The organism is Peribacillus aracenensis (assembly GCF_025175645.1).
Lineage (GTDB): Bacteria > Bacillota > Bacilli > Bacillales > DSM-1321 > Peribacillus > Peribacillus aracenensis.
The window spans coordinates 1-57,671 of sequence record NZ_JANZMJ010000014.1 but is presented as its reverse complement, the minus strand read 5'-3'; the positions used below and the strand labels follow the sequence as shown (position 1 = coordinate 57,671).

The 57,671-nt window shown below is 40.7% G+C and carries 51 protein-coding genes, 2 pseudogenes, 2 riboswitches and 1 other annotated feature; of the genes and pseudogenes, 13 read left to right on the top strand and 40 right to left on the bottom strand.

Annotated features, from left to right (window positions below):
* Positions 1 to 373: 373 nt before the first annotated feature.
* A complete protein-coding gene (locus N0M92_RS15155; RefSeq protein WP_260286528.1) occupies positions 374 to 934 on the top strand; it encodes a nitroreductase family protein in 561 nt (186 codons plus the stop codon).
* A gap of 686 nt (positions 935 to 1,620) precedes the next feature.
* On the opposite strand, the gene N0M92_RS15150 is transcribed toward N0M92_RS15155, so the two are convergent.
* Positions 1,621 to 2,967, bottom strand: coding sequence for an aspartate kinase (locus tag N0M92_RS15150; RefSeq protein ID WP_260286527.1), 1,347 nt, complete (start codon positions 2,965 to 2,967; stop codon positions 1,621 to 1,623).
* Between the two features lie 203 nt (positions 2,968 to 3,170).
* Positions 3,171 to 3,671, bottom strand: coding sequence for a preQ(1) synthase (gene queF, locus N0M92_RS15145; protein ID WP_061461394.1), 501 nt, complete (start codon positions 3,669 to 3,671; stop codon positions 3,171 to 3,173).
* Between the two features lie 104 nt (positions 3,672 to 3,775).
* Positions 3,776 to 3,821, bottom strand: a riboswitch (PreQ1 riboswitch).
* 130 nt (positions 3,822 to 3,951) lie between these two features.
* Here queF and N0M92_RS15140 point away from each other — a divergent pair.
* Positions 3,952 to 4,809, top strand: a complete 858-nt coding sequence (locus tag N0M92_RS15140) for a DMT family transporter (RefSeq protein WP_260286526.1) — start codon at positions 3,952 to 3,954, stop codon at positions 4,807 to 4,809.
* Between the two features lie 91 nt (positions 4,810 to 4,900).
* Complete coding sequence (locus tag N0M92_RS15135) at positions 4,901 to 5,191, top strand: BA3454 family stress response protein (protein ID WP_260286525.1); 291 nt, start codon at positions 4,901 to 4,903, stop codon at positions 5,189 to 5,191.
* Between the two features lie 327 nt (positions 5,192 to 5,518).
* Here N0M92_RS15135 and N0M92_RS15130 read toward each other — a convergent pair whose 3' ends face one another.
* The 8 genes from N0M92_RS15130 to N0M92_RS15095 form a co-directional block, all read right to left on the bottom strand.
* Positions 5,519 to 5,974 carry a YfmQ family protein gene (locus N0M92_RS15130; protein WP_397443859.1) on the bottom strand — a complete coding sequence of 152 codons (456 nt, stop codon included), beginning with the start codon at positions 5,972 to 5,974 and terminating at the stop codon, positions 5,519 to 5,521.
* 312 nt (positions 5,975 to 6,286) lie between these two features.
* Positions 6,287 to 6,571 (bottom strand): cytochrome aa3 quinol oxidase subunit IV, encoded by a 285-nt coding sequence (gene qoxD / locus N0M92_RS15125; RefSeq protein WP_076370787.1) that lies wholly within the window; start codon positions 6,569 to 6,571, stop codon positions 6,287 to 6,289.
* A gap of 1 nt (position 6,572) precedes the next feature.
* A complete protein-coding gene (qoxC, locus tag N0M92_RS15120) occupies positions 6,573 to 7,169 on the bottom strand; it encodes a cytochrome aa3 quinol oxidase subunit III (RefSeq protein ID WP_141992696.1) in 597 nt (198 codons plus the stop codon).
* Complete coding sequence (gene qoxB / locus N0M92_RS15115; protein ID WP_260286523.1) at positions 7,169 to 9,115, bottom strand: cytochrome aa3 quinol oxidase subunit I; 1,947 nt, start codon at positions 9,113 to 9,115, stop codon at positions 7,169 to 7,171. Before qoxB ends, qoxC begins: the two co-directional genes overlap by 1 nt.
* A gap of 73 nt (positions 9,116 to 9,188) precedes the next feature.
* Positions 9,189 to 10,118, bottom strand: a complete 930-nt coding sequence (gene qoxA / locus N0M92_RS15110; RefSeq protein WP_260286522.1) for a cytochrome aa3 quinol oxidase subunit II — start codon at positions 10,116 to 10,118, stop codon at positions 9,189 to 9,191.
* Between the two features lie 1,198 nt (positions 10,119 to 11,316).
* Positions 11,317 to 11,631: a hypothetical protein gene (locus N0M92_RS15105; RefSeq protein WP_260286521.1), complete on the bottom strand. Its 315-nt coding sequence runs from the start codon at positions 11,629 to 11,631 to the stop codon at positions 11,317 to 11,319.
* A gap of 567 nt (positions 11,632 to 12,198) precedes the next feature.
* Complete coding sequence (locus tag N0M92_RS15100; RefSeq protein WP_260286520.1) at positions 12,199 to 13,434, bottom strand: S1C family serine protease; 1,236 nt, start codon at positions 13,432 to 13,434, stop codon at positions 12,199 to 12,201.
* 193 nt (positions 13,435 to 13,627) lie between these two features.
* Entirely contained in the window at positions 13,628 to 14,314 is a 687-nt protein-coding gene (locus N0M92_RS15095) for a hypothetical protein (RefSeq protein WP_260286519.1), read from the bottom strand.
* 174 nt (positions 14,315 to 14,488) lie between these two features.
* Between N0M92_RS15095 and N0M92_RS15090 the strand changes: the two genes are divergently transcribed.
* On the top strand, positions 14,489 to 14,845 hold the full coding sequence (locus N0M92_RS15090) for a hydrolase (RefSeq protein WP_260286518.1): 357 nt from the start codon (positions 14,489 to 14,491) through the stop codon (positions 14,843 to 14,845).
* Between the two features lie 104 nt (positions 14,846 to 14,949).
* A pseudogene (locus tag N0M92_RS29460) lies at positions 14,950 to 15,258 on the top strand (cytosine permease); the annotation flags it as partial.
* Positions 15,259 to 15,814: 556 nt separating this feature from the next.
* Here the strand turns inward: N0M92_RS29460 and hmpA are convergent.
* The 7 genes and pseudogenes from hmpA to N0M92_RS15050 all read right to left on the bottom strand — a co-directional run bounded on the left by hmpA (position 15,815) and on the right by N0M92_RS15050 (position 26,370).
* Positions 15,815 to 17,034, bottom strand: a pseudogene (hmpA, locus tag N0M92_RS15080) (NO-inducible flavohemoprotein).
* 289 nt (positions 17,035 to 17,323) lie between these two features.
* A complete protein-coding gene (locus tag N0M92_RS15075) occupies positions 17,324 to 18,307 on the bottom strand; it encodes a ketoacyl-ACP synthase III (RefSeq protein ID WP_260286517.1) in 984 nt (327 codons plus the stop codon).
* A gap of 678 nt (positions 18,308 to 18,985) precedes the next feature.
* On the bottom strand, positions 18,986 to 19,990 hold the full coding sequence (locus tag N0M92_RS15070; RefSeq protein ID WP_192207704.1) for an ABC transporter permease: 1,005 nt from the start codon (positions 19,988 to 19,990) through the stop codon (positions 18,986 to 18,988).
* Between the two features lies 1 nt (position 19,991).
* Positions 19,992 to 21,494, bottom strand: a complete 1,503-nt coding sequence (locus tag N0M92_RS15065; protein WP_260286516.1) for a sugar ABC transporter ATP-binding protein — start codon at positions 21,492 to 21,494, stop codon at positions 19,992 to 19,994.
* A gap of 56 nt (positions 21,495 to 21,550) precedes the next feature.
* Positions 21,551 to 22,663 carry a sugar ABC transporter substrate-binding protein gene (locus N0M92_RS15060; RefSeq protein ID WP_260286515.1) on the bottom strand — a complete coding sequence of 371 codons (1,113 nt, stop codon included), beginning with the start codon at positions 22,661 to 22,663 and terminating at the stop codon, positions 21,551 to 21,553.
* A gap of 116 nt (positions 22,664 to 22,779) precedes the next feature.
* A riboswitch (SAM riboswitch) is annotated at positions 22,780 to 22,885 on the bottom strand.
* Between the two features lie 95 nt (positions 22,886 to 22,980).
* Positions 22,981 to 25,722 carry a GTPase domain-containing protein gene (locus N0M92_RS15055; protein WP_260286514.1) on the bottom strand — a complete coding sequence of 914 codons (2,742 nt, stop codon included), beginning with the start codon at positions 25,720 to 25,722 and terminating at the stop codon, positions 22,981 to 22,983.
* Positions 25,723 to 26,196: 474 nt separating this feature from the next.
* A complete protein-coding gene (locus N0M92_RS15050) occupies positions 26,197 to 26,370 on the bottom strand; it encodes a hypothetical protein (RefSeq protein WP_164468807.1) in 174 nt (57 codons plus the stop codon).
* A 206-nt stretch (positions 26,371 to 26,576) separates the two neighbouring features.
* Positions 26,577 to 26,823, top strand: a binding site (T-box leader).
* A gap of 99 nt (positions 26,824 to 26,922) precedes the next feature.
* Here N0M92_RS15050 and brnQ point away from each other — a divergent pair.
* The 4 genes from brnQ (at position 26,923) to rluF (ending at position 31,206) form a co-directional block, all read left to right on the top strand.
* A complete protein-coding gene (brnQ, locus tag N0M92_RS15045) occupies positions 26,923 to 28,254 on the top strand; it encodes a branched-chain amino acid transport system II carrier protein (protein WP_260286513.1) in 1,332 nt (443 codons plus the stop codon).
* Positions 28,255 to 28,377: 123 nt separating this feature from the next.
* Complete coding sequence (locus N0M92_RS15040) at positions 28,378 to 29,310, top strand: aldo/keto reductase (protein ID WP_260286512.1); 933 nt, start codon at positions 28,378 to 28,380, stop codon at positions 29,308 to 29,310.
* A gap of 174 nt (positions 29,311 to 29,484) precedes the next feature.
* Complete coding sequence (locus N0M92_RS15035; RefSeq protein ID WP_260286511.1) at positions 29,485 to 30,384, top strand: DMT family transporter; 900 nt, start codon at positions 29,485 to 29,487, stop codon at positions 30,382 to 30,384.
* 114 nt (positions 30,385 to 30,498) lie between these two features.
* Positions 30,499 to 31,206, top strand: coding sequence for a 23S rRNA pseudouridine(2604) synthase RluF (rluF, locus tag N0M92_RS15030; RefSeq protein ID WP_192207699.1), 708 nt, complete (start codon positions 30,499 to 30,501; stop codon positions 31,204 to 31,206).
* A gap of 268 nt (positions 31,207 to 31,474) precedes the next feature.
* On the opposite strand, the gene N0M92_RS15025 is transcribed toward rluF, so the two are convergent.
* The 15 genes from N0M92_RS15025 to N0M92_RS14955 form a co-directional block, all read right to left on the bottom strand.
* Positions 31,475 to 31,618, bottom strand: a complete 144-nt coding sequence (locus tag N0M92_RS15025; protein WP_260286597.1) for a carboxymuconolactone decarboxylase family protein — start codon at positions 31,616 to 31,618, stop codon at positions 31,475 to 31,477.
* Between the two features lie 19 nt (positions 31,619 to 31,637).
* Entirely contained in the window at positions 31,638 to 32,387 is a 750-nt protein-coding gene (locus N0M92_RS15020) for an ABC transporter permease (protein ID WP_260286510.1), read from the bottom strand.
* Positions 32,388 to 33,149: an ABC transporter ATP-binding protein gene (locus N0M92_RS15015; RefSeq protein ID WP_260286509.1), complete on the bottom strand. Its 762-nt coding sequence runs from the start codon at positions 33,147 to 33,149 to the stop codon at positions 32,388 to 32,390.
* 198 nt (positions 33,150 to 33,347) lie between these two features.
* Positions 33,348 to 33,701 carry a DUF1048 domain-containing protein gene (locus N0M92_RS15010; protein WP_260286508.1) on the bottom strand — a complete coding sequence of 118 codons (354 nt, stop codon included), beginning with the start codon at positions 33,699 to 33,701 and terminating at the stop codon, positions 33,348 to 33,350.
* 70 nt (positions 33,702 to 33,771) lie between these two features.
* Positions 33,772 to 34,092, bottom strand: coding sequence for a PadR family transcriptional regulator (locus N0M92_RS15005; RefSeq protein WP_260286507.1), 321 nt, complete (start codon positions 34,090 to 34,092; stop codon positions 33,772 to 33,774).
* 817 nt (positions 34,093 to 34,909) lie between these two features.
* Positions 34,910 to 35,878 carry a sugar phosphate isomerase/epimerase family protein gene (locus N0M92_RS15000; RefSeq protein ID WP_260286506.1) on the bottom strand — a complete coding sequence of 323 codons (969 nt, stop codon included), beginning with the start codon at positions 35,876 to 35,878 and terminating at the stop codon, positions 34,910 to 34,912.
* A 21-nt stretch (positions 35,879 to 35,899) separates the two neighbouring features.
* The gene (locus N0M92_RS14995; RefSeq protein WP_034305944.1) at positions 35,900 to 36,940 is read right to left on the bottom strand and encodes a Gfo/Idh/MocA family protein; all 1,041 of its coding nucleotides are present in this window, start codon (positions 36,938 to 36,940) and stop codon (positions 35,900 to 35,902) included.
* A gap of 17 nt (positions 36,941 to 36,957) precedes the next feature.
* A complete protein-coding gene (locus N0M92_RS14990) occupies positions 36,958 to 37,980 on the bottom strand; it encodes a Gfo/Idh/MocA family protein (RefSeq protein WP_260286505.1) in 1,023 nt (340 codons plus the stop codon).
* Positions 37,981 to 37,993: 13 nt separating this feature from the next.
* Positions 37,994 to 38,722, bottom strand: coding sequence for a ThuA domain-containing protein (locus N0M92_RS14985; RefSeq protein WP_260286504.1), 729 nt, complete (start codon positions 38,720 to 38,722; stop codon positions 37,994 to 37,996).
* Between the two features lie 216 nt (positions 38,723 to 38,938).
* On the bottom strand, positions 38,939 to 39,982 hold the full coding sequence (locus N0M92_RS14980) for a LacI family DNA-binding transcriptional regulator (protein ID WP_260286502.1): 1,044 nt from the start codon (positions 39,980 to 39,982) through the stop codon (positions 38,939 to 38,941).
* Between the two features lie 57 nt (positions 39,983 to 40,039).
* Positions 40,040 to 40,858, bottom strand: a complete 819-nt coding sequence (locus tag N0M92_RS14975; protein ID WP_192207690.1) for a carbohydrate ABC transporter permease — start codon at positions 40,856 to 40,858, stop codon at positions 40,040 to 40,042.
* A complete protein-coding gene (locus N0M92_RS14970) occupies positions 40,858 to 41,718 on the bottom strand; it encodes a carbohydrate ABC transporter permease (protein ID WP_076370709.1) in 861 nt (286 codons plus the stop codon). The genes N0M92_RS14975 and N0M92_RS14970 overlap by 1 nt, the downstream gene beginning before the upstream one ends.
* Before the next feature lie 167 nt (positions 41,719 to 41,885).
* On the bottom strand, positions 41,886 to 43,175 hold the full coding sequence (locus N0M92_RS14965) for an ABC transporter substrate-binding protein (RefSeq protein ID WP_260286501.1): 1,290 nt from the start codon (positions 43,173 to 43,175) through the stop codon (positions 41,886 to 41,888).
* 359 nt (positions 43,176 to 43,534) lie between these two features.
* Positions 43,535 to 43,720, bottom strand: coding sequence for a hypothetical protein (locus N0M92_RS14960; RefSeq protein ID WP_192207687.1), 186 nt, complete (start codon positions 43,718 to 43,720; stop codon positions 43,535 to 43,537).
* Between the two features lie 164 nt (positions 43,721 to 43,884).
* Positions 43,885 to 44,724 (bottom strand): YitT family protein, encoded by an 840-nt coding sequence (locus N0M92_RS14955; RefSeq protein WP_192207686.1) that lies wholly within the window; start codon positions 44,722 to 44,724, stop codon positions 43,885 to 43,887.
* 470 nt (positions 44,725 to 45,194) lie between these two features.
* Between N0M92_RS14955 and bioF the strand changes: the two genes are divergently transcribed.
* The 3 genes from bioF to bioC are packed head-to-tail and all read left to right on the top strand — an operon-like array spanning position 45,195 to position 47,993.
* The gene (gene bioF / locus N0M92_RS14950; RefSeq protein WP_260286500.1) at positions 45,195 to 46,394 is read left to right on the top strand and encodes an 8-amino-7-oxononanoate synthase; all 1,200 of its coding nucleotides are present in this window, start codon (positions 45,195 to 45,197) and stop codon (positions 46,392 to 46,394) included.
* Positions 46,391 to 47,137: an alpha/beta fold hydrolase gene (locus N0M92_RS14945; RefSeq protein ID WP_260286499.1), complete on the top strand. Its 747-nt coding sequence runs from the start codon at positions 46,391 to 46,393 to the stop codon at positions 47,135 to 47,137. The genes bioF and N0M92_RS14945 overlap by 4 nt, the downstream gene beginning before the upstream one ends.
* A complete protein-coding gene (gene bioC, locus N0M92_RS14940; RefSeq protein WP_260286498.1) occupies positions 47,130 to 47,993 on the top strand; it encodes a malonyl-ACP O-methyltransferase BioC in 864 nt (287 codons plus the stop codon). The genes N0M92_RS14945 and bioC overlap by 8 nt, the downstream gene beginning before the upstream one ends.
* Positions 47,994 to 48,100: 107 nt before the next feature.
* Here the strand turns inward: bioC and N0M92_RS14935 are convergent, their stop codons facing one another.
* From N0M92_RS14935 to N0M92_RS14920, 4 genes are all read right to left on the bottom strand, one after another.
* Positions 48,101 to 48,778 carry an ABC transporter ATP-binding protein gene (locus N0M92_RS14935; RefSeq protein ID WP_260286497.1) on the bottom strand — a complete coding sequence of 226 codons (678 nt, stop codon included), beginning with the start codon at positions 48,776 to 48,778 and terminating at the stop codon, positions 48,101 to 48,103.
* Entirely contained in the window at positions 48,775 to 49,881 is a 1,107-nt protein-coding gene (locus N0M92_RS14930) for an ABC transporter permease (RefSeq protein ID WP_260286496.1), read from the bottom strand. The genes N0M92_RS14935 and N0M92_RS14930 overlap by 4 nt, the downstream gene beginning before the upstream one ends.
* A 99-nt stretch (positions 49,882 to 49,980) precedes the next feature.
* The gene (locus N0M92_RS14925; RefSeq protein ID WP_260286495.1) at positions 49,981 to 51,360 is read right to left on the bottom strand and encodes a sensor histidine kinase; all 1,380 of its coding nucleotides are present in this window, start codon (positions 51,358 to 51,360) and stop codon (positions 49,981 to 49,983) included.
* On the bottom strand, positions 51,357 to 52,034 hold the full coding sequence (locus tag N0M92_RS14920; RefSeq protein WP_260286494.1) for a response regulator transcription factor: 678 nt from the start codon (positions 52,032 to 52,034) through the stop codon (positions 51,357 to 51,359). Before N0M92_RS14920 ends, N0M92_RS14925 begins: the two co-directional genes overlap by 4 nt.
* A gap of 494 nt (positions 52,035 to 52,528) precedes the next feature.
* On the opposite strand from N0M92_RS14920, the gene N0M92_RS14915 reads away from it, so the two are divergent.
* A complete protein-coding gene (locus tag N0M92_RS14915; RefSeq protein ID WP_260286493.1) occupies positions 52,529 to 53,785 on the top strand; it encodes a DUF445 domain-containing protein in 1,257 nt (418 codons plus the stop codon).
* Positions 53,786 to 54,027: 242 nt separating this feature from the next.
* On the opposite strand, the gene N0M92_RS14910 is transcribed toward N0M92_RS14915, so the two are convergent.
* The 4 genes from N0M92_RS14910 to N0M92_RS14895 form a co-directional block, all read right to left on the bottom strand.
* Entirely contained in the window at positions 54,028 to 54,219 is a 192-nt protein-coding gene (locus N0M92_RS14910) for a hypothetical protein (protein ID WP_260286492.1), read from the bottom strand.
* A gap of 945 nt (positions 54,220 to 55,164) precedes the next feature.
* Positions 55,165 to 55,635: a hypothetical protein gene (locus tag N0M92_RS14905; RefSeq protein WP_260286491.1), complete on the bottom strand. Its 471-nt coding sequence runs from the start codon at positions 55,633 to 55,635 to the stop codon at positions 55,165 to 55,167.
* Positions 55,636 to 55,647: 12 nt separating this feature from the next.
* Positions 55,648 to 57,540 (bottom strand): ribonuclease YeeF family protein, encoded by a 1,893-nt coding sequence (locus N0M92_RS14900; RefSeq protein ID WP_260286489.1) that lies wholly within the window; start codon positions 57,538 to 57,540, stop codon positions 55,648 to 55,650.
* Positions 57,537 to 57,671, bottom strand: a complete 135-nt coding sequence (locus N0M92_RS14895; protein ID WP_397443862.1) for a DUF5344 family protein — start codon at positions 57,669 to 57,671, stop codon at positions 57,537 to 57,539. The genes N0M92_RS14900 and N0M92_RS14895 overlap by 4 nt, the downstream gene beginning before the upstream one ends.

The following is a 57,671-nucleotide window of genomic DNA, read 5'->3' as shown; positions in this document are numbered from 1 at the left end:
TTTTAAAAGAGTTTAACTATAATAAAGGATTGGTAAATATGTTGAATTTTTTTATAAATACCCTTGACAAATTATACGAAATAAGCGAAAATTCTAATTGATAATGATTTTCAATTTCATTATCGATCTCTGAAATTTGATAAGCATTACGATATTCTCTTATCGTACCCTTTTGATATTGTACATAGCTACAATGTCGCCCCGGCTTCTCTGTGCCTAGTAAAATTATATGCTCATTAGCGAATGCAAGTCACTAGAATATTGCCCCCTCTTTATTCAAGTAATTTATTCACGTTGGAAGCATATTAGGCAGCCGGGGATTATTTTTTTAAACTATTAAACTTACATATATGATTAAAGGAGCAGGATGATCATGAAACTAGAAGATATCATTAAAGAGCGGCGCAGCATCAAACGATTTAAGGACATTCCTGTTCCTATTGATACCATCCAATCATTATTGGGAACTGCGACATGGGCACCGAACCATAAAATGACCCAACCATGGCGCTTCGTCGTGGTGCATGGTGATAGCCGTTTAAAACTCGCGGAAGCAACCAGTGCATTCATGGCCGGCAAAGAGAAGGACCCTGAAAAGAAAAAAAACGCCGGACAGCGAGGATATAATAAACTTATAGGTGTACCGATGTTTGTCGCGGTGATCATGGAAGAGAATCCGAATCCCATGACACGTGAAGAAGATTATGCGGCCACTAGTGCCTTGATCCAGAATTTCAGTCTGCTGGCCTGGGAACAAGGAATCGGGATGATATGGGAAACATACGGCATGATACACAGCATGGAGTTCCGTGAAGCTTTAGGCGTGAAACCAGGAGAGAAGATCGTCGGCAGCCTTCACGTCGGCTATCCCGATATGATCCCCACTCCACGTCCAAGGAAAGAGATCGATCAAATACTGACCATCTTGGACTAATATAAAAGAAAAACCACCAATCCTCAATTGGAGGGTCAGACTGTAGACAAACTCTCGATGAAAATCGAGTTTGTCTACAGTTTTTTTATGGCTTTTACAATTTGACGGTTGTAACGTAGGGCTCTCGATTTCCGCGGGCATTCCGGGAGCCCCCGGCTTACGCCTGCGGTGTCTTCCCTAGCAACCTTACACTCCAATCCACTTTGTTTTAATATAAAGATAGAACTCATTCCTACATTCTTTTATTATATAGAAGTATTAAACTTGAGGTGATAAGGCTGCTTTCTAAACATGATGCTATTCAGCAAGATCAACTCGAATTGATTATTTTAAATCAATTCGTGCCAGTGAATCATTTTGCTCGTAAACTTGATGCTGCCATGACATCTCTTTCATTTATGATTTGGTGAAAGTGATGTATTCAGAGGTTGGACGCCCCCTTTTTATCCGTTTCAAGAGCATCAACTCCATTCTCCTCCAATTGCTTTAGCCACTTGACAAATGGGCATTAAATTAAGACAGACAGCCTGATCCCTACAGCGTATCTGTTAGCTTGGAATGATTACCCCCAAACAGTCATTGTCACTATCATAAAGAACCCGATGAAAAATCCAGCGTTTTGTATAGTGACTAAAAGATTAATCACAAAAACCCCCTTCTAAAAGGAGGTCTTTGAACTATTATTCTCAAAAGAACTCGTGATATAATGCCTGAATTGCCGTCTCTTCGTTATGCCCTTTCACACCGAACATCATGCTTACCTCCGAAGAGCCTTGATTGATCATCTCAATATTCACCTTCGCTTCGGCCAAGGCTTTTGACGCTCTTGCCGTTGTACCGACATTATGGCGCATTCCTTCCCCTACAACCATGATCAAGGCAAGATCATGCTCCACATTCACTTCATCAGCATGAAGCTCTTTCTTGATTCGTGAAATGATTTTCTTCTCGGCTTCACCCTTCATCTGGTCCTGCCTTAGAATAAGCGTCACATCATCGATACCTGATGGAATATGTTCATATGAAACTCCATAATCTTCGAGGATGTGCAGCAGTTTCCGGCCAAAACCAACTTCCCTGTTCATCAAATATTTGCTAATGTAAATGCTGCAAAATCCTTTATCACTTGCAATGCCAATAACCGGCCCATTCTTATTATCCCGTGTACTTACAATGCGGGTCCCTTGTGCAGCCGGATTGTTCGTATTCTGGATATGGACAGGTATTCCCGCTCGGAATGCTGGAATCAGCGCCTCATCATGAAATACCGAGAAACCTGCATAAGAAAGTTCACGCATTTCACGATAAGTTAATTCCCGGATTCCCTTTGGATTGGAAACCACATTTGGATTCACCGCATAAACGGCATCCACGTCCGTAAAGTTCTCATACAAATCAGCTTTGACCCCATTCGCAAGAATCGAACCCGTAATATCGGAACCGCTTCTTGAGAAGGTTAAAACATCACCATCTAACGTATAACCGAAGAACCCTGGGAATATTACGATTCCAGGCTCATCACGCAGAGCATATAATCGATCATAAGATTCTGGCAGCACCTTGGTAAATCCACCTTCATCCGTTACGATCAAGCCAGCCTTTTTCGGATTTATATACTGCGCCTCTACTCCAAGGCTTTGGAAATAACCTGCGACCAGCTTTGCATTATTATCCTCGCCACTTGCCTTCAAAGTATCCAAATAGCGCTTCGGGTTAGTTTGGTCTGCATGCAACAGCGCCATTAAATTTTCGCGGATCCCAGTGACGACACTCTCGGATATATCCAGTTCTTCAGCAATGCTCGCATAGCGGGATACGACATCCTCTATCAAATGCTCTCCGTTATCCCCGCGCAGCTGCTGTTCAGCAGCTTCAATCAATAAATCCGTCACCTTTATATCATCGGAATTGCGTTTCCCTGGAGCCGAAACGACTACAATCTTCCTCTCTGGATCAGAAACAACAATTTCGAATACCTTTCTCAACTGTTCACCTGACGCAAGTGAACTTCCACCAAACTTTGCAACTTTCATCTCGACAACCCCTATTTTCGTAAATATTCTGTCAAAATTATCTCTCCCTATTATTACGCTTTTTCTCGAAACAATCAAGTGGAAATTCCATTACTGAAGGACAAATGTATTTTTAAAAAGGACAAAACAACAAGACCACTAATCGATAATAGCTAAAAAACTAAAAAAGACAACGGGCATTTGCCCATTGTCTCTCCTATTCTTTAGCGATTATCCACGGTTTCAGGATATAAGTCATGGTTCATCAAGCGGTAATCCGCCATTTCCTCATACTTCGTACCTGGTTTCCCATAATTCGTGTAAGGGTCGATGGAGATTCCGCCCCTAGGTGTAAACTTGCCCCAGACTTCAATATATTTAGGATCCATCAATTCGATTAAATCATTCATGATGATGTTCATGCAGTCTTCATGGAAATCACCGTGATTGCGGAAGCTGAATAAATAAAGTTTCAATGATTTGCTTTCCACCATTTTCACACTTGGAATATAGCTTATGTAAATGGTCGCAAAGTCCGGCTGGCCCGTTATCGGACATAAGCTAGTGAATTCCGGGCAATTGAATTTGACGAAATAATCCCGGTTCGGATGTTTGTTATCGAATGACTCAAGGATTTCAGGCGCATAGTCGAATGTATATTTTGTTCCTTGATTCCCAAGCAGTGTGATATCTTTTTTTAACTCTTCTTCTTTTCTTCCAGACATTAAAAGTCCTCCTAATCCCACGTTTCAGGGAGATTCATAAAATGGGCCTCTATATAACAAAAACCATATCTCCTCAAAGATATGGTTGATTCGCGAAAAATATCAAAGCCATAGTTTTTTTAAGAGGGTGATGCTATGAACCTCTCCCGTTTATCGGGAAATATTTTAAAATTGTCATAGTAAATATAGAAAAAAATATCTAATCTGTCAATCATACTTTTAAAATTTGGTTTGATTCCTGCATGCATTCGGCTTAAAATGTAGAAGAAGTTTATCCTACATGAAGGAAGAGATTACGTCAATGTGGATTTTTGCAGCCCTCATCACTAGTTTATGTTTTGGAATCAATAACAGCATTTTTAAATGGAGTAGCGGAAAGGGTTACTCAAAAGTACATATCCAATTCTTCTTTTATTTTTCAGCTTTTATTTTGGCCATATCTTATGGAGTATCTGTGGATGGTTTACAGTTTAACTGGCTGTCCATCATGCTTGGTGGAGCCATTGGGGTACTGAACGCTAATGGTAATATCCAGATGGCAAGCGCCTTTGAAAAAGGACCGGCAAGCTTGACATCTCCTTTAATCGCAGCGAATGCAATATTCCCCATTCTCTGTGCAGCTTTAATTTTTCACGAACATATTTCTACTTTGCAGTGGAGTGGAATCGTCTGCATGTTTCTCGCTACATTAGTCATTCAGTATACACCTAATGCTAAAGGCAACCATCAATATGTCCCATGGATGATGCACACATTATTATCCATTTTATCTTTTGGTGTGCTAGGCATTCTTATGACGACATCAACACGTCTTCATTTAAATTCCCTTGATATTCTGGTATCAATGTACGGAGGCGGAACTCTTTATCTTCTTTCGGCTCTGGCCTTTAAAAAGGAAAAAATCAAGCTAAAGGAAATCAAAATCGGTTCCTTGGTAGGCCTTTTAAGCACTATAGGCTATGGATGTTATTTCTTTGCGTTGAACACTGGCATCGCAAGCATCATCTTCCCTGTCGTCAGCCTGAACTGTTTAGTTGTCGTATTCGCAGGATGTTATTTATTCAAGGAAAAACTAAAAAACTATCAAGTTGCCGGCGTACTTGCAGCATTAATCGGCATTATCTTGACTAAAATATGAATATAGTTCATTTACAAAGACGACCTGGCTGCTACGAGTACAAGCCAGGTCGTTTTTTTATTGTGCCGGGAAATAGGGTGGTCAAAAAAAAGTGTTGACACGCTCCCTGAAATATCAGATAATTTTGAATATTAATTCTTTATGTTTTACTACTTTTGAAATGTTTGAAAAATCCTCTGTCACGGGTATTAAAGAAATAGGTACAACCACCCCATTTAATTCTGAATTAGGAAAGGAAAGATGCATAATGGTAAAAGTTACGGTAACGGTTGATTTTCAAGGAAAATCTTATCAAACTAACGTCCTTACTAAACCGGATACAGATCATGAAGTAATTTTACAACAAGCGCTTCATCAAGTTGAAAAACAATGGAAAGCATAAAAAGGCAGGCATCGCAATAGATACCTGCTTTTTTATTACCATTTAAATAATTTCATATGCACGATGAAAGAACCTCTTACAGTAATTCCCTCTCTTTTAATTGCATTTTCCAAAAGAAACTAAAATTAAGATGTCAGTTTGTGTACTAGATTTTTAATAAAATTCATTAAAAACCGGTCTCAGTCTGTAGACAAAAGGGTTCTATATTAAGTTAATTGAAACGCAGGGTACGAGACTCCTGCGTGAAAAGCGAGTCCCTGGAGTGGAAATTAACGGTTAAATTGTCTACAGTCTAAGACGGTCCTTAAAGAGACCGTCATTTTTTTATTAAACTAATTTACTTATTAATGGCACGGAACGCTCTTGGAGGCTATCTGAAAGAAGACTATAAGAAATGACTTTCTTCTTGTACTGTTTGACTACATCGACGTGGTCATTGTAAATGTATACAAATAACCTAACATCCTTTTTGCTTCTTTTAGTATCAATGACCAATGGAATCCCACTGTTCTCTGGGTGTAAAAACAATTGCTCGTTCCCTGGGAATATATGATTTTTTTTCAAAAATCTAGCGTTATTAAAATAACTAATGACTTGAATTTTTTCTATACCTTCCAAACGTTTTCCGTCAAAGGTTACGATCGCATTCTCGCCACTAATTTCTGAGTGCATTTTAAATTTGCTGATAATCCAATTAACTGCATCGGTTGGAAGGCAGGAAACCAATATTTTTAACAAACTTAAGATAATGGTCAAAATCAAGACCGGCAATGTCAATTTCATCATCTCCGCCGCGTTTATAAATGCGTATATCGCTTATTGTATCAAAAGGTCCGACAGCTTTTCTTAGAAAATGTGTACGTTCTATTAACGTTACTTCTGTAAAACATTTTTACTTGAACGCACGGCCAAACTTCGATAGGGACAATTATCCGTTTATACATATAATGTTCCGAAATGGTCATACTAAACAAAATGGGTTCATCAACATCTTAAAAGTATGAAGTGGATAAAGCCGTATATGAAATTCTACTTACTACTTTTAAATACAAAAAAACCGGGCGTCATCAAGACGCCCGGTTTTTCCGGAATGGATTATTGATATCCCCAAACCATTGTTAGCAATGTACCGAAAATTGTAACCAATGCAACGAACAATCCGTAATAAACGTTTGTGTAAATCGATGCTTTATCTTCAGACTCTCCTGCATGCATGAACATAACAAATTGAAGTGCAGCTTGCATGAAAGCTGTAACAAGTAGGATGATCACAGCCATTTTAAGTGAGAGATCAAACACAATAACTGATAGTGCGACCAAAGTCAGGACTAGCGAAAAGGCAAATCCCATAACTTGGCCCCGTGGGAATAATTCTTTCATATTACATCATTCCTTTCAGATAGACGAAACTGAAGATGAAAATCCAGACAACGTCCAAGAAATGCCAGTAAAGTGAAAAGATGAAAGCCTTGTTTGTTGTCTGTGGAGTCATACCGCGCTTTTTAATCTGCATGACGATGAAGGTTCCCCAGAATAAACCAAGTGTAACGTGAGCTCCATGCGTACCTAGTAATGTGAACAAACTAGATAAGAAAGCACTTGTTTGAATCGTTGCTCCTTCATGTACATACTCCACGAATTCATAAATTTCGACTCCTAAGAAGCCTAAACCAAGAATAAGGGTGATAATGAAGAAACCAATCGTTGCTTTCTGCCTGCCAAGTCTCATTGCATTGATTCCAAGACCTATGGTAAAACTACTAGTTAATAGAAAGATTGTTTGAAACATTAATGTAGGGACTTTAAAAAGATGTTCCCCTGTTGGACCATTTCCAGTACCATCAACTAAGACAAAATAAGTGGCGAACAGTGTAGCGAAAAGAGCTATTTCTGCTCCTAGGAAAATCCAGAACCCAAAAATCTTTAAGCGATTTTCTTCCGTGCTATATTCTAGTGGCAGCGAGTTATCTATTTTCATTACTTAGCACCTCGCAATTTATTTTCAGTTTCTTCGATCTCTTCAACAGAGATATAACGTCCGTGATCTTTTTCGAATGAACGGTGAATCATACAAGCAAAGATACCGATCGTTGCAATGATTGCAATGATCCACATGCTGAATACCAATGCAAAGCCCCAAACGAAGAAGATACAGCTCATGATAAACGGCACGCCACTGTTATTTGGCATATGAATCTTTTCTACTTTACCGCCAAATAATTTGAAGCCTTTTTTCTTTGAATCCCAGAATGCTTCTGTAGAATCAACTGTTGGTACAATTGCAAAGTTATATTCAGGGATTGGTGTATGTGTAGCCCACTCTAGAGAACGTGCATCCCATGGATCGTTCGAGATATTTCTTGATGCATAACGAGTACTCCAATAGATATTGTACACAATAAGTGCAAAACCTATTGCTAAACCAATCGCTCCAACGAAAGAGAGCATATTCAATGGACCATACCCTGTTGATTCAGAGTACGTATACATACGACGTGCCTGCCCATCTAAACCAGTGATGAACATCGGGAAGAATGTTACATTAAAGCCGATTGTAATGAACCAGAACGACCATTTTCCAATTTTTTCGCTCAACATGAAACCGAACATTTTTGGCCACCAGTACGTAAAACCGGCAAGTACGGCAAATACAGTACCAGGGATTAAAACGTAGTGGAAGTGAGCTACTAAGAACATTGTATTATGGTATTGGTAGTCAGCACTTGCCATGGCAAGCATTACCCCTGTTACCCCACCGAGAGTGAAAATCGGAATGAAGGCTAAAGAGTATAGCATTGGAACGGTAAATACGATTTTACCTTTCCAAAGTGTGAACAACCAGTTGAAGATCTTAACACCAGTCGGGACGGCAATTGCCATCGTGGTAACCGAGAAGATACCATTAACCATTGCACCGTGACCCATTGTATAGAAATGGTGAGCCCATACAACGAAAGATAGAGTAGAAATAGCTACCATGGAGATAACCATCGAATTATACCCGTACAGGTTACGACGTGCAAATGTCGAAATGATTTCACTGTAAATACCGAAAGCTGGAAGAATTACTATATAAACTTCAGGATGTCCCCAAACCCAGAACAAGTTCGCCCAAAGCATATCGCTACCGCCATTGGCCATCGTAAAGAATTGAGTTCCGAATAGACGATCCATTGTCATCAACGCAAGTGCCACTGTCAATACAGGGAAAGCGAAAACGATGATGAAGTTTGTGATCAAGATAGACCATGTGAACATTGGCATTTTCATTAAGTTCATGCCAGGTGCTCTCATTTTCAAGATGGTTACGATAAAGTTGATACCAGTCATTAATGTACCAATACCAGCGATTTGAATTGCAAGCGCGTAATAGTTCGAACCGACTGATTCACTGAAATCGTTACTTGCCAGCGGGAAGTAAGATGTCCAGCCTGCATCAGGAGAACCACCAACTACGAAAGAGATGTTAAATAGCATTGCCCCCATGAAGAATAACCAGAAGCTTACTGCGTTCAGACGTGGGAATGCTACGTCACGCGCTCCAATTTGTAATGGTGTAACAATGTTCATTAACCCAATGATAAATGGCATAGCCATGAACAGGATCATGACGACCCCGTGTGTTGTAAATACCTCATTATAATGCTGTCCATCCAAAAGACCGTTATCTGGAATAGCCGTTTGAGCACGCATCATAAGAGCATCGACGCCACCACGGAAAAGCATAAGCAGTGCTGACAAGATGTACATGATACCAATACGTTTATGGTCAACCGTTGTTAACCACTCACGCCATAAGTAACCCCATTTTTTAAAATAGGTAATTCCGGCAACAACCGCAATCATGGTTAAACCAATGGCAACCATGGATGCATAAATCGCAGGACTTGGATGAGGTACGGCAAATCGATCAAAGTAATCCATACTTTTGTGACTCCTTTCAGGAAAATATTCCTTATCTTGTAAACCTAGTTGTTTTATCGAACGAAATTAATTCTTAGTGATCATGATTCATGTTGCTGTGTTCTGAATGTTCCTCGTGTGAATCCTTAGAATCATTTCCTTCAGTATCAGAAGATCCGTGGTCATGACCAGCATTTTCCCCTTCAGGAGCTGGTGAAAACTCTAAGTGAGTTCCAGTGTAAGTGGATTGTCCCACATGACCAGGTTTTAATAATTCATTGAATTTTTCCTCAGTAATCGGTTTAGCAGTAGCTTTGATTTCATCTACCCACTTATCGTAATCTTTTGCTGACAATGCATTAACGTTGAACGTTTGCTGAGCAAAACCTGAACCACTGAAGTTTGAATTTCGACCCATATACTCACCTGGTACATCAGCTGCTAAGTGCAACGTATTAACCATGTCCGACATCGCGTATTTTTGTCCTCCAAGTTGTGGAATCCAGAAACTTGAGATTGGACCGAATGAGTAAAGTTTAAATTCAATTGGTCGGTTAGTCGGTATAAACAGATAGTTGACCGTTTCGATATCTTCTTCCGGATAACTAAAATGCCATTTCCAGTTGGAAGATGAAGCGTAAATAACTAAAGGTTCTTGATCTCCGTACCCTTTAGGTGTTGCCTCAACTTCATTTGTTGTTTTAACAGTAACAACGGATAGGAAAGCGACGATCAAAATCGGAATCGCAACCCAAATTATTTCAAGAACCTTACTTCCTTCAATATGAGGTGGTTCATAATCATCACGCTGTTTGGAAGCACGATACTTCAATATCATGAAGATATACAGTACCATAACGACAAGGACGACAAAGGCCATTGTCCATATCGAAATCATAATAACATCTGCTTGTTTTGCAGCTACTGGCCCTTTAGGGTCCAAGACCATTAATGGGTTATCGCAACCGGTTAGCACAGTGGCAATTGTAAAAAGTATAGTTAATAGAGCCCATTTTATTTTCATAGTACTACCCCTTTCTTACATAATAAAATTCCAATTGGTAATTATTCGGACAAAGTGTTACCATGTTCACAAACCCCGACATACCAATATTAATCCCAAGTGTAAAAAAAGACAATACAAAGTGACATCTGTCACATAAAGTTCAATAAAGAGCAGTAAGAAGATGGTAAATGAACAGAAATGTTCGAAAATCTTCAGCAAATGAAATATAATAATTGTTTAATAAATTACCTTTGGAAAATTCACTTATCAGTACAGGATTGCAGATAATACCGGTCACTTTCCGTTTAATATTACTCTAGTATAATGAAATAAAATCTTCACATTATATTCACCGCGTATATTGCCTCAAAACTTCTAAAGATTATGAATTATATTACCTATCCTGATAATTAGTTATCTTTCGTTAAAAAACATGATTTATAGCGGATTTTTTTCACTCGGCCATGGAACCTGGTAAATGGTAGCCGCCTTGTACACGATGTTTTTTCCATGCTTCAATGCCCTTATGAACCAACACTGGTCAATATTATATATATATAAGGAAACAACGAGTGTGAAATGAGTGTGAAATGTAATTGTGTTTTTTATCCTCGCAATACTTTTTGCCCTTTCAGTATTCCTAAACAGCCGTTTAGCATTAGTCGTGGGTGAAGTAATTCAGTGGTCAGTCAAACTTGTTACAACTAGTCAAGTTGTTTATCAATCAATATCAGCGGACTGGACAAAAACCATATTACAAAAAAGTACATTTGGTGCTTCAATCAACTCCGGATTTTGGAAACTCACTACTCAAAAATCAACGACATCCCTTTTGTATCTTCAGGGAAAAACACATAAAAAAACCACAAAAAAAGGACTTTTTAAAAGTGTCCTTTTCTCGTGGATATAGTTCAAAATGCAAAGTGAAAACTTCCTGGCGTTCAGGCAGTTTGGTTTGAATACCCAAGCACATCGTTAGTATTTCAAATACAAAGGATTACTTGAAATATTTTTTTGTACATGACGAGTGCAGTATATTGTATTGTATTAAAAAGCCAACTGGTAATCAATTCAAGCTCTCTGTGGAATGAAAGCGCATTCAATCATTCGGATCATGTTGACTCAAATTCTTTAGAAAGAAGAACAACTGGTTATGTTCAACCATGTTAGTAAATCTGATGATAGAATGCAAGTTCATTATGCTATATTCCTCGTTTTAGTTACTGAATTCTGTACTTCTTTTTGTTTGAGTGTTAGCCTTTGTTTTCATTTTTATGATTTTAGTCGTTTCCGGTACAATTCTTTTACCTTTATGTGTTTTCATTACCATTTCTTCTGTTAGGACAAAAAATATACCAACTAGAAAAATTGCAGCTGCGCTTAGTGTGATGGCGATTCCAACGGCGGTAAATATATAATCCTTATTGTAATCGCTTACAAAGAAACTTAAAGCAAAAATAATAATTCCGATTACACAACCTGTGCCTGATACCCATTTCACTGCATCTAACATCTTCTGATTAGCTTCCATAATTTCATCCCCTTTCTTTCTATTTTATGACATTTCACAAATTTGTCAAATCTTTTCTATTTTTTAACATATACACAATGAAAACCTTGACAAATAGAACGCGCCACTATTCGCTTTTAGGTATTCAAGACTATAGGGAAAATCTGTAAAACAGTGCGAATACACTATCTATTTTTCCTATATTAACCTTTTGTATACTATTAAATAGGGGTTTGGACAATTTGAACGTTGTCTTCCACTCCATGCACTCGCTTTCCCCGCAGGAGTCTCGCACCGTCCGTTCCAATCAACTTTGTTTTAACTTTTAGATAAAAACTTTTAGCCTCAATCTTTATTGTTACAAGTATGGTATATGTTGGATTACATTAAAGGGACTTAAAAAATTGTCGATGCAAGAGATGCTTACTTTCGCTGCTTTTATTTAAAAGAAGATGGCCAAATGGACATGGTAAGTTTCAAAAATAGCCTAAAATTCAAAGGGAAAATAGGGTCCGGATTTTTAATTTCCGAACCCCTTTTGTCTACAAACTTAGGCCCCTGATGAAAAATCAGGGGCCCTACCTCTTTCTATCGTTTTTGCAAGGTTAACGTTACCGTTTTCTCTTCAGTACCCCGATATACTTTAACCTTTACTTTATCGCCGATTTTCTTATCTGTATATAGGTACTTCCTTAATGCAGCAGCAGTATTTATTTTCGTTCCATCAATCTCAACTATGATATCCTGTTGCTTAAGCCCCCCATTCGCCGCAGCCGATCCTGCTTCTATACTCGTCACCATTACACCGGACTTTACGGCTTCAGGAACATTTTGAATGTAATATTGCGGCAGTTCTTCCATACTGGCCAAGCTGACTCCTAAATATGGGCGCGTGATTTTCCCATTTTCAATCAGCTCCGTAACAATCGGAATCACATCATTACTCGGTATGGCGAACCCTAAGCCTTCCACACCGTTTTCGGAAATCTTCAAGCTGTTTATGCCGATCACTTCCCCAGCAGTGTTGATCAATGCACCGCCGCTATTGCCGGGGTTGATCGCTGCATCTGTTTGAAGGACATCGAGTTCCCACTCCCCGTCCGAGGTATCGACTGAAATGGAGCGTCCGGTCGCACTGACGATCCCTTGTGTAACCGATCGTGAAAAATCAAGTCCAAGTGGGTTGCCAATTGCCAATACTTCTTCACCTGGACGCATGCTATCAGAATTACCGAATTTAATTCCCTCCGGTGCTTTCGAGGCATCAATTGTCAAAACCGCTAAATCCGTCAAAGCATCCGCGCCGACAACCGCAGCCGTTGCCTTTTGTCCATCATACAATGAAATTTCGACTTCCTTAGCTCCTTCAATAACATGATTGTTCGTAATGATATAAGCTTTCCCATCAGCTTTTTTATAAATGACCCCTGAGCCTGTGCCTCTCTCAACCGTTTCGCTCCCCGTGCTTTGCTGCTGGTACGGGTTCTGGTTTTGCATCTCCTGTAAATTCACGACCCCTACAATCGATTTGGATGCTGATTCGACCATATCTGCCCTATCATTTGAATCTGTACTTGTCGATAACTTTTCCGCCGTGACACTTTTATCCTTTTCCACACTTTCCGTTTGCTGTACACCTGCCGTTTCGGTTGACTCATTCACCGGACTTTTCCCTTGATCCATAAAATCCCCGCCAAATAGAAATACAGACGATGTAACCATAGAAGCAACCGTTCCGGAAACAAGACTGGTTACCCAAAGAGATTTACCCTTTTTCCGTTCTGCCTTGACTCTGACTTGCTCATCACCATTATAATTCTCCATCTTTACCCCTCCTAGGATTGTCCTTTACTTGGCTCCATCATAAACAGTAATTATTAAAAAATTCTTAAGAAAATAAAGAATGAGGCGACCTTTTTACAAAAATCATTAAATTTTTATCGAATCCTGTACTTTGCCGCGCCACAAAATAAAAAAGGCCTCAACAAGGGCCTTCAATCCGACCATTCAGTTTTCCTTACATGACTTCATAAACTTCTTTCGTCTTCTTATTCACGCCATACCAGCCCCAAGTGGTTTTGTGGCCACTTTTCTGACTAGGTTCATCCACCTCGAATACATGAAAAATGAAATCGCCCTTTTCGGAATCATGATCATATTCGATATGCAAATCAGGGAAATTTTCCATGTCCACATAACCCTTCACAAGCTTTTCCGCCTGAGATTTACTTAATGTACTGACCGAATCCTTGATTCCTTCACCTTTCGTTTCCGTTACCGCCTTATCTTCTACTTTAGATCCGTCCCCGGTTGCTTCCTCTACCGGTTCGTCATTCCCCTCTACAGTTTCGATTGTGGCCGAGTCTGATAACGGGTGCATTTCCACCGCCTTTGAAACCATTTGTTTTCCTTCCCGGTATTTTGCTTTATATGCGGTTGCTTTTTCAAAATCGCTTTTGGCCGAACCAAAATCCTGTTCGTCGTATTTCTTCATCCCACTTGCCAGAAAACCTGAAAGATCCATTAACTCCCTTGATTCCGGTGTTTTCCCCTCTTTATAAGCTAATTCAAATGCCTCATGGGCTTCTAAATAATTTTCCTCATTCAACTGACCTTTCCCTAAATCCATATTGGAATCATAATTCCTTGTTACGCAGCCTGAAGCAATCATCACAAAAAAAATAACCATGATTGATCTCTTCACTATGTCACTCCTCACTTTTACATAATGTTCTTTAAATCCATCTTATACCATTTGATAAGAAAACCGATACCTCTATTTCCTATCTTTTTCATTAAGGAAATGTTTACGTCCATGATTAACTTTTTACAAATAGTGGTACAGAATAGATAAACGCTTGAAAGGATGATGTGCAGAATGATGCAGGAAAAACAGACATACCATGTCGATTTGGTCAGCGGCGACGTACTCGGACAAAAACTTGAAGAGAATCCGAGCTTCACTATACACGCAACTGATGAGGAACTTGCAGAATTGAAACAATGCCTGGAGGAACACCGGACAGATGACCTGGAGGCATACGCCCGTTCACATGTGCCCTACCTTCTCTATCATCATGACCGGGCAAATGATAAATACGATGCAGCCATGAAAAGACTTTATGCCCTCATTTATAAATTAGGGGATGAAACGGCACGAAACCATATTGAAGAAATCGGCATATTGATAGATAACAAATACGAGGGAAAAGAAGAAGTGCAAAAGTTCAAATAACAAATAGGAACAGAACCTGAAATTCAAAGGTTCTGTTCTTTTATGGTCAAGTTCAATTAAAAAGTATTCCCTTCCCCTAATAAAAAGGGGAAATATTAACAAATATCGACCAAACATGGAGCATGATACTGTTAAATGTTCTTTGTTTCCTGGCCACCATTTATGGCTATAACTTAATTCATAAAATGCAAAAATTATTGTCCTGGGCGTCTCTCTGCATTTATATTGTAGCTATCCAATTGCAAGTTCCGGCAGGCAGTTGGGCAATGGAAAATTTGGATTTACCATTGTTTTTGTTGGCGGTCAGTATGGTTGCTACATGGCAATTGGCCTATGCCCCCTACGTTTCGGACTATTCTCGCTATCTACCGATAACCACACCCACTGCCCATACATTTTGGTATAGTTACGCTTGCAGCATCAATCTTGGCGGAAATCCCTTTTATAAATACATCATTCTATGTAGGACCTATAGCCAAAGCCTTTGAAGGGGCAGATATAGCTTGGATTATTGGCTTAGTTGTACCAGCTGTCTTGTATTACTTCCCAATGAGAAAAAAATTGAATATCACTGAAAATTCAATAAATAAATAGAGAAAACAGACGCTAGTGTTAAGTAAATTAATATCAAGTGTCGGATAACAGAGAACCCTAAAATGAACTGCACCCCAATCGTTAGTCACCTACTAACAATTTGAGGTGCAGTTTTTTGAGATTATACGATTAATGAAAAATTACATGCTGCATTAGATTACTCCCCCCCTGAATTTGAAAGTATGGAGCATTCCAAACATCACTGCAATTTTCAACGAATCGAGATAAAATTAAAACATAACAAAGACATTGACTAGTCGTAAGAAAGGCATGAGCCCGGTAGATTACTGGGTTCATGCCCTAAAGCCTGCATAATTAAATAAAGTGCCTAACTTTTTGTTCACATCAATGAAAGAACCTTTTTATTTAGTTTACTTATTTTTCTCCTAAAATAGCGAGTGGACTAAATACTTCATAATGAATATGGTCTTTCGATACACTCCATTTATTCAGGGCCTCATTGATTGCTTCCATAAAAGGAATAGGTCCGCAGAAATAAAAATTAGCTTCTTTTGATGGAACGATAGATTGCAGGAAGTCTAAACCCACATATCCTTCTTTATCAAAATGTCCTGAGGTTCGATCGGCTTCTGTTGGTGCACCATAGACTACATATGATTTTATATGTTGGTGTTCATTCACTATTTGTTGCAGATGATCTTTAAAAGCATGTGTTTGACTATTGCTTGTTGCATGGATAAACGTAACCTGACGGTGTGGTTCCTTTTCTATTATGGTATTTAACATGCTAAGCAAAGGTGTAATTCCAATACCCCCACTAATCAGAACAACAGGTAAACCGGTGTTATCCAGTTCGAAGTCACCTGCAGGAGCAGAAAATTGCAGCGTATCTCCAACTTGCATCTGTTTATGTAAATAGTTAGATACAATTCCAGATGGAGCACCCCATGGGCATCTTCACGTTTAACACTAATTCGGTAGTAATCCTTACCAGGTGAATCCGAAAGACTGTAATGGCGTATGTGCGTATATTTCTCGCCAGGAATTTCAGCCTTAAGTGTTAAGTATTGCCCAGCATGATAGGAGGCAATGGGTTTTCCGTCTGTAGGCTTTAGATAAAAGGAGGTTACCACATCACTTTCTTTTATCTTTTTATCGATATTGAAGCTTCGATATCCTGCCCATCCACCAGGCTGATGTTCTGTTTCCTCATAAAGGTTTTTTTCAATATCAATAAAGGCATCTGCAATATAGCCATAGGCCTTTCCCCATGCCTCTATGATTTCAGCTGTGGCTGCGTCACCCAACACATCTTTAACTGCTTGAAGCAACGTTTCACCTACAACCGGATACTGTTCAGGCTTGACTCCTATGGCACGATGTTTCTCAGTGACTCTTTTAATTACCGGTTTTATCGCTTCAAGGTTCGTAATATGTTCTCCTGCAGCATAGACAGCATATCCCAAGGCCTCTTGTTGAATTCCTCTTTTTTGGTTCGTTTGGTTAAAAAGATTATACAAATCAGGAGCTTTTGAAAATAGTAATTCATAAAATCTCTTTCCAATTGGTTTACTATGTTCCTTGAGAACTGGTGCTGTTGACTGAACGATTTCTATGGTCTTAGCATCAAGCATGTTAAAATTTCCTCCTCAAATTCCAGGGATATTTACTTTAAATAGCATTCCCACTAAATATTGGAGTAAACATGATGATATTTTGACACTGTTCACTTATCACTAACCAACCCAAACTTCTTACTAGAGGCAACTTCCGCCCATTTGGAGATTTGGAAATCCCTTAAGATAATTCAAAGACACCATACCTATTAGTACGGTGTCTTTTGTTATTTTAGTATCCTTGTTAACTTAAACTGACCCATTATATCAATAAGAACAAAGCTGCTGACAGTAGCAGAAAAAAGTGTTATAGGGTCCAATTGATAAGCAATCCTGCTTGTGCTAACCCACCACCGAAACCATATAATAAAATCTTCTCACCATGATTGAGATTTCCTTCGCTTACTCCTTGATCTAAAGCTAATGGTATTGTTGCTGAGGAAGTATTTCCATACTCCACTAAGCTATATAATGTACGCTCAATTGGAAAACCGCTTCTATCACATATTGACTCAATCATTCTTAAATTTGCACTATGCGGAACAAACCAATCCACATCATTCAAATGAAAATCAGTATTTTTCATCACAGTTTGCATTCCTTTTGGAACAGTAGTAACAGCCCATTTATAGACCTCACGTCCATTTTGAACAAGGTTACCACTATTATTCAAGTCTTCACCATTTATACGTGTCGATAGGTTTGTACTATATAAATATTTTCCGCCTTCTCCTTCTGAGTATAAATGTGACGAAATAAAACTTGGCTGTTTTTCATCATATTCTACAAGAACCGCTCCTCCACCATCTCCAAATAAAATACAGGTGGCTCGATCTTCATAGTCCATAATTTTGGATAAAGTATCAGCTCCAATAACCAGAACTTTCTTGTTTAAACCAGATGTTACTAATCCATTAGCTACATGCAGCCCATAAGTAAACCCTGCACAAGCAGCGTTTAAATCAATAGCTCCAGTATTCTTAATACCTAGCTTTGCTTGGACTAAAGAAGCTACGCTAGGAGTGTTGAAATCAGGTGTGAATGTACAGACAATAATCATATCAACATCTTCGACAGATTTATCATACCGTTCCATTAAATCCTTTACAGCTTTATAACTTATATCACTAGTAAACTCTTCTTCATGTGCAATTCTTCGCTCTTTAATACCAGTCCGTTTAACAATCCATTCATCATTGGTTTCAACCATTCTTTCTAAGTCCTTATTTGTTAACCTTTTTTCTGGAACATAAGAACCTATAGCTGTAATACGTGCTTTGGATTTGAACATAAAATAACCACCTCGTGTTATGAATTGCATCAATTTTATAACTGATATTAATACCTGGTACTAATTATAAAGTAAAAAAAATCTTATGCAACTACAGGTCACTTTAAACCCATAAGAGAAAAAGAGCTGAACGACAAAGAACGATCGCTACTGACGCTTTTCTAAGCGGGAGTCTCGCGCCTTCTGTTCCAATCAACTTTGCTTTTTTTTAGATGGCCCTTTTGTCTACAAACTCAGTTATCTAAAGAGAGATCCGGTATTACCACTTTTAATTTCCTAACCGTAACGGTTACAGTTGAAGTTTATTAATATTCTTATCTTTATCCGAATAAATAATATACCAAATATCCCAATAGATTAAATAAAGTAAATGCCAGAATCCACCCAATATGTAATCGTTTATAATGTTATTAAAAGGTAAATAAGGTCCCTGTAAAAATTTACAACTGCGGTCAATGTTTATACTCCAACAATGAGGGATCAAAAAGTCCTTCTGTACCCATTTTAGCGTAATAAAAAGAGTTCATTATTATTAAGTAAACTGATGAAGATTCGAAAACTCCATGAACCGTCCCTTCTTAAAAAGGAAAAAATCCTGTTGCATTCCAACAGGATTTTTATCAATCTTCAAAAATTTACAATTATAGGATTTCTGTAGATTAACGCGACGAAACCATTCTAGTGTTTTTGTTTGTAATAGGTTACCGCGAGCGCAAGGGCCAGCACTGTTCCTTTGACGATATCCATCGCATAATACGGAACGGACATCATGATCAAACCGTTTTGAAGGATTCCAATCAAGACTGCACCGACAAAGGTTCCAAATGCATTCGGTTTTCCCGCTCCTAAAACGGAGGAACCAATGAAGGCAGCCGCAACGGCATCCATTAAATAGGGGGACCCTGAATTGATTTCCGATGTCATGACCCTTGAAGCTAGGACAATCCCCCCCACTGCAGCTAATAGGGCTGAAAGCAGATAGGCAAGGATTTTATATTTATTGACCGATATCCCGGAAAGTCTCGCCGCTTCCTTATTTCCCCCAATAATGTACATATAACGACCATGCTTCGTATAAGTCAAAAAGATATGGGTCGCAATCACAATGACTGCCATGATCAGGATTATCCATGGTACCTGGCCAATTTTGGCGAAAAATGGGCTGATCAGACCTGTTGCGAATGTCCCGTCGGGCATGACCATATTTTGCGAAACCGTTGCCCCTTTTGTATAAGTAAGGGCAATTCCCTGGATAATGAACATGGTAGCCAATGTCATCAGCATGTCGGGAATTCTCAATTTAACGATCATGAATGAATTCAAGGCCCCTACGACAAGTGAGGCGCCGATCGCAGCTAAGATGGCGATTAATGTATCCTGCGAAAACCAGACGAACATTGATATGACGATGGCATTGGCCAATGATGCGACGGATCCTACGGAAAGGTCGAAGCCATCCACGGTCAGGGATATCGTAATGCCGATCGCAATGATGGTCACGATTGAAATGGAACGCAGGATGTTGATCAGATTATTCGTTTGAATGAAAGCCGGATTGGACACGGCAAAAATTCCAATCAGAATGATAATCGTCAATATTGTGCCGTATTTATAGAAAAAGTCGAATAGTTCTGGCCTTTTCTTCGCTTTCGCTGTCTGTGTAACAGGAATGGGTATGCTCATCCTATTTTCCTCCTGTTGAATAGAATAGTAGTTCTTCTTCATTCGTTTTGCTCGTTTCTAATTCGACGACAGTGCTCCCATCATATAACACATATGTCCGGTTGGTAATGCCGATGATTTCGGAAAGCTCGGATGATGCATAAATGACCGCTTTCCCACTCATTGCAAGCTTTGCAATCAATTCGAATATATCCTTCTTGGCTCCAACATCGACCCCTTTCGTTGGTTCATCGAATATGTATACATCCGCATCGGCCATAAGCCATTTTCCGATGGCAACTTTTTGCTGGTTACCACCTGAAAGGTTTTCGACATTCGCTTCCCCTGAAGGAGTTTTAATGCCGAGACTTGCAATCATTTCCTTCGCCTTTTCCTTTTCCGCCTTACGATCCACGAAACTGAACGTCTTGCAGAACTTGCCGAGGCTGGCTGCAGTCAAATTCGCCGAGACTGATTCCTGAACGAGGACCCCTTCTTTCCTGCGTTCCTCAGGTACAAGTGCCAGACCGCTTTTTACTGCTTCGTGCGGTGATTTCAAAGAAAGCTTACGACCATTCAGGACTACTTCCCCCGCTGTGATCGAAGTATGACCGAAAAGGGTTTTACAGAGCTCCGTTTTTCCCGCTCCGACTAACCCTGCCAAGCCGATTATCTCGCCTGCTTTAACATTCAGATTGACATTCTTGACTTTCTCGGCATCTGACAATCCGCTCACTTCCAGAATGACGTCTCCGATCGAAGCATTCACTTCTGGAAATTGGTCATCCATGGTTTTACCGAGCATATTCTCTACCACTTCGTTACGGGTCATGTCCTCCTTCTTTCGACAAGTGACACGCTCCCCATTCCTCATGATCGTAATTTCCTCACAGATTTCAAAAATCTCAGGCAGACGATGTGAAATGAAAATGATTCCCACGCCTTTTTGCTTTAATTCATTTACAATTCGAAAAAGTTCTGTCGTCTCCGTATGACTTAACGGAGCAGTTGGCTCATCGAGAATCAGGAATTTGAATTCTGTCGAAACGGCCCTTGCTATCAGGACCATCTGTTTTTCAGCCAAGGTAAGATCTCTTACCAGCTTTTTCGAAGGGACACGAATTTTCATATCTTCAAGAATATAAGAGGCTTGTTTGTGCAGCTCTTTCCATTGGACCCTCTGTTTTTTCCCCATGTTTTGGACCATATCATTCAACATTACATTTTCCCCAACCGTTAAGTAAGGGATGAGGGCTGTATCCACTTCCTGATAAACAATTTGAATGCCTTGTTCCTGAGCCGCTTTTGGCGAGCGGATATCCCGCCTCATTCCATCAATGAAAATGTCACCTGAATAATGAACATGGGCTCCCGATAAAACTTTCATTAACGTCGATTTACCTGCTCCGTTTGCACCGACCAATGCGTGGGCTGTCCCTGATTGAACGGAAAAATCAACTTCACTCAGTGCCTTCACCCCTGGAAATTCAATCGAAATCTTCTTCATTTCTAGTTGCGTGCCCATGTCCATTCCCCCTTATTGAATAAACACTCCCTTCACTGGAAAGAGAGTGTCTCTTTTTACTTTTTATAATGATCCTTCAAAACTTTCATCCAATCTTCTTCAAATTCCGTAGATTCACCCCAGCCATCGACAATACCAGACAGATTTACCATGTTTACCGCTTCTTTTGAAGCTTGGACTTGCTTTTGTGAAATAAGTGAAGCCTCTAAGTCATAGGTTTGCGGAGTATCTTCGCCCGCTAATTTTTTAGCCAATATCCTCATATTCACTGCACCGATCAGCTTGGGATCGACCGCTGCCGTGTAGGACCATGAGCTATCGGCCGATTGGATTTCCTGGAGATCTGCATTAGATACATCAATACCATATATCTTCACTTCATCGCGGCCCGCTTCTTTAATCGCCCGGGCTGCACCGATGGCAAAGGCATCCCATGTTGCGAAAATGGCATCCAATTTACCTTTAGGGTATTTATTCAACATTGCGGCTACAGCATTTTGTGTCTGAACCGAAGTATCAGCAGATGCCACCCCGAATCTTTCGACTTCTTTAATCCCAGGATTTTCTTTTAGTTTTTCCTGATAGACTGCATTTCTTCTTACCATTGGCGGGAAACCATCCACCCAAAGATAGGCAATTGCCGCTTCACCTTTCTGCTCTTTTAACAGTTTATCAAAAGCCAGTGTTGCCAACGCTTCATCATCCTGTGAGGTTAATGTCACGCCATCAATTTTAGATAGTTCGCTTATTGAATCGAACGTGACAACGCTTTTACCTGCATCAACCAACTTCTGAACGTCATTCACAGTTGCTGCATCATCACCATGGGAAATGATATACCCGTCGTAATCTTCCTCCAAAGCCTGCGCTATCGCATCATGAAATTTAGCCGTATCACCATTGGCTGTATATGTATCCACTTGAAATCCCAGTGCTTCTCCTTCTTCCTTCGCCCCCGCCAGGTATTGGGCCGTATGATCATCACCGCCAATTTTACGGATCACTTTGATCTTGGCTCCATCCCCATCTGCAAATCTTTCCGGTACATTTTCAAATGATACTTTTTCTTCTTTCTTCGATTCTGTGGAACTCTGCCCAGTGGAGCACCCCGTTAAAAGCAAAGCCGAAGCGATGGCTGAAATGAATATTCCTTTAATAGACCTTCTCATCTTGTTTTCCCTCCATATTTTCAATTTAGTCTTATCAGTTTAGTTGGTGTAAATCCCAAAATAAAAACCTCTCTAATATAGAGAGGTTTAATCAGCTGTTTTGCAGACTTGTCCCTCTCTTATCTGTCAAAACATTTCTGTTTTGCAGGATTTAGCACCAATTCCTAATGGAACGGTTGCTGGGCATCTTAGGGCCAGTCCCTCCGCCACTCTTGATAAGAGATATATTGTGTTACGTTTTCGTAATTATCACTTTATAGGGATATAGTCGTAAAGTCAATAGATTTTTGAATATTTGAAATGTTCCTTGTTATTTTTTACTTTCTTTGAAGCTGGGCTAGACGCTTTTTCTCGATTTTTTCAAGCCTCTCCAACTGCCTTAATTTCACTTCGAACAAAGTGATCGGGTCACGGTAAACTTCCGGATTTTCTTTCATATGTTCCAATGCAGCCTGGTAGTCTTTTATCTCGGTCTGCGTTTGTTCAATCGTTTTTTGAAGTAAGGCAAATGAACTGCGATAGAAAAGTGAGATGTCCCGATCCAAAGATTTTTCAAACAATCCAAATTGGGTAAGGAAACGTTCCGTGATCATTTCCGCAACATCCAGGTAATCTTCACTTTCCAGATATTTCTTATAACGATTGTACATATTGGCTTTATTTTGCGGTATCGCCCCAAACAGCTTCCCTGCTCCTTTAAGCAGCAATTGTGATGGAGTCCTGCGCAAAAGGATATTAACGTTTTCGATGCGGATACTGCTTGTCATCCGATCGGCATCACGGCTCCAGTCATCCAATACCCTGAAGTCACCTGCAAGCGTAATCCGTTCTTCTTTGTATAATTCATTGAATCCGGCACTCATCTCATCCATAAACTGCTGGCTTTGTGAGAACTCCATTTGGGAACTGGCAATCCAGTCTTGTAGAGAACGATAATATTGAGGCATGATCTTATCAGAAATGAAGTTTTGAATCCGCTCATTCATTTCTTGGTTTAATTGTACATGGACCTGACTGAAATCACTGCTTTCCGTTAATGATTTAGAGCAATCCTTCAGTAATTCAGGAATTTTAGTAGAAAGCTGATTTTTCACTTCATCCTTAAGCAGACGATACGACCTTATGATATTTTCACTTTTTTCTTTTTCCAGATCAGCCAGTTGATTGACCGCCCCATTCAGTTTGACTTCCATCTGTTCATTCCAAGAGATGGAATGCTCGCATTTCCGCTCATTGGCTGCCCGTTTTTCTAACAGATAAGATAAAGTTTTACGAATGAATGCAAGGATTTTCTCAGATCTTCTTTCCTTCCAATTCTCATCTTGGTAATTCGATTGAAGGAAGGCTGAAAGGTCCTTCAATTGCTGCTTGCTATCATAAAGTTTGGAGAAAGCGAATACTTTCGCATTCGGGAAATATGCATTCACTTTATCCCATGTTTCGTCTTCCATCCGGACTGCGACCTGATCACTGTATATCGTATCCATTTTATTTAATAAGAAATGAATCGGCAGTTTCGGAGCCATCATTTGAATTTCCAATAACAGATCCCGTTCGCTGCCGGTGAAAGGCGCCCGGGCGTCCAGGACGAACATCAGTCCATCACTGCCATGTAAATAGCCTTGGAAATCGGATTCCACGCTTTTTTCCCCATTGAACCCCGGTGTATCCAATAATCGCAGACCATTATTTCTTAGGTAGTCACTTATGATTGTCACATCAACAATAGTCCCGCGCTGGCGGCGTGTTTCATCCAATTCAGCTAGCTCCATGACAACCTTTCTATCTGTATCGGTAATTTCAAGGATTTCCAATTCATCCCCGTCTTTGACACTGACTAAGGATGAATGATCTTCAGCGGCAATGCTCTCGCCAACAATTGACTGAATGAAGGATGTCTTGCCATTTCCTGTACTTCCTACAAGAAGAAGATTGAAATTTTCGGTATCCTTAATCCCCTCGACCATCCATTTAAGCTTATTGCCAACCTTTAGGTCATTATCTTCAGCCCACTGGATAATGGAATTGAACAGTTTCTCTCCCGCTTCCAGTCCGCCTCCTAATTTAGGCGATTTCGAAAGCAGGCTTTCTGCATCCTGAATAACCAGCGCATTGATCGTATCCGGGAAGATTTCATTCCAGGACAACGCGGATGCCGCCGCAAACAACGAGAGCTCCCCATCTGCGATTTTGAGCCAGTTTTCCAGTAACCTTGGCACGACAGGACTTAAATCTTTGATTAGGTGCGTTCCTTCTAAAAGACCTGCATATGCATCCCTGTAATAGACGGAAAGCTCATCCCATACATCAGCATGGTTCAATTCAATGGTATCTATCAAATTATTAATCACTCTTAGCCATTCGAAATAAGAATCCGTATATTTATAATTTTTCCAAAGGGCAACCGTCACCTTTTCGAAACGTTCCTGGTCAAGTGTGTATAGCGAACCAAGGACAGTTGAAAAATAATCCGGATCCATCGATTGGGCAACCCCCTGCTGGATATACGTCTTCAGCACATCGAACCAGCCCATTGATTCTGTACGGATACTTTCATTAGCTGCTAATACCACCGCACTGTTCCAATCCTTTTGTTCTTCAAAAAAGGCACGTGCGATTTCCGTGACATTCGGGTAATCCGGTTGAAACTCGACTGCTTCTTTCACGACTTTGGAAGCTAGGTCATTTCTCGATTCCACTATGTACAGGGAAAAAAGTTGCAAAAGAACCTCTGTTTTCAAGACCGCTTCATCCGTATCGACGGATTTATAGATATCCTCTGCGGTTGAGTACATTTCCAGTTCAAAATAAGCATCAGCGATGTTTTTCTTCGCCCATGGACCAAGTTCCCCTTCTATGTTCTCCCATTTAAAAATGGCTGCTTCATAGTCATGATGCTGAAAATATACTTCTCCTTGAGCAAATCGAATGGCGGTTAAATCCGCTCTTTCCTTTTTTTGTTCCACGAGAAACATTTCACCCAAAGCTTGAATCGGGTGTTTCCTTGTATCCTCAACCATCGTTTCATAGTATTTTTTTCCGATCAGCCGTTCGTCCATCTTTATTCCCCCGATATATTTCATATTTTCAATTAAAGGAAAATCACTGATTCCATAAGCCTTCTAGTAGACCTAACTTCAATCTAAAGATTCCTTTAGTTAAAAAATCATTTACAAAACCTTAAAATATTATTTTAGCAAAACAATATGGTAACAACATGTCATCACTCTTACAATTTTAAAACAGAAACAAATGGAACTGTAATGTTTTTAATAAAACGATATAGAAATGTCATTTCCATATTCGAGAAAAAATGTTTTTTCTCGTTTTACCACATACCAGATAGAGGTGGACGAATCATTCTTTATACCTCCAAATTACCAGAGGCCCGGCCCTAAAAGCAAAATCCCCCTGCCCCGTCCATTACTAAATCCCCATTTTTCCATTCATATAAAAAAGCAGTACCCTCATTCATAAAAGGTAGCTGCTCTCTGATAAGCTCTGAACAGTCGTTGTCCTTTGACAAATTAGGATTATACCCCTGTACGCTTACGTTGGTTATTCGGCTTTTTGGTCAACTGGCTTTTAAGCTGTTTCGTTTTCTTCACAACGCCTGTTTCCAGTTTATCTTTACTTGATCCTGCTTGCTTTTGAGCCAGTTTTTGTTTGACTGCATCCGCCAGGCTTAATTTTTTATTTTCAGACATACTGTTGTCTCCTTTAGTGTTCTGCCTTCTATTATAATATAGTTGCGATTAGAAAGATAATAGGGAGTAATATCCTATTCTTCTTGAAAATATCTCTGGATATAGGAAGTTTCGCCAACAGGGGACTAATTTCCTGCTCCTTTAAAAGGATTAATGAGAAATTATATTGACTTCATAATCAGAATTTGCTAAATTATCTATATATTAAAAAATCTATGAAGAGAAAGAGTAAGATGAGAACCCTGTTCCACAGAGAGTCGACATGTGGTGGAAGTCGATGTCCAAGGCCTATCCGAAAATCATCTCTGAGATGCAAAGCCGAAAATCCAGTAGGCTTTGACGGGTTTCCGCCGTTACAATGGATCACGTATGAATACGTACGTTGACTGAGTGCCGCAGCTCTTTTGAAGCGCGGAATATGGGTGGTAACGCGAGCACAAACTCGTCCCTGATTTTCAGGGGCGAGTTTTTTATTTGCACAAAACACTTCAATCAGCCTTTTTCAGGCCAGTCGACGAGAGTTATCAATTTTAAAAAAAAGGAGAATTCACCATGAAAAAAACAGACACATTATTTATCGGCCTTATGCTTTTCTCAATGTTCTTCGGAGCGGGGAATCTCATATTCCCTCCATTTTTGGGTGCATCTTCTGGAACCTCATTCTGGCCAGCCATTGCCGGTTTTGTTGTAACCGGAGTCGGCCTGCCAATTTTGGTGCTACTTGCAGTCTCACTTGTTAAAGGCGGGGCACAAACCATCGGGGCCCGTGTACATCCACTATTCAGTACGTTGTTCATGGTGGTCATCTATTTAAGCATCGGGCCATTTCTGGCCATTCCAAGAAATGCGAATGTTGCCTATGAAATGGGCTTAAAGCCGTATTTTGGCGACTCAATGAACCAATCACTATTCCTATTCATTTTCACAACCATATTTTTCATCATCGTTTATGCCATTTCATTGAATCCAGAGAAAATGGAAACCTTCATGGGACGCTGGATTACACCCGTTCTACTTCTGTCCATGGTCATTCTCTGTGTCGTTGGGTTCGTAAAGCTTGATGCTCCATTCCAAGCTCCAACCGAAGCATATGCTGCAGGAGCATTTTCGAAAGGATTCATTGAAGGTTACAACACGATGGATGCACTAGCTGCCTTGGCTTTTGGGATCGTCATCCTGACCTCAATCCAGCAAAGGGGGATTTCCGAACGAAAACAATTGACGAGGTATACAGTAAAAGCGGGTCTCCTCGCTGGTGCTTTGCTTTCTTTAGTTTATATCTCCTTAGGTGTAATGGGAGCACGCATGGCAGCCGATGGGGCATTCGAAAACGGAACGGATATCCTCACTGTCGCATCCACCCTTTTACTTGGAACTGGCGGGAAGGTCCTTCTAGGAATCATTTTCACTTTGGCATGCTTCACCACCGTCGTCGGGTTGACGACTGCTTGCGGACAGTATTTCTCGAAACTTTTCCCCAAGCTGAACTATAAAACCGTCATTCTGATTGTAACAATCATCGGTTTCATTCTTTCAAATATGGGTCTGAATCAAATTTTGAAAGTATCTGTACCATTCCTTGTGATGGCTTATCCGTTAACGATCGTCCTGATTGTCCTGACATTCTTCAGCCGTCATTTCAAAAACCCGAAGAAGGTTTATCGCAGTGCAATGATTTTCACAGGAGTTTTCGCCTTGATGGACGGACTGAATGCCTTCGGCTTACAATTAGGACCCGTGCAAACATTGAGTGATGTCCTTCCCCTTTCCGCCTACGGCATGGAGTGGATCATCCCTGCTCTCGTCGGTACAGCCTTCGGCCTGCTTCTCAGTCAATTTGGACAAACGGATCGAGCTGAAGAGTTGGAAATCGAAACACTATAATAATGAAGTAAGCAGGTGATTTTACGGGTCATCTGCTTATTTTTGTACACGTCTGCACTGCTTTATTTTGGAAATCTACACACATTTTTTGTTATGATGGGGTCAAAGGAGATGATAAGTAACATGTCTAAGCAAACCCGTATTGGTAAAACAGATCTGTATGTAAATCCGATTGGCCTTGGCACGAATGCAATTGGCGGACATAACCTTTTCCCTAATCTAAGTGAGGATACAGGAAGGGATGTTTTGAGAACGGCATTGGAAGAGGGGATCAACTTTTGGGATACAGCTTACATTTACGGTCCTGAGCGTTCAGAAGAACTTATCGGTGAAATCCTTAAAGAGAGTCGCAAACGCGAGGAGATAGTCCTTGCCACTAAAGGCGCACATAAATTTGCCGATGGCAACATCGTCTTTGATAACTCTCCGGCTTTTCTGAAAAATGCTGTGGAATCGAGTCTAAAAAGGCTACAAACGGACTACATCGACTTATTCTATATCCATTTCCCTGATGAGGATACCCCTAAAGATGAAGCGGTAGGTGCCTTAAAGGAATTGAAGGATGCAGGCAAGATCAAGTCGATCGGTGTCTCTAACTTTTCGTTCGAACAATTGAAGGAAGCTAATAAAGACGGCTATGTCGATGTGTTGCAATCCGAGTACAATCTATTCAAACGGGAGGCAGAACAAGACCTGCTGCCATATACAGCCGAAAATAATATTTCCTTCATTCCTTATTTCCCCCTTGCTTCCGGTCTGCTCGGCGGCAAATATAATCAGGAATCAACATTCGAGGACGGCCGGGCAAAAAGTCCGCTTTTCCAAGGACAAGCCTTTGTAAGCAACCTGCAAAAAGTGGAAGAAGTCCGGACGATTGCCAACAGGAAGCATACCGATGTCGCCGATGTCGTACTAGCTTGGTATTTAACTCGGCACTCGATAGATGTACTGATTCCCGGGGCGAAAAAGCCAGATCAGGTCACACGCAACTTACAAGCATTGGATGTCGATTTAATCATGGATGAAATCGCCGAAATCAGTGCCATTTTCGCTTAACATATATGTGAAAAAAGGCTGTTCAGCTTATGTTGAACGGCCTTTTTCTATTTATCCTGCTCTTTGGTTCATCCTTGTAAAAAAAAATTGACTACTAGTCTCGCTATATTGCTTAGGTACTCCTGTTTTGATATATTTAGTGAATATTCCATCAATTAAGGAAGAGGCAGTCTGATGAAAAAATCCATTGTTCTTATATTTCTTATCTTGGCAAATTTGTTTTGGGCCGGTAATTACATTTTCGGAAAATACGTTGTGACCGAACTTTCCCCGATTCAACTAACATTTACGCGATGGCTAATAGCCGTTTTCTTATTGTTTCCTTTAGCCCAATGGATCGAAAAGCCAAATTGGAAGAGTGTCTGGAAAGAATGGAGATTGCTGTTAGTCATGGGGGTGCTCGGAATCGTCAGTTATAATTTTTTCCTTTATTGGGCTCTGACCTATACAACTTCCATGAATGCCGCTCTTGTCAATTCCATGAACCCTGCCTTAATTGTGCTTTTTTCCGCTTTGCTGTTAAAGGAGAAAATTTCAGCCCTCCATGCGCTCGGACTTATCATATCTTTATTCGGCGTTTTATTGGTCTTGACAAAAGGGCACCTTCTGGATATTTTCCAGCTCACTTACAATAAAGGCGACTTATTGATGATCCTGGCGATTCTCGTTTGGACTTTCTATTCAATAATCGCTAAAAAACTAAAAAACATTCCGATCATCTCAGCCACTGCCGTTTCCGTATTTCTCGGATTGATTCTCGTCGCTCCATTCGCCATTGGCTCGGGAATGAACCCTGATTTAAGCGGTGAAGCCATCACGGGTCTCTTATATATTGGAATCTTCCCGTCTGTCGGTTCCTTTATTTTCTGGAATATTTCCCTTCGTCATATCAACGCTAGCCAGGCTGGAATTTATCTAAATCTGATTGCTGTATTTACCGCCATTCTTAGCCTGATTTTGGGTCATACCATTACCATCGTCCAAATCCTGGGAGGTCTTTTTGTCTTCATTGGCGTCTACCTGACAAGCAAAAAGAAAAAGGAATATCCGGCAGCTGTCACGAAGAACATGTAAAGAACATCCAGTAATTCACACCAACTATGCTTTCTTGTCTTTTCCCCTTGTCTATGCACCATGATTTACGTTATCCTTTAAAGAAGAAAATCTGAATGTAAAGGTGTGCTTTAGTTGAGGATCAATAAATTTATCAGTGAATCCGGAATTACCTCGAGACGAGGCGCAGACAAATGGATAGCCGAGGGCCGTGTGACGATAAATGGCACTGTAGCTGAGCTCGGCAGTCAAGCTGAACCCGGTGATGATGTTCGTGTCGATGGCAAGCCGATAAAAGTGGAACAGCAAAATGTCTATATTGCACTGAATAAACCGATAGGGATTACAAGTACTACGGAAAAACACATAAAAGGGAATATCGTTGATTTTGTAAATCATCCGCTTCGCATTTTTCATATCGGACGGCTGGACAAAGACTCAAGCGGTCTGATCCTTCTTACAAATGATGGAGACATCGTAAATGAAATCCTTCGTGCAGAAAACAAACATGAAAAAGAATACATCGTAACTGTGGATAAACCACTTACCTCTTCCTTCATTAAAGATATGTCATCCGGAGTGGAGATTTTGGATACAAAAACACTTCCATGTAAGGTTGAACAGTTGACCAAATATACATTTAACATCACTTTGATGCAAGGACTGAACAGACAAATCCGCCGAATGTGCTCCGCACTAGGATATGAAGTCCGTGATTTACATCGAATCCGGATCATGAACATCCATCTGGACGGACTGGCGATTGGACAATGGCGCGACCTGACAGAGGATGAATTGACGGAACTATTTAAGGAATTGGACTATACTCCAAGGCAAAGATAATAATGATGATGCCTCCAAACTTTCGGGGGCATCGCTTTTTTAATTTAGGAAGAATTTTTAGCAATCATTTGCTTTAAGTTTTGCGGATATACTCGTGAGCTTCATGCTTTTAATGATAATGAAAGGAATCTATTTTTCCTTAAAGACATTGATAACCAAAGCGGTTTTGCTTCTGAATCTACTCTTTTCCTGTCAATTACATCTAAGGGCTTTATTCTTTTAATTTCTCCTTCTGCGAAAGACCACTACTCGTTCGCTGTAAATTCTTCTAATGGCAAATCTCATGTTGGGATAAGCGGCCGCCACCAATCACACCAATTTTAAAGGTTTCCATGATTTCATCGATGGTTGCCCCGGCATTTAAGCAGCCTTCCATGTGATAGCAAATGCATTCATCGCAATGGCTGACTATTGATATGGCTAATCTGTACTTACTCTAACTGGCGTTTAAATACTTTACTGGCGAAGAAGTAAGCGATGACCATGATGCCGACGCACCAGGCAAGCGCGATCCAGATTTCGTTGCCAACTGACCCTTCATACAAGAAGGCACGAATCGCATTCACGATTGAAGTCACTGGCTGGTTCTCAGCGAACGCACGGACAATTTTAGGCATGGTTTCGGTGGGGACAAAGGCCGAACTGATAAATGGGAGGAAAATCAGCGGGTACGAGTAGGCTGTCGCCCCTTCCATGGAACCCGCTGTCAATCCAGGAATGACCGCCAGCCATGTCAGCGCCAACGTAAACAGCCCGAGTATCCCAGCTACCGCGAGCCAATCCAGGATATCAGCGCTGGAGCGGAAGCCCATCAAGAACGCGACGAGGATCACCACGACGACAGTAAGCGCATTGGATACAAGCGAGGTCAACACATGAGCCCACAATACCGACGAGCGCTTGATGGGCATGGTAATGAAACGCGCCATCAGCCCGCTCTTTACATCCGTAAACAGCCGCACGGAGGTGTAAGCGACGCCGGATGCGATAGCCATCAGCAATATTCCCGGCAATAAATAATTGACGTAGTTGTCCGTGCCTGCCTCTATGGCGCCACCAAACACGTAGACAAACAGCAGCATCATCATAATCGGCGTTATCGCAACCGTGATAATTGTATCCGGGCTGCGCATGATATTGCGCATTAAACGCCCTAGTAATACCCCTGTTTTGCTATTCATTTACATCTCCTCCTTTTTGCCGATGATCGCGAGGAAAATTTCCTCCAATGTCGGCTGCTTCTCGATGTACTCCACTTTCGCTGGCGGGAACATTTCCTTGAGTTCGGTAAGGGTCCCGGTCGAGATGATTTTTCCGCCATGCAGGATGGCGATACGATCCGCCAGTTGTTCGGCTTCCTCCAGATACTGAGTCGTCAGCAAGATTGTCGTGCCGCCGCCGGCAAGCTCCTTGACGGTATCCCAGACTTCAATCCGTGCTTCGGGGTCAAGCCCTGTCGTCGGTTCGTCGAGAAAAATGACTGCTGGCGCCCCAATCAGGCTCATGGCAATGTCAAGCCGGCGCTTCATCCCGCCGGAATATTTATCCGCCCGGCGGTTGGCCGCATCGGTCAGGCTGAATCTCGCAAGCAGATTGTCGGCGACTTGAGCGGCATTGGAAACTCCCCGCAGCTTGGCTATCATCAGCAGGTTTTCCCGCCCGGTAAGCATGCCGTCTAAAGCTGCAAACTGCCCTGTCAGGCTGATGCTCTGGCGAACATGATCCGGTTGACGCTGGACGTCAAAGCCGCAAATACCGACTTCGCCGCCATCGGCCTTCATCAAAGTCGAGAGGATGTTGACCGTCGTCGTCTTGCCCGCTCCATTTGAGCCCAGCAGTGCGAAAATTTCGCCACGCCGTACCTCAAAATCCACCCCCTTTAAGACTTCATTGTCTTTAAAGTTTTTTATTAACCCTTTTACAGAAATCGCTGCATTGCTCATACTTTTTTCCTCCTTTTAATAGCGCAGCAAAGCCGCTTGTAAGAACCCTAATTATCCTTCCGAGCGCCCTGAGGAACTATATTGCCTATACTCCTCTATTTAGTCTGACTGATAATCAGTATAACTTATTACCAGGTTAAAATATAACTGAATAGCGTTGGTGGCATTTCACATTTGTAACCAGCTATTCAGTCGGAATTATTTATTGAATTTATTTTTTCCCAATCGCTTCATGATACTTTCATTCAAATCTTCACGATACTTGGCGAAATAGGTTTTAGCATTTGCCACTAGTTCGTCGGCAAAGGACGCCACGTCGTCCCCAGTGATTTCCAGCACTTGTCTGCCTTCCGCCGCACCGGCTTCGAACAAATCGATTAATTCGTACTGCATGTGCAGCATATCCATCCCGTTGCCCGCCGAGAAATTCCACATGTAGTTTTGAATTTTCTTAAATACAAACTGGTAGTCCTCTGGCAGGGCTTCAACCCGTGCCATCATCATTTTATACTCTTTTTTATCACCCATCATTTTTTTGAACAATTCCATCATGTTATTTTTCCTCCTCTTTATAAAGCTGAACAAGATACTCCAAAAATATCGTACGGAATATCTTATGAAGCTAGATTGACTTTAAGACGTTGATTTTCGATGATACAAAATCCCATTTTTTCCAAAACAATTGAAGTTCCTGGCGGCCAGCTTCATTAAGTGAGTAAAACTTGCGGGGCGGCCCCATATCTGACGGTTTCTTCTCTATGTTCACCAGTTTTTTCTTTTCTAATCGCACGAGGATGGTGTAGACCGTCCCTTCCACGACTTCAGTAAACCCAAGCTCGTTCAGGCGACGGGTAATCTCGTACCCATAGGTTTCATGGCGGCTGATGATTTCCAGCACGCAGCCTTCCAGCGAACCCTTCAGCATTTCAGTTAAATTTTCCATGTTCAGCGCCTCCTCTATTTTGTGACTTAAATTAAGTAAAACTTAGTTCTGAGGGGAATTTTTACTGAATAGCTTTTGGGAAATCACGCTATTTAGTATTACTTATTACACCTAAACAGTAACACCGAGTAGCGGAGGTGTCAACTTTTTCTTAAAAATATTTTTGCCACTTCACTATTCAGTGCTGTCGGTATCCAGTGTTACTTACTACAAGGTATGCTGTAACACGCAGTAGGGTGACTGTCAACTTGATTTATTTTTTTTTAAAAAACAGTTATCTCCATTGGATACAGCCATCGTGAGTCGCACTTTTACTGGTGAGTTTCACGCTTTTACTCATGAATTCCACACTTATACTCGTGAATTCCACTTTTACTTGTGAATTTCACACTTTTACTGGTGAGATTCACGCTTTTACTCGTGAGTTTCACACTTTTACTCGTGAATTCCACTTGTACACGTGAATTTCACACTTTTACTCGTGAGTTTCGCATTTTTACTCGTGAATTCCACTTTTACTCGTGAGATTCACGCTTTACTCGTGAATTTCACGCTTTACTCGTGAATTTCACACTTTTACTCGTGAGTTTCACGCTTTTACTCGTGAATTCCACTTTTACTCGTGAGATTCACGCTTTACTCGTGAATTTCACGCTTTTACTCGTGAGTTTCACGCTTTTACTCGTGAGTTACACACTTTTACTCGTGAATTCCACACTTTTACTCGTGAGTTTCACGCTTTTACTCGTGAATTCCACTTTTTCAAGGGCCAAAATAAAAAGCAACCTGCAACAGGCTGCTCGTTATGGGCTACAAATTATACCCACCATAAATCAGTGGGGCTTTCGTTGATGAGTACAGTTTTCAGATTGGTAACAGCCCGTTGGAATCCTTCTTCAACTGACATCAGCGGATCTTCATGTTCGATGCTGACGACGTAATCGTAACCGTATGTGCGAAGGGCGCTCATGATGTCGGACCATTCTTGCAGGCTGTGGCCGCATCCTACAGAGCGAAAGTTCCAGGCACGGCTCTGAATATTTCCATATGGCTGCATGTCGGTTAAACCATACATATTGATGTTATCCTGATCCAAGTATGTGTCTTTTGCATGGAAGTGGTAGATTGCTCCCGCTTTCCCTAGGATTTTGATGGCCCCGACTGGTTCGATGCCCTGCCACCAAAGATGGCTTGGATCAAGGTTGGCGCCTATAGCATCAGATGTAGCTTCCCGCAGTTTTAACAAGGTGTAGGGTGTGTGGACGAGAAAGCCCCCATGCAGTTCAAGTCCGATTTTTATATTGTGCTCATCGGCAATGGCAGCTGCTTTTTTCCAATAGGGGATCAATTTTTCTTCCCATTGCCATTTCAGCACATTTGTATACTCATTCGGCCATGGGGCGACAGGCCAGTTTGGATATTTGGCTCCTTCGTGATCACCGGCTGTACCAGAAAAGGTATTGACTACCGGGACGTTCAGTAAGGATGCAAGCTTGATTGTTTTAATCAGTGTTTCATCACTTTCTTTAGCGAATGCTTCATCTGGAGAGATTGGATTGCCGTGGCAGCTGAATGCACTGATCGTTAATCCTCTTGTTTGAACGGCTTCGAGGTATTTTTGGCGTTTTTCTTCACTTTCCAGCAGTTCATCGAGCGGACAGTGGATATTGCCTGGATACCCGCCTGTACCGATTTCAACTGTTTTTAATCCGGAATCTGCGACATAATCAAGCATATCCTCGAATGATTTTTGAGCAAATAGCACTGTGAAAATCCCTAATTTCACAAGCCCCACCTCACCTTTTCATTAATTTATGCTCATGACCTTCCCACTTGCCGAGCTTTGATAAATGGCTTCGATTATTTTCGAAACTTTCATGGCTTCCGATGGCTTTACCAATGGTTCTGCCAGCCCCAGACAGCTATTAATAAAATTCTCTGCCTGCTGCAGGTCTGGTGTATCCTCACCTGGCATCCATACGGCCTCACTATTTAAAAGCATGCCGTGCTTAGCCTGGTTCAAGACCAGCGGGAACACATCAAGTCCGCCCTGCGTTCCGGATAAACTTAAAACAGTTGCTTCTTCACGTATATTAGCGGCCCAAGATGTTTCGAATAATAAAGATGCTCCGTTGGCAAATTTGATATATGCCGTGGCATGGTCATCCACTTCAAATACAGAGGCATCGAAATTCCCCCACAAATTGACTTGATCGACACCCTTACTGACATAATTATATGTCGAACCTACGATTTCAATCGGTTCTGGGTCATCCATCAGCCATAAAGCCAAATCAAGCAAATGGCAGCCGTAATCGATCACGCTTCCCCCGCCTTGCAATTCCTTGCTTGTAAACACTCCCCAGCCAGGGACTTTTCGTCGTCTGATTGCCTGTACACGCGCTACATATGGTTCACCGATTTCACCCGCCTGAATCATTTTCTTTGCAGCCTGGGCTTCCTTCATGAAGCGGTAATGATAAGCGGTCGATAAAACTTTACCCGATATATTTGCAGCCTCGGTTATTGCTAAACATTCCTCAGTTGTAATGGCCATTGGCTTTTCGCATAACACATGTACACCCGCTTGCAGAGCAGCAATGGAAATCTCCGCATGGAACTTGTTTGGCGTTGCAATCGTAACAGCATCCACTTCAGCAAACATTTCTTCATAATTGGTGAAAACCTTCTCGATATGAAATTCACGCGCCACTTCTCGCGCCTTCATTTCATCTATATCCTGAATGGCGTATAAAACCACTTTATCTTGAAATTTTTGAAAAGCTGGGATATGCCTTTTTTGGGCAATTCCGCCAGCACCGATAATACCCATTTTTAATTTGTACATGATGACTTTTAACCCCTTTATAAGCGGATGATTTTTCGGGATGCATTTGATTCCATCGCGCCAAGAATGACTTTTAATGATTTTAATCCTTCAACTCCTGAGACAAGTGGCTCCTCATTGTCCACCACACATTTTACAAAGTGGCTGATCACTTCGGAATCATGCTGTCCTTCTGAGTCATTAGTCTGGATGCTTCCTAATTGGATGGTTTCTGTCTTTCCATTATCATGATGGATGATCAGTGAGTATTTCGGATCGTCTTCAAGGCGCAATACCGCTTTTTCCGCATAAATGACCGTAGCATTGTCTTCTTTTGCATAAGACCAGCTGGCGGTAAGCGTTCCGATGATACCGCTCTCCGTCCGGAGGATACAGGCCGCACTGTCATCAACGTCTGTATTTTTCTTGGCAGTCGTTTCCACAAAGGCTCCCACTTCAACAAATTCTTCTCCAAGGATATACCTTAATAAATCAGCTTTATGAACGCCTAAATCGCCCATTGCACCAATGACTGCCTGATCCTTTTTAAAAAACCAGCTTTCCCGTCCGTCCACGCTCCAGGTTTCCGGCCCGGAATGTCCAAAAGCCGTCCGGAAGCTATAGACCTTCCCTACCTCCCCGCTATCAATAAGCTGCTTCGCTTTTTGATGAGAGGGAACAAAACGCTGATTATGACCAATCATTAGTATTTTGCCGCTTTTCGATGCTGCTGCATTCATTTTTTCAGCGTCTACTAAAGAAGTAGCCATTGGTTTCTCACAAAGGACATGCTTACCAGCTTCCAAGGCCGCAACTGTGATGCGTGCATGCAGGTAATTCGGGGTACATACACTGATCGCTTCAATCTCCTCATTCTTCAAAAGTTCTATATAATCAGTATATGCTTGCGCGCCATACCTTTGTGCCGCTGCATTCGCCCGGTCCGGTACAATATCACAAACGGCAATGATCTCCGTTTCCTGATGTGCAGCATACTCCGGAAAATGCCTGTTTTTTGCAATACTCCCGCATCCAATGACTCCTACCTTCACTTTGCCCATTTTGTTCTCTCCTTCACTTCAGCTCTTTGCCTGAGATGGATTCCAACGGTTCGGCTTTCCCGTAGTTCGTTACGATTCCAAATTCCGGCTTGACCCAATTAACGGCATTCTTAATCACTCGTTGAATCTCGGGATTATGGTAGGTAGGATATGTTTCATGACCTGGACGGAAATAGAAAATCCTCCCTTTTCCCCGCTGATACGTGCAACCGCTTCTAAATACCTCCCCGCCTTCAAACCAACTGACGAATATCAATTGATCTGGTGCAGGAATATCAAAATGTTCCCCGTACATCTCTTCCTTTTCAAGCTCTATATATTCTCCGATTCCATCAACGATAGGATGACTTGGTTCGACAACCCAGAGCCGTTCCCTTTCATCCGCCACCCGCCATTTCAAATCGCAAGTCGTGCCCATTAATCGTTTGAAGATCTTTGAAAAATGACCGGAATGGAGGACGATGAGTCCCATTCCCTCGAGTACTCGCTTGTGAACCCTTGCAATGATTTCATCCTGAACTTCATCATGTGCAACATGCCCCCACCAAAGAAGTACATCGGTTTGTTTCAGTGCTTCTTCGGTTAATCCATGCTCTTCTTCATCGAGAGTGGCGGTTCTCACCTCGACCTGCCCGCTTTGTAAAAAGCCGGCAATTGCACCATGGATACCATCCGGATATACTTTTGCTACTTCAGGCTTTGTCTTCTCGTGGCGAAACTCATTCCATACCAGGACTCTCATGAACAACCTCCTCCATACAAGATTCATTTCACGGCAACTTGCTTTGCATGTTTAACTATTACCTCTTTATTCATAACGCAAACGTTTGCGTTAGAGAAGATCAAAATATAAGAACATACTTTATCCCTTTAAAGTATGAATTTTCAAAAATAGTAGTGATAATCTATATTGTAAATTTATGTTAGTAAAAATCAAGCATTAATTGGTAAAACATTTCTACATTTTTCTTTTAATTTCCTTTTCGGCAACAAAATGCGACTCCCGCTTTATGATTTTGGTAGGAATGCTGATACTCTTTTCCATCATTTCCGGATTTGCAATTAGATCGAACACACATTTTGCCGCCTCATACCCTAACTGATACGTATGGATATCAACCGTTGTCAGCGGCGTACTTAAAAATTCTATGAATTCCGAGTGGTTAAAACAGACGACGCTTATTTGCTGTGGCACATTCAAGTTCTTTTCAGCCAACACTCCAAGCAAGAGAACACCCAATAAAAGATCCATAACCAAAAAAGCGGTTGGTGCCTCTTTCATTTCCAGCAATTCGTCAATCGCCTTTATTCCATCCGTTCGATTTAAAGGAATCAATTTGATATATTCCTGCCGTACATCCAACCCGGCCTGTTCCATCGCTTGTTGAAAGCCTGTCAAGCGGTCCTGGATCACCTCAAACTCGGGACTGCCCCCTAAAAAGGCAATTCGCTCATGTCCAAGATTGATTACAAACTCCGATACTTCCCTGGCCGCTTGAACATTATCGTTATCAATGAATGTGATACCGCTCATGTTCGTGCCTGGCTTCCCTATCAAAACGAACGGGAAGCCCTGCTTTAATAAGTATGGCACCACTTTATCGTCCTTTTTAGAATACAAAACAATCATCCCATCAACTCTTCTGCCCTGAACCATCTTCACGACATCCTCAAAGATGGCATCCTCCGTCTCCCCGGTTGTCAGAGAAAGACTGTACCCTTCTTTATTACAAAAATCGCCGATGCCTCGGATCACTTCTGGAAAAAAGGGATTATAAAGTGATTCCCTCGCCGAACTTTTCATGACGATCCCAATGGCCTTAGTTGACTTCGTGACTAAGTTCCGGGCATTTTCATTCATATGATAGCCCATTTCTTTTAATACCTTACGTACTTTACGCTTTGTCTTTTCACTGATTGTCGGGCTGTTATGGATTACACGCGATACCGTTGATGGAGCGACATTCGCTTTTTTGGCAACGTCTTTTATAGTAACAGACAAATTCATCAACACTCCCCGTTCACCGCACATGGTTTAATATTCCCTATATTTAAATAGTTATTTAACGGCTCCATCTGCAATTCCTTTGATAATTTGCCTCTGTGCAAAAAAGTACGCAATGATGACTGGAATGATGGATAAAGTAAGTCCAGCCAAGGCAAGATGCCATTGCTTCGTATATTGACCGAAAAAGAAGAATAATTTAAGCGGAATGGTCTCCGATCCCGCTCCGCCAATAACAAGGGATGGCAGCAAATAGTCATTCCATATCCAAATGACATTTAAGATGCCAACTGTAATCGACATCGGTTTTAATAATGGAAAGATGATATACCAAAATACCTGAAACCGGTTAGCCCCATCAATCTTTGCTGCCTCATCAAGTGAGATGGGAATCCCTTTTAAGGTACCATGATATAAGAATATGGAAAGACTGCAGCCAAAACCTAAATACATGAAAATCAGTCCGGCCTTGTTCAACATCCCTAGCTGTCCGAATTGGGCAACGAGCGGTATCATCACAGACTGAAACGGAATTAGCATGGCTGCTACAAACACGAAGAAAAGCAGAGAACTTATTTTACTTTTGTTTCGGGAAAGGGCGTATGCTGCCATCGCAGAAAAAATGATGATGATGACTACACTGACGCCCGATATCAATAAGGAATTGAATAAAGTCCGGAGGAAATCCAATTGCTCGAAAGCTTGAATGAAGTTTTCGAATGTCCAGGTTTCAGGCAGTCCCAGCGTATCGGCAAATATATCCCGTTTCATTTTGAAAGCATTTACAAGCATTAAATAAAACGGAGTGAGCCATAATACGGCCAAAATGAATCCGATGAATCCAATCAGCCACAATTTCCATTTTCCCCTCATCACAGCTCAACCTCCCGTTTTTTATTGAAATAGACCTGTGTCAGTGAAACAACCGCCACGATCACGAAAAAGATAACGGCTTTTGCCTGTGCATATGCCATATCGTTTTCGGTGAAGGCCGATTTTACAATGTTCATCGCAACCATTTCAGTTGAATTATAGGGAGCTCCATTCGTCAAAGAAAGATTTTGATCATAGATCTTGAACGAGTGGGAAAGCGTCAAAAACAAACTGACGGTAAAAGCGGGTGCCACTAGTGGAAAAGTTATATGGCGAAAACGCTGGAAGCTGTTAGCTCCATCAATTTTTGCCGCTTCGATCAAGTCTTCAGGAACAGCCTGCAAATAGGCAATATAAATAATCATGATATATCCGGCCATTTGCCATGATGTTAAAATGATCAATCCCCAAAAACCTGTATCAGTCGTTGATAACCATCCATTAAATGCTTCGATCCCAGTCAAATCACCAATCGCACCGAAGACCTTAATAAAAATGAACTGCCAAATAAAGCCCAGAATCAAACCGCCTATTAAATTGGGCATAAAGAAAACCGTCCGCAATATGTTGCTTGATTTAATTTTCGAAGTCACGATGAGAGCCAAACTTAATCCGATGATATTGATTACCACAATTGCCGCTACGGAAAATTTAATGGTGAACCAAAATGTATCAAGGAACCCTTTATCCGTAAACAAGTCCATATAATTCTTAAGACCGATGAAATCCGGCGTCCCTAAACCGTTCCAATTCGTAAAGGAATAATAAAATCCGTAGATGAGTGGCACGATCACAACCAAAATGAGTGCAGCAAGAACAGGTGTCAAAAACAGCCAATATGCGGCATCCCGATTTCTCAACGAAACCGACCTCCTTGAAATGATTTAATAGTTAATGGTTTTAGATCATGACTGGGTTATTTGATGAATCCCTTGTCTAGGCAATTTCCCTAAGTGACTTTTCTATAACAAGGAACAACCAATCGGCACAGTTTTCATGCCGATCGGTCACTTGCATTTCCCAATACTTATTTGCTATGAATCTTCTCCCAATTTTCAATGTTCTGTTGGACAAGTTCCTCCCAAGTCAATTTACCGGTTACGTATTTTTGGACACTTGCCCCAAGATCATCGTTCCAACCAACCGGATATCCATTAAACACCCAGCCAATCGTGTTTCCTTCTTGGGAGTATTTATAAATTTCTTTTGAAATTGGATCGGCAATTTTTTCGACATCATATCCTTCATATGCAGGAATGAATTTAAAGTCTTCCAAAACGGCCTTTTTCCCTTCCTTGGATGTATACATCCAGTCGAGGAACTTCTTCGCTGCTTCTTGTACCTTTTCATCCGATTTCTTGTTCACTGCCCAATAGTTCGGTACGCCGACCGGCATGCCTGCAGAGTCTCCATTTGGAATCGGGATGATGCCAATTCCCTTTTCAGCTAACTCAGGGTCCATATCATATACTGTGTTATACACCCAGTTGCCTTGCTGAATGATCGCAACCTTTTCAAGTGAGAACAGCTCTTCCACTTGTTGGGAGTAATCGAGACTTGCTGTCGGCTGGACGGAATATTTATTTTGGATATCGACCAGTTGTTTAAACTTGTCACCATCCGTGAATTTAACCGTTGGAGCCTTACTTGCCTCTAACACATTCCCATCAAACTCCGGTGCTAAGAAAACATTGGATAAATGGTTACCTGTCACCCACTTCTCTTTGACCGGATAAGCGAAAACTGCATCGATTTTCAATTTGTCTTTTTGCGAATCCATTTTCTTGACTGCCGCCTCTAAGGCTTCATAACTTGTAATTTCATCAGGATTAATTCCGGCTTCTTTAAATATCCGCTTGTTATAAATCAAGCCGTATCCTTCCTGGTTAAATGGAAGTCCAAGGACTTGCCCGTCCTCTTCCACGCCATCCAAAGTGCCATCAAGTGCTGCAGCAGCAGCCTTCGTATCCTTTAAATCCGTTAATCTATCTTTATATTGTTCGACATCCACCGGTCCGCCAATGTTAAAGACCGCCGGCTCCTCACCTGAAGCGAACTTTGCCGTAATGGCTGATTTATAATCATTTCCGCCGCCAACCGTCGATACCTTGATCTTTACATCTGGATTCTCTTTTTCGTATTGTTTTGCCAATGACTCGAATTGCGACTTGAATTCTACCTTGAATTGAAATATATCCAGCGTCACGACATCCTTTGAGTCGCTATTTCCACCAGTTGAGGAGGAGCATCCAGCCAAAATCACACTAAAAACTAATAAAACAGTAAGAATTCCCCCGTACCATTTTTTACGCTTCATGCCTACCGACTCTCCCTTTTTCATAAGATTCATGCAATTTTAAGAAAACGTTTGCATAAAATAGTAAAATAAAAGCCTTTCATTCTATAAAGATCATGGTCTATCGTACTTCTTTTACATCACCTCCTCACAGAAATTTTTGCAAACGTTTACATTTATGCGCTTTATATTACCACCAAATTCCATACTTTACAATAAAATTGTAGTATATTGTAAAAAAAGGATATCATGAACTCTCTTAATCTAATTATATGATTCAGAAACCTATGATTATTCCTTTATTCGATTATTTATTGTACGGGCATTTTCATTCATGGCATTGCCTACGAAAAAAGGGAAACCCGTCGGTCCCCCTCTTTTCACTTCAATATCATCTTCACATTGGATGAACCGTATTCATCCTTCAATTCATAATATTTATCGCTTGCTTGTCCAAATTCTTTAAACACACCGCTAATGATCAATTCATTCGTTTCCTTATCAACGACACTGTACTTGATCTTGCTTTTCCCGAACTTTCTGTCATCCACTTTTAAAAGGATCATCTTGAACACCTCCACATTTAATGGCTGCACTCCTCAGGGTGTGTGGTTTCTTACTTACATAATATAACAAAATATTAGCAATTTACAGATTTTTGGCATTGCAAAATAAAAAAGCCTATTAGGCCTTTTCATTCGCATATACCATATCCGCCTCACAAATCGCATCAGGACTTCGAGATATCCAGGAATCCTTCACCAAATACGTCCCTAACATCATGTATCGCTATAAAAGCATTGCTATCCGTCGACTGCACTATTCTCTTCAACTTTAGTACCTCTTGCTTACTTATAACGATATATAAAATATCCTTGGATGCCTTTGTATAGTATCCATGACCACTAAAAACAGTGACTCCCCGGTCCATCAATTCGGTTACTTGTTTTGCAATCTGGTCCGCTTCATTTGAGATGATGGTAATCGCTTTTTTCGGGTTCAATCCCTCAATGATGAATTCCATCGTTTTTGTTCCAATATAAAGCATAAGGATAGTGAGCATCAGGCCTTCTGCACCAATGATGAAATAAGATGAGAACGCAACGATCAAATCGAAAAACAGAAGTCCATAGCTTAAGCTCCATCCCAAATACTTATTCGTAATTCGGGCCAGAATCGTCGTACCGGCAGTAGTGCCTCCGACACGAATGATCATGCCAATTCCTGCACCGGCAAAAACTCCGCCAAATATCGCATTGATGACCAATTCATCTGAAGAAATCGTCCAACTTTCGGTTAAATGAAGGAAAAGTGAATTAAATGCAACGGCTATGATTGTATATACCGTTGTCATTTTCGACAAATATTTATAACCGACGATGAGCAGGAAAGCGTTAATGATCAAACTTAACAGCCCTGGTGACCATTCAAAAAGATAAAATAAAATGATGGTTATCCCCGTGACTCCCCCCTCACCAAGTTCATTTGGAATGACGAAAAGATTTATTGCCAAAGCGAAAATAAAAGCTCCTATTAATATAAAGAAAACATCTAAAGAAATCTTTTTCATATTTATTACCCTTCCTTTATGTAATGGTTAATGTGAATTCGGTAATTTCACTGCTCTATAGTAACATGGAATTCCATTTAATCCTTCAAAGATTTGAAGGTTTAACAAAAAGACTACCTTGGAAGTTAGATTATCTTCAATGAACGGGCTTAATACATACAAATGGGACTAATTTTCACTAAGCTCTTTTATACATTAGCTTAACAAAGCCGCTGCCCTTTCAAATATCATTAGCCTCCCTCGCCCAAAATTTATTTTTATGTTAGTTTCATGTTTCTCTACTTGGTTCAAATAACCAACCGCACGCTTTTGATATGTGTCTTTTTTTGACCTTTGATTACTTCCAGATTGGATTTTTAATTTATTATCAGTCCTTTTTCAAGGCTTGACAGTTTCATTGGGTCATGATTAGAATATTTTATATGTTAACCTATATTTATTTTAGTTAACATATAAAAAGGAGAATGGGCATGCGCAGTGAAAAACAATTACCTTGTTGGGAAGAAAAAATAAAGAAGGAACTGGCTTATTTAGAAGAGATATCGCAAAAGCGTGAACTCGTATCGACGGCATTCGCCGAGCAGACATGGCTTATGATCAATGGGTGCAGGATGCTGAATCTAGCTTCTAATAACTATTTAGGATATGCAGGGGATGATCGGCTGAAAAAGGCGATGGTGGATGCAGTACATACATATGGTGCAGGAGCAACGGCTTCACGTTTAATTATTGGCAATCATCCCCTTTATGAGCAAGCTGAACAAGCTCTTGCCGATTGGAAGAAAGCCGAGGCGGGACTCATTATCAACAGCGGATATAACGCGAACCTTGGAATAATATCCACCCTGCTGTCCCGAAACGATATTATTTATAGCGATAAATTGAATCATGCAAGCATTGTCGATGGAGCTCTTTTAAGCCGTGCAAGGCATATACGCTATCGTCATAATGATTTAGATCATTTAGAAGCATTTTTGAAAAAAGCACCAATTGAAGCACGTAAATTAATCGTGACGGATACTGTCTTCAGCATGGACGGTGACTTTGCTTATCTCGAAGACCTCGTTCGGTTAAAGGAACGTTATAACGCAATATTAATGACAGATGAAGCGCACGGAAGCGGCATCTACGGTAAAAACGGTGAAGGTTATGCCGGTCATCTCCAACTTCAAAATAAAATAGATATCCAAATGGGAACATTCAGTAAAGCGCTCGGTTCATTCGGTGCCTATGTCGTCGGAAAAAAATGGCTAATCGACTATTTAAAAAATCGCATGCGCGGATTCATTTATTCAACTGCACTTCCCCCGGCCATTCTCGGTGCCATAAAAACAGCGATTGAACTTGTACAGCAAGAACCAGAACGCCGCTCACTGCTCCAAACACATTCAGAACACTTTAGAGAAGAACTCACATATAACGGGTTTAATATTTGCGGAAGCCGATCACAAATTGTTCCTATCGTCATCGGGGAAAACGAAAAAGCGATGGAATTTGCCGCACGTTTACAGAAAGAAGCAATTGCAGCTATTGCTGTCAGGCCGCCGACCGTTCCTGAAAATGAGGCGAGAATCCGGTTTACCGTAACAGCTCTCCACGATAAAAAAGAGCTTGATTGGGCAGTTGAAAAGATTTCAATCATTGGAAAGGAAATGGGTATTATTGAATGAAACAGCCGAACTTAGTCATGCTTCCTGGGTGGGGAATGGAAAAAGGCGCGTTTGAACCGTTAATCAAACCGCTGTCAGATGTATTCCACCTTTCATTTATAGAATGGAGAGATATGAAAGCACTAAATGACTTTGAAGAAAGAGTCATAGACACAATCGCTACCATCGATGGTCCAGTTTATATACTGAGCTGGTCATTAGGATCACTAGTATCACTTGAACTTGCAAGTTCGTATCGAGAAAAAATAAAAGGTTTTATCCTTTTTGGTGCAACAAGTCGGTTTATAACAGGAGAGAATTATTCATTTGGCTGGGATCCACGAATGATCGAGCGCATGAAGAAACAGCTACAACGCAATAAAGAGAAGACTTTGGCTTCTTTCTATGAAGCGATGTTTTCCGAAGCTGAAAAAGAAGAAGGTTTATATCATCAATTCATCAAGACCATTCAAAGCGAGTTTCATGGAGATGATGTGTTTTCGCTTCTTATTGGCTTGAATTATTTACTTCAGAAAGATGCTAGAGCAAGCCTCAACAGGATTGAAGCCCCCTTTTTACTGCTTCATGGGAGGGAAGACAACATTTGTCCACTCGAAGCCTCATCTTTCATTAAAGAAAACCTCGGTGGGAAAGCCGAGTTTCATATTATCGAAGGCGCTGGCCATACTCCGTTTTTCACAAGACCACAGGAATGTATGCAGCAGATAAAAACATTTATTCAAAAGGAGTACACTCATGATTGATAAGCGATTGTTAAGTAAGCGGTTCAGTGAACATGCGAAAACATATGACGCATATGCCAATGTTCAAAAAAACATGGCAAAACAATTAGTGGATTTTCTTCCTGAAATAAACACCAACCATGTAACCAATATTCTTGAAATTGGCTGCGGCACTGGTTACTTAACCAGGTTACTCGTCAAAATATTCCCTAATGCTGCTATTACGGCTGTTGATTTGGCACAAGGAATGGTCGAAGTGGCGAAAGGAATGACAGATGAGGAACGTGTTACATTTTTATGTACGGATATCGAAGAAATGGCGCTTAATGAACATTACGACTTGATTATTTCCAATGCAACGTTTCAATGGCTGAATGATCTTCCTGCAACCCTTGAAAAACTGTTTACACGATTAACGGCTGAAGGAAGCCTCATATTTTCAACGTTCGGAATAGATACCTTTCAAGAGCTTCATATGTCATATGAACAGGCGAAGGACAAGCTTCAGCTAGCCATTGATAGTTCACCAGGTCAAGTGTTTTATTCTCTAGAAGAATTATCCAAAATTTGTGAAGAAGCAATCTCTTTTTCATCAGCAGTTCCAATCGAGATAACAAAAATGGAAGAGTTTGAACTGGAGTACTTTCAGACAGTACGTGAATTTTTCACTTCAATTAAAAAGATTGGTGCGGCTAACAGCAACAAAGAAAACTACTGCCAGCGCCCTTCCTTTTTTCGAGAGTTAATCAACATATACGACAAAGAATATCGAAATGAATCAGGTGTGAAAGCAACCTATCACTGTTTGTTCTTTAAGATAAAAAAATATGATCAATCCGAAGATAACTCTGGGATACAAGCAAAATATTATACATGATTGCAGGCCCGATTGACCAAGTTCCAATCCAAGCGATTTCTGCCGCCTCTCATTTGGAAAGGCGGCGACTATTTAATGATCAGCTCATGAGAGTGTGTTTTATAACTTCATCCAAAAACCTTGCCATCCGTGATATTGACCACTCGATCACATAAATCCAACATTCTTTCATCGTGCGTTACCATGATGGCCGCTTTATTTCTTGACTTCACCTCATGTGCAAGCATTTCAACAACATCCCTGCCCCTTTTGGAATCAAGACTTGCGGTTGGTTCATCCGCTAAAATGATTTCTGGATCATTCATCAGCGAACGGGCGATGGCTACACGCTGCCGCTCACCGCCCGACAGTGCTTCCGGCAAGTGATCTGCCCGATGTCCAAGTCCAAGGTGGCCAAGCAATTCTTCCGCTTTTTTCATGTTTTTTTTATCCCGCTTGCCAATCAGTTCAGAAAGTAGCAAAAGCTGATCCCGTACGGTGAGATATGGCACAAGATTCGATGATTGGAATACAAACCCGATCTTTTCAAGGCGTACTCTAGTCAATTCCTTTGGGGATAGAGTTGTAATATCCTCATCATTCAGCAGTAAGCGGCCTTTGCTCGGAGATAGTAAGGCACCTGCTATCGAAAGAAAAGTACTTTTTCCTGAACCTGAAGGACCCACGATGGCGACGAACTCCCCCGCCCTCACATTCAGGGAAATATTATCAAGGGCTGTCACCTTATTATCGCCTTCCCCATAAATCTTACTGACGTTTTCAAATAATAGTTTATCCCCCATCATGATACCCTCCCTATCGCTTCAATCGCATCTATCTTCGCTACTCGGTATAGTGATAGCAGTGAACCCAATACGGATACAACCAAAAGTAACACGGAATATTTAACCACCAAATCGGTACTCAATTCAAATGGCATTCCTTCTGGCATGATTACTGTGACTCCATATGTCAGGGCAACACTGATGGCTATGCATGTCACGGCAAGCAACATTACTTGACCAACAATACTTTTTGCCAGGTAGCCCGTATTGGCCCCAAGTGCTTTAAGGACTCCAAATTGATTCGTCTTCTGCAAGGTAATCACATAAAAGAATACAGCCAAAACGAATGCTGCGATGACAAACAAGAAGGCAATCATCATCGTCAACGTACCCTGTTCCTCTTTGTAGCCTGGTATACTCTGAAGTGATTCTTCTTTTGAAATGAGCGTTAGTCCTTCAGGCAATGATTCACGTACATTTTCTTCTGCCTTCGAATCCATTTGCACGGCTATTGTGCTGATTGAATCTTTCTCTTGATTTTTCAATGCAGGATTAATCTCCTGCCACCCCTTAACATTCATGTAAACTACCGGTGAGTGGCTGTAAGACTGCTTTTCAGTAAATCCAACAATGGTGAAAACCTTACCTGATAGGTCATCTTTAAGTGAATCACCCAATTTATACCCCACTTCTTTTAAAGAACGATCTGCTACCACTTCACCTTGTTTCTCATTGTCATAGTTCGTTCCTTCAATGACCTTCGGTGCTAAAATACCACTGGCTTCGGTCGCAAAAATGGTGACATCCGTTTTCTCCGATGAGCCGATTTTATTCAATGTGGTCATCATTTGCCCCAGACCTTCGGCTGCTTTAACATCCGCCGAAGCCCGGATTTCATCCAGCTTCTCCATGGATATGATCGATCGGTTCAATTTATTTTTGGAGTCATGCTCCATTACGAAATAGTCAGCCTTCATGTTTTGTATGGATGAAGCATTATCCGAAGAAAGCCCATTAGCTAATCCTGAAATGATAAAGACAAGCAAAGCGACCAATACCATGATCAGTCCAATCAGCAGATAACGTAACTTTGAATGCTTTAGTTCACGTATTGCCAAAAACATTATTTCATCTCCCATTCCTTCTGTTTACCAATCAAGTCCTACTTGATTCGGTATGACCCGATTGTAAACAATCAATATGAATGGAAGATGAACAACTGATTACATAAGGGGCAACCGTATATAAAAAGTGGTCCCTTTACCGAGTTCGCTTTGAACTTCGATCGTTCCCCCATGAAGTTCAACCGTCTTCTTCGTAATCGAAAGTCCTAATCCGCTTCCTGTTTCACTCCTGTTCCTCACTTTGTCGACTTTATAAAACCGGTCAAAGATATAAGGGAGGTCTTCTTCCGGAATTCCCATACCCGTATCCGCAATCATCACTTCAACAGCACTGCCTATTTTTTTTATCCGAATATTGATCGAACTGCCGCTTTCCGAGTATTTAATGCTATTGGTTATCAAATTCGTCCATACTTGATTCAAAAGTTTCTCATCTGCAGAAATGGAGGTTGAAGGCAAATCCATTTCGATCACCATCTCTTTTTCCCGCCAATTCCATTCCAGCATGAACAACACTTGCCGTATTTGTTGCGCTAAATCGAATTGGGACCGTTGCAGCGGATCATCCACTTTATCCAACGAAGCAAGCATGAGCAGCTGTTTGCTTAACAACGACATGCGCCTGCTTTCTTTTTCAATAATGGACAAGTACTGATTTCTTTGTTCTTTTGTTAATTCCTCCGATTGAAGTGTTTGGGAAAAACCTTGGATGGATGCAAGCGGAGATTGAATTTCATGGGATACATTCGATACGAACTCCTGCCTCATATCATCCAACCGTTGGATACTATGAGTCATTTTTGAGAAATGCTGTGCCAAATCCCCTATCTCATCGCTTCGGCTGACATTCAATTCACTACTATAATCCCCATCGGCGATTCTTTTTGTAGCTTCCGTTAATTTCGTAATCGGCTTAACGATGAAACGCGTGTTAATGATTACAAATAAAAAGCTGAGAAGGAGCGTGAGTACAAGCAAAACTGCAAGGAAAAAGCGGAATTCACCAAACTGCAGCTCTATATTCGGCCTTACAAACAATGCATGTTTTTCACCATTGACGTCCATCGGGACCCCAATGCTATTAATCAATACATCTTCAAAAAATCCGGTAATAAATAAACCATTATTATAATGGGCGATCCCTTTATAGGTCTTCCCGTTCAAAACTGCAGAAATCGTGTCTGGATCCAATGCCGTTTCCCGAAACGGCTCACCGTATAAAGTTCCTTCACCTTGCTCATTAAATAGATACATTTGATAGTGCAATCCTGCAATATGATTTAAATACGCATCAATATCCTGATCAGGATTTTCCTCATATAAGGAGACAATATCATTTGCGACTTTCTTTATCTTCTCACCATTGTTGGGTTTTTGAACCTGATGATAATAAACATTGGAAATTAAAAAAGCGATGACACTGGCAAGCACCATGATTAAAATGGTTTGAATAACTATCCTGAAATAAAGTGTTTTCACTTCTTGTTGACCTCCAGTTTATAACCTAAGCCACGGACAGTCGTTATAACAAAATCATCGGTCCGCCCCGCAAAACGTTCCCTTAACCGTTTAATATGGACATCGACCGTCCGATCATCCCCTTCAAAATCAGCACCCCATACCAATTCAATAAGCTGCTCACGCGTAAAGACTTGATCAGGAAAGCTCCCCAGCTGAGCTAGCAGCTCGAATTCCTTAAGCGGCAGGAGCAGCGTATTCCCCATTATTCGAACTTCATAACTTTTACGGTCAATGACCGTTTGATTCAATGAGATGGATTCAGAATTCACCATACGGTACCTTCGCAATAGCGCTTTTATCCGGAATAGAAGTTCCCGTGGCTCGAATGGCTTCACGAGGTAATCATCCGTACCCGCAAAATACCCCTTTTCCTTATCGATAAGTTGATCTTTAGCTGTCAATAAAATGACCGGCAGATCATATTGATCCCGGATTTCCTTACAAAGATCCAGTCCGTCTTTAAACGGCATCATAATATCGACAACCGCCAGATGGATCCGTTCCCTCTCCAATATCAAGGAAGCTTCATTCCCGTCCTTTGCTTCCGATACCATGTATCCTTCCTTTTCCAAGTGAAATTTAAGCAACTCCCGAATATGCCGATCATCATCCGCAATTAATATATGTATCAAAGAAACCACATCTCCACTTCTTTTATAGCCCTAGCTAAACTTACAATAGCAATAATTGATCCTGTAAAACAACAAATACTAATTCAATCTCCAGTTCCTTATTAACTAGTTTGCCACTAATATACAGCACCCTCTTATTTTTTTATTAATGGATAAAATCGTAAGGAAAAATAATTCGATAAGAACAGAAGTATCATAATATTGTTGATGAATAAAAAAGCCGATTGAATAATCGGCTTTTTGTATGTGAATCAACCATCCCCACCTTTGAAATTCAAAGGAAAATATCGATGATTATGGGTTCAATTCATATGGAATATTTTAAGCTTTCATACTTAAAGGGTGATTTCCCATTCCCCGATAGATGAACTGATTGCCCTTGTTGGGAGTATTTTTTTGAACTACCTGCTATACTACTAGATAAAAGTAAGTTATGGAATTTGCTAATGATTCGGGTTATAGTAATTGATATCATTTTAAGGATGAGGAATATAATGTCACCAAAAATAAAATCTTCAAGAAAAATTGCTAAATATTCACTAATGATCATGGGAGCGGGTTATATTGCAACCACTCCATTTCAAGGTACGTTGCCGCTGGATTTATTACATGGAGGGTTTGAGGCAGGATTAGTTGGTGGTCTGGCAGATTGGTTTGCAGTCACTGCATTATTCAGGCACCCGCTTGGATTACCGATTCCCCATACAGCGCTTTTGCCCAACAATCGTAAAAGAATGACAAATGCACTTGTTTCGATGCTAAAAAATGACTGGCTTTCTAAGGAAAGTATTCAAGACAAAGTAAAACATGTTCCTTTTACAGAAAAATTGATTCCCATTTTAGTAAAAGAGGTACAAAGTGATACTTTTAGAAAAGTCCTGATTAAACTTACCAAGCAATTGATTTGTTATATAGATATAGAAAAGATTACACCTTTCGTGGCAAAAAAAATTGAAGCATCACTTTCTAACATAGACATGGGCAAGATTCTTCATCTAGTAAGTTCAGAGTTACTTAATGAACAATTCGATAAGAAGGCTCTGGATCATGTTTTGAAAAAAGCGGAAGATTGGTTAAGGAAAAAACAAACCAGCCGTCGACTTGGCACTGTTTCCATGGATGTACTAAGCAAGATTGAACTGGATGGCATGCTTCAGTTTGCCGTCAAATCCATTCAAAGTCTGCTTAACGAAGAGAAACTTGGGAATATCATACAAAACCTTTTGTTAAGTGTCGTAAATAATTTACAAAACGAGAAAGAACCAAATAGAGAGGCTTTAATCTTATATATCCGAAATGAGATACAAGGCATTAACCATAACCGGGAACTGTTAGAAGGAGTTGAAAAATGGAAAAAACAACTTCTGACAAAATGGGAACCTGAAGCGACAATAATGGGAAGTCTACAACAAATTCAACAAGATGCGTTAGATTTCGTAGAAGGTGAACATTTCATGGATACTTACCTGACTCCAATGATTCAGCACGTACTGGACAACATAAAAGAGAATAGCACGAACATCGATCAATGGATACAGAAACAAATTACTGTTCTCATTGAAAAAAATCATACGCAGATCGGCAAGCTTGTACAGGAAAATTTAGATAAGCTAGACAATGAAACACTGATTGATATGATGGAAAATGGTGTAGGAAAAGACTTACAATGGATTCGTGTGAACGGAGCGGTCTGTGGTTTTATAATAGGGCTTATCCTAACAGGTGCACAGGCTCTGCTTAGGCTGTTATAATTCTTGCACCTTCGGCCGATATTGTAACGGGAGAATACTGTCTTTCCTAACTCAACTGGGGCTGATTCGTTGACTTTAAATTCCTTATACAATTAGTTTGCCACCAATATGCAGGATCCTCTTTTTTTCGAAAATGAAGAGATAAACAAAAAGCTAGCCAAGGTTTTCAAGAACCCCTTGGCTAGCTTTTCCTTTTGTACAACATATTAATCAAAGCCCCACTAAAGCAGGGCTTCAATTAACTAAGGTTTGAATTGCTGATCACTAAGCCAGCCATCAATATGATCTAAATTAAAAATCAGCAAATTATCGATGGGTCTGAGATGGGGTATCTTTTTATTTAATATTAGATCATTGATTTCCTCTTCGGTAATTGGATAATTTACCGACTCAAGGTAAATTATTAAACTTTTTATACCATAGGCTTTCCTCATTTAATCACCTCCCACCAAATTCTCCTTATTCAACATAAAGAAAACTTAGTGCTAGATATTAAATGAAAGACCGCTCAATACTTTATACCCGCTTTTTGAACGAATAATCACTTTTACTTTATGTAAAGAACTAACGAAAGGCGTTTAAATGAGGAAATTAATCTAATGAATAGGGCTTCTTCTAACTCGATTATCTCCACTTCATCCCATTCTACAGATTTGGAGTACACCATATCTTTTTTATCATTGGTTATTAATTCAATAGCTCCCACTGTATACGATTCTATGAATCTCTACTCTTTCCCATTATCAACTAATTTACAGCTAGGAAAAATAAAAACACCATCTATTTCTAACTCTCCCTTTTTCAGATTACTCATCACTTAACCTCCTTCATGTATCCTGTATCTCTACTAAAGTCTTACTGATCGTTATACATATAATCTAACGAAAACGGTTTTCGCTCTTCTATTATTTCAACTTCATCTAAATTAACATTTTTATAATACAGATATTTATCTGTACGTTCAAAGCCATACTTTTCGGCGAGTTCCAAATGAGGAGTTGATAGAATAATTTTTCCATTCTCGCCATTAGAAACTCCAAACAACTCTCCTTTATATTTTGCATAAGAATGAATTAAAAATAGCTTTTCTACTTTTTTTAAGGAAATAACTTTTGTATAAATATAATCTTTATAATGGATAAATCCATAATTCAGGTCTTCCTTATTATTGCTTATTAGTTCTATAAAGCCTTCTCTTTTTGATAGAGTCCTGCATCGAAAGAACCGCCTTTTCCAAATTAAAATTATCAGTTATACTATTCCCCTATAATATTAGAAGACCTTAACAAAAATTTGTTAAGGTCTTCTTAAGTAGCTCAGTATTTATATTCGCTTACTACAATAAATAAACAAATAATTTCCAGCCCCAAATCGCATAATTAATTATCCAACTTCATTATATATTCTCTAATTTCTCCCCTTGGTATAACCTTCCTACTTTCAGGTAAATCTTCAAATATTAATATTGGTTTTTTCACCTCAATCATCATTTCTATGTCGTCAAGAGGCACGTCCTTTTTAAATACAAATTGCTCTTGCTTTTCGAATCCAAAGCAGTCTACATCATTACTATCCATACTAAATAACGAAATCTCATTTTCATCCAAGATATGCCTGCCTATTGAATAAGGGCCAAACTCTTTCCCCTTATAAGTCACTAAAAAATCTAGCTCATAAGCAAAATTCACTTCTTCTACAGCCACTACCTTGATATATAGATGAGGATGTTTATTCCCTGCTAAATCAATAAGTTCTTGAAATCCTGGATCTGGTGTATTACTTCTCAGCCTTAACATGTTATTTCGAATATTCAAGTGATAATCCTTTTGATTATATGTTGCATATTTCAAATTTTATTCACCTCATTTTCTAGGTAGCCATTCCATAATATCTCCATCAAATATAAAACTCATATGTTGTTCACCAGTAGTTGCATCCTTAATATCAAGTATATCACCATCTTCAAATTGTCTAGGTGTATGATAATATTCCGGTAATACAACTTCTTTGCTACCAGTAAACCCTCTACCTGTATATGGATAAGATTCAGGAGTTGGATCCCAATTCGGGATTGAAACTTTACTTGGGTCATTTAACCGGTATTCAAACACACCATAATATCTATCGGGTCCTCCAATAGATTGGGAAATTCCATCGACACCATTTGTAACTTTATAGGCCGTATTGTTATAATCCAATCTTGCTCCTTCATAATGATCATGTAAAGTCTTTAATTTTATAGAATCATCTTTAACTGCAATAAAGCCTCTAACACCATTATAATCAGGATCATATAAATATTTATAAATATCTCTTTGTGGAATAGTTTTAGCCATTACCGTCCCTATAGATGGTATGCCTATTTGATTCCTAATTGAAGCTACAATATCTTTTTCTGTTAAATTTAATACTTTATCAGGATGTAATAACTTTATAAAATCATCAACTTCATAACCATTTTCATTCACTACCGTTTTTATCCCATCACTTGTTTTTGAAATTACTTTTGTGGTGGATAAACTATTCTTCAATTTAAACTTGTGATCCACATACTTAGCCGCACCTGCCACACCGCCGATTCCGAGTGCCATCAACAGCCCGTTCTGGCGCTGTTCCTCGGTCAGCTGGTTGCCGAACATGTCTTTGCCGGTGACCGCTTCGCCAAGGCCGTTGGCGGCGAGGAGTCCGTATATGCCGTATTCGGTTTTCTGGAGGAGGCTAAAGCCTTTTGTTGTTTTATAAGCATCGAGCGCGTGGTCCGCTGCGTTGAGTCCTTTGGCGGTTTTGTAGATGGCGCTGCCGCCTTTGATGGCCCGGCCGGCCCAGCCGACGACGGGGATGAATCCAGCGGCTGCCATGGCTCCGGCTGCGATTCGTTCGGCATCGGACAGCTTGCGTCCGGTTACTGGATCGACACCGGTTGAGGCCCTGATGGAATCATAATATCCCGTGAATTCACCTGTAAAGGTTTTTGTCGTATCCCAGGCTTTTTCGTACCATGGACGGTTTTCGAGTTCTTCCATTTCTTGTTCGACTTTCCGGGCTTCGGCTTGCTGCTTTTTGAAGGTCTGATAGTCTTTCATCTGACCGGCGACCTCATCCTTCACTTGATAGACGTCACTATTCTTGAATGCCGATTGGTTGAACGTCACCGGCGAAACGTTGCCGTCCTGTTTTGTGGCATCAAGCAAGGCGCGGAAGAGGCCAACGGCCACATTTTCCTGCCCGACGGACACATCATATTCCTCGACCAATTGCCGGTCGACATCCTCGACCTTTGTCACGGTATCATCCAGCCTTTGTCCGGCCAGCGTGATTTTTTCATTAAAGTCCTTTTGGTCGAACCTATCAAGAGGCAGGATATCGTCAATGCTGTCGAGGATCCTTTGGAGATCGTTCGCTTGTTCATCGACAAGCGACTTCGCTTGGTTGATGCCGTTCGAGACTTCCCCATCTAAAAAGGGAACCTCGACCACCGTATTTCCGGAGAGGTCCGCCTCTTCCAGGCTGGCCGGAATGCCTTCCAAAAAACTGATCTGGGTCGTGAATAGTTCCATCCAGGCGTCCGCCACCTCGATTTGCGCTTCATAGAAGCTTTTGATGGCAGTGGCACCGGCTCCTTGAAACTCGTTGTCCAAGCCGACGATGCCCTGAAATTCCTTTTTCAGGGCCGCGACTTCCTTCTTTAGTTCTTCATATTGCTTGGCGCGCGACTTGGTTGCGGCCGTCAATGTCTTCGCTTCATATATTTTCATCGCATAGGATACCCATGTGAAGACACATGGGCGATGGCTTCATCCTGTTCTTTTAATAAGTCAATGTTGGCACGGGTATCTTCCACATTTTTCTGGACGATTTTGATATATTGCTCGAAGACCTTTTCCAG

Bases quoted from the DNA above. Each gene is read 5' to 3' on its own strand.
- N0M92_RS15155 (WP_260286528.1), top strand. From the start codon at position 374: ATGAAACTAGAAGATATCATTAAAGAGCGGCGCAGCATCAAACGATTT.
- N0M92_RS15150 (WP_260286527.1), bottom strand. From the start codon at position 2,967: ATGAAAGTTGCAAAGTTTGGTGGAAGTTCACTTGCGTCAGGTGAACAG.
- queF (WP_061461394.1), bottom strand. From the start codon at position 3,671: ATGTCTGGAAGAAAAGAAGAAGAGTTAAAAAAAGATATCACACTGCTT.
- N0M92_RS15140 (WP_260286526.1), top strand. From the start codon at position 3,952: ATGAAGGAAGAGATTACGTCAATGTGGATTTTTGCAGCCCTCATCACT.
- N0M92_RS15130 (WP_397443859.1), bottom strand. From the start codon at position 5,974: ATGAAATTGACATTGCCGGTCTTGATTTTGACCATTATCTTAAGTTTG.
- qoxD (WP_076370787.1), bottom strand. From the start codon at position 6,571: ATGAAAGAATTATTCCCACGGGGCCAAGTTATGGGATTTGCCTTTTCG.
- qoxC (WP_141992696.1), bottom strand. From the start codon at position 7,169: ATGAAAATAGATAACTCGCTGCCACTAGAATATAGCACGGAAGAAAAT.
- qoxB (WP_260286523.1), bottom strand. From the start codon at position 9,115: ATGGATTACTTTGATCGATTTGCCGTACCTCATCCAAGTCCTGCGATT.
- qoxA (WP_260286522.1), bottom strand. From the start codon at position 10,118: ATGAAAATAAAATGGGCTCTATTAACTATACTTTTTACAATTGCCACT.
- N0M92_RS15105 (WP_260286521.1), bottom strand. From the start codon at position 11,631: ATGGAAGCTAATCAGAAGATGTTAGATGCAGTGAAATGGGTATCAGGC.
- N0M92_RS15100 (WP_260286520.1), bottom strand. From the start codon at position 13,434: ATGGAGAATTATAATGGTGATGAGCAAGTCAGAGTCAAGGCAGAACGG.
- N0M92_RS15090 (WP_260286518.1), top strand. From the start codon at position 14,489: ATGATGCAGGAAAAACAGACATACCATGTCGATTTGGTCAGCGGCGAC.
- N0M92_RS15075 (WP_260286517.1), bottom strand. From the start codon at position 18,307: ATGTTCAAATCCAAAGCACGTATTACAGCTATAGGTTCTTATGTTCCA.
- N0M92_RS15070 (WP_192207704.1), bottom strand. From the start codon at position 19,990: ATGAGCATACCCATTCCTGTTACACAGACAGCGAAAGCGAAGAAAAGG.
- N0M92_RS15065 (WP_260286516.1), bottom strand. From the start codon at position 21,494: ATGGGCACGCAACTAGAAATGAAGAAGATTTCGATTGAATTTCCAGGG.
- N0M92_RS15060 (WP_260286515.1), bottom strand. From the start codon at position 22,663: ATGAGAAGGTCTATTAAAGGAATATTCATTTCAGCCATCGCTTCGGCT.
- N0M92_RS15055 (WP_260286514.1), bottom strand. From the start codon at position 25,722: ATGGACGAACGGCTGATCGGAAAAAAATACTATGAAACGATGGTTGAG.
- N0M92_RS15050 (WP_164468807.1), bottom strand. From the start codon at position 26,370: ATGTCTGAAAATAAAAAATTAAGCCTGGCGGATGCAGTCAAACAAAAA.
- brnQ (WP_260286513.1), top strand. From the start codon at position 26,923: ATGAAAAAAACAGACACATTATTTATCGGCCTTATGCTTTTCTCAATG.
- N0M92_RS15040 (WP_260286512.1), top strand. From the start codon at position 28,378: ATGTCTAAGCAAACCCGTATTGGTAAAACAGATCTGTATGTAAATCCG.
- N0M92_RS15035 (WP_260286511.1), top strand. From the start codon at position 29,485: ATGAAAAAATCCATTGTTCTTATATTTCTTATCTTGGCAAATTTGTTT.
- N0M92_RS15020 (WP_260286510.1), bottom strand. From the start codon at position 32,387: ATGAATAGCAAAACAGGGGTATTACTAGGGCGTTTAATGCGCAATATC.
- N0M92_RS15015 (WP_260286509.1), bottom strand. From the start codon at position 33,149: ATGAGCAATGCAGCGATTTCTGTAAAAGGGTTAATAAAAAACTTTAAA.
- N0M92_RS15010 (WP_260286508.1), bottom strand. From the start codon at position 33,701: ATGATGGAATTGTTCAAAAAAATGATGGGTGATAAAAAAGAGTATAAA.
- N0M92_RS15005 (WP_260286507.1), bottom strand. From the start codon at position 34,092: ATGGAAAATTTAACTGAAATGCTGAAGGGTTCGCTGGAAGGCTGCGTG.
- N0M92_RS14995 (WP_034305944.1), bottom strand. From the start codon at position 36,940: ATGTACAAATTAAAAATGGGTATTATCGGTGCTGGCGGAATTGCCCAA.
- N0M92_RS14990 (WP_260286505.1), bottom strand. From the start codon at position 37,980: ATGGGCAAAGTGAAGGTAGGAGTCATTGGATGCGGGAGTATTGCAAAA.
- N0M92_RS14985 (WP_260286504.1), bottom strand. From the start codon at position 38,722: ATGAGAGTCCTGGTATGGAATGAGTTTCGCCACGAGAAGACAAAGCCT.
- N0M92_RS14975 (WP_192207690.1), bottom strand. From the start codon at position 40,858: ATGAGGGGAAAATGGAAATTGTGGCTGATTGGATTCATCGGATTCATT.
- N0M92_RS14965 (WP_260286501.1), bottom strand. From the start codon at position 43,175: ATGAAGCGTAAAAAATGGTACGGGGGAATTCTTACTGTTTTATTAGTT.
- N0M92_RS14960 (WP_192207687.1), bottom strand. From the start codon at position 43,720: ATGATCCTTTTAAAAGTGGATGACAGAAAGTTCGGGAAAAGCAAGATC.
- N0M92_RS14955 (WP_192207686.1), bottom strand. From the start codon at position 44,724: ATGAAAAAGATTTCTTTAGATGTTTTCTTTATATTAATAGGAGCTTTT.
- bioF (WP_260286500.1), top strand. From the start codon at position 45,195: ATGCGCAGTGAAAAACAATTACCTTGTTGGGAAGAAAAAATAAAGAAG.
- N0M92_RS14945 (WP_260286499.1), top strand. From the start codon at position 46,391: ATGAAACAGCCGAACTTAGTCATGCTTCCTGGGTGGGGAATGGAAAAA.
- bioC (WP_260286498.1), top strand. From the start codon at position 47,130: ATGATTGATAAGCGATTGTTAAGTAAGCGGTTCAGTGAACATGCGAAA.
- N0M92_RS14935 (WP_260286497.1), bottom strand. From the start codon at position 48,778: ATGATGGGGGATAAACTATTATTTGAAAACGTCAGTAAGATTTATGGG.
- N0M92_RS14930 (WP_260286496.1), bottom strand. From the start codon at position 49,881: ATGTTTTTGGCAATACGTGAACTAAAGCATTCAAAGTTACGTTATCTG.
- N0M92_RS14915 (WP_260286493.1), top strand. From the start codon at position 52,529: ATGTCACCAAAAATAAAATCTTCAAGAAAAATTGCTAAATATTCACTA.
- N0M92_RS14910 (WP_260286492.1), bottom strand. From the start codon at position 54,219: ATGAGGAAAGCCTATGGTATAAAAAGTTTAATAATTTACCTTGAGTCG.
- N0M92_RS14900 (WP_260286489.1), bottom strand. From the start codon at position 57,540: ATGAAAATATATGAAGCGAAGACATTGACGGCCGCAACCAAGTCGCGC.